The sequence below is a fragment of the Kingella sp. (in: b-proteobacteria) genome (assembly GCF_030527935.1).
GTDB lineage: Bacteria > Pseudomonadota > Gammaproteobacteria > Burkholderiales > Neisseriaceae > Kingella_B.
In genome coordinates this window covers 1-48,967 of sequence record NZ_JAUMZV010000018.1, presented here as the reverse complement: position 1 = coordinate 48,967, position 48,967 = coordinate 1, and the positions used below count along the sequence as shown (strand labels likewise).

The 48,967-nt window shown below is 50.2% G+C and carries 56 protein-coding genes, 3 tRNA genes and 1 riboswitch; of the genes, 30 read left to right on the top strand and 29 right to left on the bottom strand.

Annotated elements, in window-relative coordinates:
• Positions 1 to 118 precede the first annotated feature (118 nt).
• Both Q4A85_RS07350 and Q4A85_RS07345 read right to left on the bottom strand, forming a co-directional pair.
• Positions 119 to 511, bottom strand: coding sequence for a murein L,D-transpeptidase (locus Q4A85_RS07350; protein WP_303109022.1), 393 nt, complete (start codon positions 509 to 511; stop codon positions 119 to 121).
• Between the two features lie 31 nt (positions 512 to 542).
• A complete protein-coding gene (locus tag Q4A85_RS07345; protein WP_303109018.1) occupies positions 543 to 1,025 on the bottom strand; it encodes an outer membrane protein assembly factor BamE in 483 nt (160 codons plus the stop codon).
• A gap of 128 nt (positions 1,026 to 1,153) precedes the next feature.
• Here Q4A85_RS07345 and Q4A85_RS07340 point away from each other — a divergent pair.
• Positions 1,154 to 1,244: transfer RNA gene (locus tag Q4A85_RS07340), tRNA-Ser, on the top strand.
• Positions 1,245 to 1,294: 50 nt separating this feature from the next.
• Here Q4A85_RS07340 and Q4A85_RS07335 read toward each other — a convergent pair.
• Positions 1,295 to 1,366 (bottom strand) — tRNA-Arg (locus Q4A85_RS07335).
• An 8-nt stretch (positions 1,367 to 1,374) separates the two neighbouring features.
• Positions 1,375 to 2,349, bottom strand: coding sequence for a polyprenyl synthetase family protein (locus tag Q4A85_RS07330; RefSeq protein WP_303109015.1), 975 nt, complete (start codon positions 2,347 to 2,349; stop codon positions 1,375 to 1,377).
• On the opposite strand from Q4A85_RS07330, the gene Q4A85_RS07325 reads away from it, so the two are divergent.
• On the top strand, positions 2,348 to 2,482 hold the full coding sequence (locus Q4A85_RS07325) for a hypothetical protein (RefSeq protein ID WP_303109013.1): 135 nt from the start codon (positions 2,348 to 2,350) through the stop codon (positions 2,480 to 2,482). The two genes, Q4A85_RS07330 and Q4A85_RS07325, sit on opposite strands and share 2 nt — an antisense overlap.
• Before the next feature lie 43 nt (positions 2,483 to 2,525).
• Here the strand turns inward: Q4A85_RS07325 and rpmA are convergent, their stop codons facing one another.
• The 5 genes from rpmA to Q4A85_RS07300 form a co-directional block, all read right to left on the bottom strand.
• A complete protein-coding gene (rpmA, locus tag Q4A85_RS07320; RefSeq protein WP_303109011.1) occupies positions 2,526 to 2,798 on the bottom strand; it encodes a 50S ribosomal protein L27 in 273 nt (90 codons plus the stop codon).
• Positions 2,799 to 2,823: 25 nt separating this feature from the next.
• On the bottom strand, positions 2,824 to 3,126 hold the full coding sequence (gene rplU / locus Q4A85_RS07315) for a 50S ribosomal protein L21 (RefSeq protein WP_303109009.1): 303 nt from the start codon (positions 3,124 to 3,126) through the stop codon (positions 2,824 to 2,826).
• Positions 3,127 to 3,128: 2 nt separating this feature from the next.
• Entirely contained in the window at positions 3,129 to 3,377 is a 249-nt protein-coding gene (locus tag Q4A85_RS07310) for a hypothetical protein (protein ID WP_303109008.1), read from the bottom strand.
• 89 nt (positions 3,378 to 3,466) lie between these two features.
• A complete protein-coding gene (locus Q4A85_RS07305) occupies positions 3,467 to 4,777 on the bottom strand; it encodes an ATP-binding protein (protein ID WP_303109007.1) in 1,311 nt (436 codons plus the stop codon).
• Positions 4,778 to 5,095: 318 nt separating this feature from the next.
• Positions 5,096 to 5,764 carry a response regulator transcription factor gene (locus tag Q4A85_RS07300; protein WP_303109005.1) on the bottom strand — a complete coding sequence of 223 codons (669 nt, stop codon included), beginning with the start codon at positions 5,762 to 5,764 and terminating at the stop codon, positions 5,096 to 5,098.
• Between the two features lie 311 nt (positions 5,765 to 6,075).
• Here Q4A85_RS07300 and rseP point away from each other — a divergent pair, with 311 nt between their 5' ends.
• The 5 genes from rseP to Q4A85_RS07275 all read left to right on the top strand — a co-directional run bounded on the left by rseP (position 6,076) and on the right by Q4A85_RS07275 (position 12,217).
• Positions 6,076 to 7,398 carry an RIP metalloprotease RseP gene (rseP, locus tag Q4A85_RS07295; protein WP_303109021.1) on the top strand — a complete coding sequence of 441 codons (1,323 nt, stop codon included), beginning with the start codon at positions 6,076 to 6,078 and terminating at the stop codon, positions 7,396 to 7,398.
• A 13-nt stretch (positions 7,399 to 7,411) separates the two neighbouring features.
• A complete protein-coding gene (gene bamA, locus Q4A85_RS07290) occupies positions 7,412 to 9,949 on the top strand; it encodes an outer membrane protein assembly factor BamA (protein WP_303109003.1) in 2,538 nt (845 codons plus the stop codon).
• 168 nt (positions 9,950 to 10,117) lie between these two features.
• Entirely contained in the window at positions 10,118 to 10,630 is a 513-nt protein-coding gene (locus Q4A85_RS07285) for an OmpH family outer membrane protein (RefSeq protein ID WP_303109002.1), read from the top strand.
• 163 nt (positions 10,631 to 10,793) lie between these two features.
• Entirely contained in the window at positions 10,794 to 11,828 is a 1,035-nt protein-coding gene (gene lpxD, locus Q4A85_RS07280) for a UDP-3-O-(3-hydroxymyristoyl)glucosamine N-acyltransferase (protein ID WP_303109000.1), read from the top strand.
• 62 nt (positions 11,829 to 11,890) lie between these two features.
• Positions 11,891 to 12,217, top strand: a complete 327-nt coding sequence (locus Q4A85_RS07275) for an NTF2 fold immunity protein (RefSeq protein WP_303108999.1) — start codon at positions 11,891 to 11,893, stop codon at positions 12,215 to 12,217.
• A gap of 28 nt (positions 12,218 to 12,245) precedes the next feature.
• Here the strand turns inward: Q4A85_RS07275 and Q4A85_RS07270 are convergent, their stop codons facing one another.
• Complete coding sequence (locus Q4A85_RS07270; RefSeq protein ID WP_303108998.1) at positions 12,246 to 12,521, bottom strand: type II toxin-antitoxin system YafQ family toxin; 276 nt, start codon at positions 12,519 to 12,521, stop codon at positions 12,246 to 12,248.
• Positions 12,518 to 12,808: a type II toxin-antitoxin system RelB/DinJ family antitoxin gene (locus Q4A85_RS07265; protein ID WP_303108997.1), complete on the bottom strand. Its 291-nt coding sequence runs from the start codon at positions 12,806 to 12,808 to the stop codon at positions 12,518 to 12,520. Before Q4A85_RS07265 ends, Q4A85_RS07270 begins: the two co-directional genes overlap by 4 nt.
• A gap of 87 nt (positions 12,809 to 12,895) precedes the next feature.
• On the opposite strand from Q4A85_RS07265, the gene Q4A85_RS07260 reads away from it, so the two are divergent.
• Entirely contained in the window at positions 12,896 to 13,111 is a 216-nt protein-coding gene (locus Q4A85_RS07260; RefSeq protein WP_303108995.1) for a hypothetical protein, read from the top strand.
• A gap of 329 nt (positions 13,112 to 13,440) precedes the next feature.
• On the opposite strand, the gene Q4A85_RS07255 is transcribed toward Q4A85_RS07260, so the two are convergent.
• The 6 genes from Q4A85_RS07255 to gloA all read right to left on the bottom strand — a co-directional run bounded on the left by Q4A85_RS07255 (position 13,441) and on the right by gloA (position 17,291).
• Positions 13,441 to 14,328 (bottom strand): polyprenyl synthetase family protein, encoded by an 888-nt coding sequence (locus Q4A85_RS07255; protein ID WP_303108993.1) that lies wholly within the window; start codon positions 14,326 to 14,328, stop codon positions 13,441 to 13,443.
• Positions 14,321 to 14,548, bottom strand: coding sequence for an exodeoxyribonuclease VII small subunit (gene xseB / locus Q4A85_RS07250; RefSeq protein ID WP_303108991.1), 228 nt, complete (start codon positions 14,546 to 14,548; stop codon positions 14,321 to 14,323). The genes Q4A85_RS07255 and xseB overlap by 8 nt, the downstream gene beginning before the upstream one ends.
• The gene (locus tag Q4A85_RS07245) at positions 14,497 to 14,718 is read right to left on the bottom strand and encodes a hypothetical protein (RefSeq protein WP_303108989.1); all 222 of its coding nucleotides are present in this window, start codon (positions 14,716 to 14,718) and stop codon (positions 14,497 to 14,499) included. The genes xseB and Q4A85_RS07245 overlap by 52 nt, the downstream gene beginning before the upstream one ends.
• 76 nt (positions 14,719 to 14,794) lie before the next feature.
• Positions 14,795 to 16,231 carry a tRNA uridine-5-carboxymethylaminomethyl(34) synthesis GTPase MnmE gene (mnmE, locus tag Q4A85_RS07240; protein ID WP_303108987.1) on the bottom strand — a complete coding sequence of 479 codons (1,437 nt, stop codon included), beginning with the start codon at positions 16,229 to 16,231 and terminating at the stop codon, positions 14,795 to 14,797.
• A gap of 83 nt (positions 16,232 to 16,314) precedes the next feature.
• The gene (locus Q4A85_RS07235) at positions 16,315 to 16,770 is read right to left on the bottom strand and encodes an acyl-CoA thioesterase (protein WP_303108985.1); all 456 of its coding nucleotides are present in this window, start codon (positions 16,768 to 16,770) and stop codon (positions 16,315 to 16,317) included.
• Positions 16,771 to 16,880: 110 nt separating this feature from the next.
• Positions 16,881 to 17,291: a lactoylglutathione lyase gene (gene gloA, locus Q4A85_RS07230; protein WP_303108983.1), complete on the bottom strand. Its 411-nt coding sequence runs from the start codon at positions 17,289 to 17,291 to the stop codon at positions 16,881 to 16,883.
• Between the two features lies 1 nt (position 17,292).
• Between gloA and Q4A85_RS07225 the strand changes: the two genes are divergently transcribed.
• From Q4A85_RS07225 to tsaA, 3 genes are all read left to right on the top strand, one after another.
• Positions 17,293 to 17,466: a hypothetical protein gene (locus Q4A85_RS07225; RefSeq protein ID WP_303108980.1), complete on the top strand. Its 174-nt coding sequence runs from the start codon at positions 17,293 to 17,295 to the stop codon at positions 17,464 to 17,466.
• 41 nt (positions 17,467 to 17,507) lie between these two features.
• Complete coding sequence (locus Q4A85_RS07220; protein ID WP_303108978.1) at positions 17,508 to 17,645, top strand: hypothetical protein; 138 nt, start codon at positions 17,508 to 17,510, stop codon at positions 17,643 to 17,645.
• Between the two features lie 313 nt (positions 17,646 to 17,958).
• Positions 17,959 to 18,630, top strand: coding sequence for a tRNA (N6-threonylcarbamoyladenosine(37)-N6)-methyltransferase TrmO (gene tsaA / locus Q4A85_RS07215; RefSeq protein WP_303108976.1), 672 nt, complete (start codon positions 17,959 to 17,961; stop codon positions 18,628 to 18,630).
• A gap of 110 nt (positions 18,631 to 18,740) precedes the next feature.
• Here tsaA and Q4A85_RS07210 read toward each other — a convergent pair whose 3' ends face one another.
• Positions 18,741 to 19,052, bottom strand: a complete 312-nt coding sequence (locus tag Q4A85_RS07210; RefSeq protein ID WP_303108974.1) for a PepSY domain-containing protein — start codon at positions 19,050 to 19,052, stop codon at positions 18,741 to 18,743.
• Between the two features lie 217 nt (positions 19,053 to 19,269).
• Here Q4A85_RS07210 and Q4A85_RS07205 point away from each other — a divergent pair, with 217 nt between their 5' ends.
• The 4 genes from Q4A85_RS07205 (at position 19,270) to Q4A85_RS07190 (ending at position 22,120) form a co-directional block, all read left to right on the top strand.
• Positions 19,270 to 19,404 (top strand): hypothetical protein, encoded by a 135-nt coding sequence (locus tag Q4A85_RS07205; protein WP_303108972.1) that lies wholly within the window; start codon positions 19,270 to 19,272, stop codon positions 19,402 to 19,404.
• Between the two features lie 110 nt (positions 19,405 to 19,514).
• On the top strand, positions 19,515 to 20,633 hold the full coding sequence (locus tag Q4A85_RS07200) for an RNA ligase RtcB family protein (protein WP_303108970.1): 1,119 nt from the start codon (positions 19,515 to 19,517) through the stop codon (positions 20,631 to 20,633).
• A 79-nt stretch (positions 20,634 to 20,712) separates the two neighbouring features.
• Entirely contained in the window at positions 20,713 to 21,324 is a 612-nt protein-coding gene (gene prfH / locus Q4A85_RS07195; RefSeq protein ID WP_303108969.1) for a peptide chain release factor H, read from the top strand.
• Between the two features lie 112 nt (positions 21,325 to 21,436).
• Positions 21,437 to 22,120 (top strand): 2,3-diphosphoglycerate-dependent phosphoglycerate mutase, encoded by a 684-nt coding sequence (locus tag Q4A85_RS07190; protein WP_303108968.1) that lies wholly within the window; start codon positions 21,437 to 21,439, stop codon positions 22,118 to 22,120.
• Between the two features lie 79 nt (positions 22,121 to 22,199).
• Here the strand turns inward: Q4A85_RS07190 and gap are convergent, their stop codons facing one another.
• Entirely contained in the window at positions 22,200 to 23,204 is a 1,005-nt protein-coding gene (gene gap, locus Q4A85_RS07185; RefSeq protein ID WP_303108966.1) for a type I glyceraldehyde-3-phosphate dehydrogenase, read from the bottom strand.
• A 392-nt stretch (positions 23,205 to 23,596) separates the two neighbouring features.
• Between gap and lpxC the strand changes: the two genes are divergently transcribed.
• Positions 23,597 to 24,520: a UDP-3-O-acyl-N-acetylglucosamine deacetylase gene (gene lpxC / locus Q4A85_RS07180; protein ID WP_303108965.1), complete on the top strand. Its 924-nt coding sequence runs from the start codon at positions 23,597 to 23,599 to the stop codon at positions 24,518 to 24,520.
• 148 nt (positions 24,521 to 24,668) lie between these two features.
• Here lpxC and Q4A85_RS07175 read toward each other — a convergent pair whose 3' ends face one another.
• Together Q4A85_RS07175 and gnd are read right to left on the bottom strand one after the other, a co-directional pair.
• The gene (locus tag Q4A85_RS07175; protein ID WP_303108964.1) at positions 24,669 to 25,019 is read right to left on the bottom strand and encodes a heavy metal-binding domain-containing protein; all 351 of its coding nucleotides are present in this window, start codon (positions 25,017 to 25,019) and stop codon (positions 24,669 to 24,671) included.
• A gap of 86 nt (positions 25,020 to 25,105) precedes the next feature.
• The gene (gene gnd, locus Q4A85_RS07170) at positions 25,106 to 26,554 is read right to left on the bottom strand and encodes a decarboxylating NADP(+)-dependent phosphogluconate dehydrogenase (RefSeq protein WP_303108962.1); all 1,449 of its coding nucleotides are present in this window, start codon (positions 26,552 to 26,554) and stop codon (positions 25,106 to 25,108) included.
• Between the two features lie 427 nt (positions 26,555 to 26,981).
• Here gnd and Q4A85_RS07165 point away from each other — a divergent pair, with 427 nt between their 5' ends.
• From Q4A85_RS07165 to polA, 10 genes are all read left to right on the top strand, one after another.
• Positions 26,982 to 27,728 (top strand): electron transfer flavoprotein subunit beta/FixA family protein, encoded by a 747-nt coding sequence (locus Q4A85_RS07165; protein ID WP_303108960.1) that lies wholly within the window; start codon positions 26,982 to 26,984, stop codon positions 27,726 to 27,728.
• 11 nt (positions 27,729 to 27,739) lie between these two features.
• A complete protein-coding gene (locus tag Q4A85_RS07160) occupies positions 27,740 to 28,678 on the top strand; it encodes an electron transfer flavoprotein subunit alpha/FixB family protein (protein WP_303108958.1) in 939 nt (312 codons plus the stop codon).
• A 63-nt stretch (positions 28,679 to 28,741) separates the two neighbouring features.
• Positions 28,742 to 29,197 carry a 3-hydroxyacyl-ACP dehydratase FabZ gene (fabZ, locus tag Q4A85_RS07155; RefSeq protein ID WP_303108956.1) on the top strand — a complete coding sequence of 152 codons (456 nt, stop codon included), beginning with the start codon at positions 28,742 to 28,744 and terminating at the stop codon, positions 29,195 to 29,197.
• Positions 29,198 to 29,335: 138 nt separating this feature from the next.
• Positions 29,336 to 30,112 carry an acyl-ACP--UDP-N-acetylglucosamine O-acyltransferase gene (lpxA, locus tag Q4A85_RS07150; protein WP_303108954.1) on the top strand — a complete coding sequence of 259 codons (777 nt, stop codon included), beginning with the start codon at positions 29,336 to 29,338 and terminating at the stop codon, positions 30,110 to 30,112.
• Positions 30,113 to 30,185: 73 nt separating this feature from the next.
• Positions 30,186 to 30,262: transfer RNA gene (locus Q4A85_RS07145), tRNA-Met, on the top strand.
• 109 nt (positions 30,263 to 30,371) lie between these two features.
• Positions 30,372 to 31,202, top strand: coding sequence for a GNAT family N-acetyltransferase (locus Q4A85_RS07140; protein ID WP_303108953.1), 831 nt, complete (start codon positions 30,372 to 30,374; stop codon positions 31,200 to 31,202).
• Between the two features lie 70 nt (positions 31,203 to 31,272).
• Complete coding sequence (locus Q4A85_RS07135) at positions 31,273 to 33,132, top strand: ABC transporter ATP-binding protein (RefSeq protein ID WP_303108951.1); 1,860 nt, start codon at positions 31,273 to 31,275, stop codon at positions 33,130 to 33,132.
• Positions 33,133 to 33,399: 267 nt separating this feature from the next.
• Entirely contained in the window at positions 33,400 to 33,930 is a 531-nt protein-coding gene (locus Q4A85_RS07130) for a hypothetical protein (RefSeq protein WP_303108949.1), read from the top strand.
• Between the two features lie 96 nt (positions 33,931 to 34,026).
• Positions 34,027 to 34,221 carry a hypothetical protein gene (locus Q4A85_RS07125; protein WP_303108948.1) on the top strand — a complete coding sequence of 65 codons (195 nt, stop codon included), beginning with the start codon at positions 34,027 to 34,029 and terminating at the stop codon, positions 34,219 to 34,221.
• A gap of 56 nt (positions 34,222 to 34,277) precedes the next feature.
• Positions 34,278 to 37,055, top strand: coding sequence for a DNA polymerase I (gene polA / locus Q4A85_RS07120; protein WP_303108946.1), 2,778 nt, complete (start codon positions 34,278 to 34,280; stop codon positions 37,053 to 37,055).
• Between the two features lie 72 nt (positions 37,056 to 37,127).
• On the opposite strand, the gene Q4A85_RS07115 is transcribed toward polA, so the two are convergent.
• The 3 genes from Q4A85_RS07115 to Q4A85_RS07105 all read right to left on the bottom strand — a co-directional run bounded on the left by Q4A85_RS07115 (position 37,128) and on the right by Q4A85_RS07105 (position 39,250).
• Positions 37,128 to 38,135, bottom strand: a complete 1,008-nt coding sequence (locus Q4A85_RS07115) for a thiamine ABC transporter substrate binding subunit (RefSeq protein ID WP_303108944.1) — start codon at positions 38,133 to 38,135, stop codon at positions 37,128 to 37,130.
• Between the two features lie 75 nt (positions 38,136 to 38,210).
• A riboswitch (TPP riboswitch) is annotated at positions 38,211 to 38,303 on the bottom strand.
• Between the two features lie 238 nt (positions 38,304 to 38,541).
• On the bottom strand, positions 38,542 to 38,958 hold the full coding sequence (locus Q4A85_RS07110) for an MliC family protein (protein WP_303108941.1): 417 nt from the start codon (positions 38,956 to 38,958) through the stop codon (positions 38,542 to 38,544).
• A gap of 91 nt (positions 38,959 to 39,049) precedes the next feature.
• Positions 39,050 to 39,250 (bottom strand): hypothetical protein, encoded by a 201-nt coding sequence (locus Q4A85_RS07105; RefSeq protein ID WP_303108939.1) that lies wholly within the window; start codon positions 39,248 to 39,250, stop codon positions 39,050 to 39,052.
• A 104-nt stretch (positions 39,251 to 39,354) separates the two neighbouring features.
• Between Q4A85_RS07105 and ileS the strand changes: the two genes are divergently transcribed.
• The 4 genes from ileS to Q4A85_RS07085 all read left to right on the top strand — a co-directional run bounded on the left by ileS (position 39,355) and on the right by Q4A85_RS07085 (position 44,082).
• Positions 39,355 to 42,138 carry an isoleucine--tRNA ligase gene (gene ileS, locus Q4A85_RS07100; protein ID WP_303109020.1) on the top strand — a complete coding sequence of 928 codons (2,784 nt, stop codon included), beginning with the start codon at positions 39,355 to 39,357 and terminating at the stop codon, positions 42,136 to 42,138.
• 292 nt (positions 42,139 to 42,430) lie between these two features.
• A complete protein-coding gene (locus tag Q4A85_RS07095) occupies positions 42,431 to 42,901 on the top strand; it encodes a Dps family protein (protein WP_303108938.1) in 471 nt (156 codons plus the stop codon).
• Between the two features lie 232 nt (positions 42,902 to 43,133).
• A complete protein-coding gene (locus Q4A85_RS07090; protein ID WP_303108937.1) occupies positions 43,134 to 43,961 on the top strand; it encodes a 5'-nucleotidase, lipoprotein e(P4) family in 828 nt (275 codons plus the stop codon).
• A complete protein-coding gene (locus Q4A85_RS07085; protein ID WP_303108935.1) occupies positions 43,951 to 44,082 on the top strand; it encodes a hypothetical protein in 132 nt (43 codons plus the stop codon). The genes Q4A85_RS07090 and Q4A85_RS07085 overlap by 11 nt, the downstream gene beginning before the upstream one ends.
• A 509-nt stretch (positions 44,083 to 44,591) precedes the next feature.
• On the opposite strand, the gene Q4A85_RS07080 is transcribed toward Q4A85_RS07085, so the two are convergent.
• From Q4A85_RS07080 to Q4A85_RS07060, 5 genes are all read right to left on the bottom strand, one after another.
• Positions 44,592 to 44,879, bottom strand: a complete 288-nt coding sequence (locus Q4A85_RS07080; protein WP_303108933.1) for a hypothetical protein — start codon at positions 44,877 to 44,879, stop codon at positions 44,592 to 44,594.
• Positions 44,880 to 45,152: 273 nt separating this feature from the next.
• A complete protein-coding gene (locus Q4A85_RS07075; RefSeq protein ID WP_303108931.1) occupies positions 45,153 to 46,262 on the bottom strand; it encodes an NADH-dependent flavin oxidoreductase in 1,110 nt (369 codons plus the stop codon).
• A gap of 96 nt (positions 46,263 to 46,358) precedes the next feature.
• Positions 46,359 to 46,631 (bottom strand): GNAT family N-acetyltransferase, encoded by a 273-nt coding sequence (locus Q4A85_RS07070; protein WP_303108929.1) that lies wholly within the window; start codon positions 46,629 to 46,631, stop codon positions 46,359 to 46,361.
• A 104-nt stretch (positions 46,632 to 46,735) separates the two neighbouring features.
• On the bottom strand, positions 46,736 to 47,191 hold the full coding sequence (locus Q4A85_RS07065; RefSeq protein ID WP_303108927.1) for a M23 family metallopeptidase: 456 nt from the start codon (positions 47,189 to 47,191) through the stop codon (positions 46,736 to 46,738).
• Between the two features lie 447 nt (positions 47,192 to 47,638).
• Positions 47,639 to 48,754 carry a glycosyltransferase family 2 protein gene (locus tag Q4A85_RS07060; protein WP_303108925.1) on the bottom strand — a complete coding sequence of 372 codons (1,116 nt, stop codon included), beginning with the start codon at positions 48,752 to 48,754 and terminating at the stop codon, positions 47,639 to 47,641.
• Positions 48,755 to 48,967 lie beyond the last annotated feature (213 nt).

Here is a 48,967-nt window from a genome sequence, read left to right as displayed (position 1 = left end):
TAATGGTTTTTTTGTTTGCTGCATGGTTTAACTGGGCAGCCTGAAATGGGGTTAATGGAACTTTCAGGCTGTCTTCTTTAAAAATTGGGTACACACAACAAAACCCCAATATCTTGCGCTAAATTACTTCAAGCACAAAATATTCTCGCAGTTTTTCATAAACCGCATCGCTCACATTGATACAACCATTTGTCATAATACGGTCTGATACTTTATCGGATACGATTCTTTCTTGTCTGCGTTCTGATGGTTTTCCTAACCATACTCGGTGCAGCGCAAAGAGAAAATCTTTTTCTTCTTTAAAGCCGATAATTTCTCCGCCATACCCTTTTTTTGTGGTTGCGTAGAGCGTTAGCGGGAAAATGCCTTTGGGGGTGGTTTTTCCAATAAGCACTTTATGACAATCTTGCGTATCTGCAAAACATAATTCTGCTTTTTGCGTATCTACAACAACCTTTCGGCTTTGTTTGTATTGTTCAATATTGTTCTCAGCGTGCGCATAATTGAACAATGCGAAAGATAAAACAAAGCCGATAATGGTGTTATTGACGGATTTTTGCAGGAGTAGGCGCAACTTCACGGATAATCACTTGGGGTTCGGATTTTTCAACAACAGGAGTAGGCGCAGGTGGTGGGCAAACGCCATCAGCAGGGTCAACGGCGCGCCAGTGGAAACTGCGTGCGTATTTTTTGCTATCAAATAGCACTTTGTATTGGCAAGTTGTTACGCCTTCCGTGCCTTGACCTGGTGTGTTGAAGTGAAATAGATAGTTCCATTCGCGCACGCGGAAGCCTTCGGTAAATTGTGGTCGTCCGATTAGGTCGTACAATTCGTCTTTTGACATACCTGAGCGAATTTTGCTGAGATTTTCTAAATTAGGAAATGTGCCACGGTCTTTATTGAAAGATGTGCTGGTTGGGTTGGGCCAACGCAATTCGTTTGCTGTGCCGTCCTTAGCTACTTTTGTGCCTGAGCAGGCACTTAGGGCTGCTACGGCAACCAGTGTTAATGCTAATGTTTTCATGACGTTATACTTTCTGCTAAAAAATTAAAGTGTTAAGATAACTTAATATTTGCGGTTTGTCTATTCTAAATCGCTTTCGCTTGCTTGTTCTGTTGTTTATTTATGCGTATAATCTGTCCCCTTTGTACAGAGGGGTGGATGAGTGGTTTAAGTCGCACGCCTGGAAAGTGTGTATACGTTAATAGCGTATCGTGGGTTCGAATCCCATCCCCTCTGCCAGATTATGTTTAAGGCAGCCTGAAAATTGGTTTCAGGCTGCCTTTTTTGTGTCCCGCCGACAGGAATCGAACCTGTATTTTACGCTTAGGAGGCATACGTTCTATCCGTTGAACTACGGCGAGTAAAGGTTTTATGCGATGCGCGATAGGGATTGTTTGGCTAATTCGCGCATGGCGGTGGTGATTTCGTTTTCGGGTAGCTGTTGCAATGCGGCAATGGCTTTATCTGCTGCGTGTTGGGCTTGCTGGATGCAATAATCCAACGCGCCCGATTGCATTACATGGTTGTGGATGGTTTCAAAATAGCTGCGGTCGGCGTGTTGCAAGGCGTGGCGGACATCTTGGGCGGCGGTTTCGCTGCCTTGTTGCATCAGGTAAATCAGCGGCAAGGTGGGCTTGCCTTCGGCTAAATCGTCGCCAACATTTTTGCCGATTTGTTCTACGCTGCCTGAATAATCCAACACGTCATCAATGATTTGAAACGCGGTGCCGATGTATGCGCCGTAGTTTTTTAGGGCTTGTTCTTGCTCGGGCGTTGCGCCTGCTAGGATTGCGCCCACTTGCGCGGCGGCTTCAAATAATTTGGCGGTTTTGTATTGGATGACTTGCAAATACTCGGCTTCGCTGATTTCGGTATTGCCGATGTTCATCAGCTGCATCACTTCGCCTTCGGCGATGATGTTGGTGGCTTCTGCCATCACTTCTAGGATTTTCAGGCTGCCCGAACCGACCATAAGCTGAAAGGCGCGGGTGTACAAAAAATCGCCCACCAACACGGCGGCGGCGTTGCCAAATAAATTGTTGGCAGTTTTGCGCCCGCGCCGCAATTCGCTTTCGTCCACCACGTCGTCATGCAGCAGCGTGGAAGTGTGGATAAATTCCACCATAGCGGCGAGCGAATACAGTTTGTCGTTGTCGTAGCCCAAGCATTTGCCCGCTAAGATGGTGAGAATGGGACGTAGCCGCTTGCCACCTGCCCCGATGATGTACGTGCCAATTTGCGCAATCAGGGCTACTTCGGATTGCACCGCGCGGTTAATCACCACATTGACGCGGCTTAAATCGGTTTCCAAATTTTGTTGAAAATAGGGAATGGTGTGCAGCATGACTTGCGGCTTTCGTGCGATGCGTGTGTTGGAAAAAGGGGCGATTATAACAGTTATCCCTATTCAAAAAAACTGGCTGCCATCGGTTTTCAGGCTGCCTTGTGCGAAACAATATAGGCAGCCTGAAAACTGAAAAACCCCGTTGAAGCAACAGGGTTTGTTTACCAAAAAACGGTTTAGCTTTCTGCGCCTTCGTAGGGGCGGATGCTTACGGTTTTGCGGTTTAACGCGCCTTTGGTGGCAAATTCTACATAGCCGTCCACTTTGGCAAATAGAGTGTGGTCTTTACCCATGCCTACGTTTTCGCCTGCGTGAAATTTGGTGCCGCGTTGGCGTACGATGATGGAACCTGCGGGAATCAGCTCGTTGCCGTAGGCTTTTACGCCTAGGCGTTTGGCTTCTGAATCGCGTCCGTTGCGGGTGCTACCGCCTGCTTTTTTACTAGCCATTTGGGTTACTCCTGATTAGATTGGTTTAGGCGATGGACAAAATTTCAATTTGGGTGAAATTTTGGCGATGACCTTGACGTTTTTGATAGTGTTTGCGGCGACGCATTTTGAAAATGCGGATTTTTTCGCCACGACCGTGGGCAACCACTTTGGCTACCACTTTGGCTTGGGAGGCTTCTGCGCCCAGTTTTAATTTTTCGCCGTCAGCAATCATCAGAACTTCTAGTTCGATTTGGCTGTCGAGTTCGGCTGGTATCTGTTCTACTTTCAATTTTTCGCCAACGGTAACTTTGTATTGTTTACCGCCAGTTTTTATGACCGCGTACATGCTCAACTCCATAAGAATTGGGTTAATGAAAAGTTCCGCTGGTTGGCGGAACGTGGAAAACGGCGGATTATGGCAATATTGGGTTGTTTTGTCAAAATTTTTTGTTGGGCGATGGGGTGGACGAATAACTTTGTAGCGGTTTTCAAGGCAGCCTGAAACTTAAAATAGGATGGCGATGGTTGGTTGCTAAATGGTTTATTAGGTGTGGGGTTGGAAAGGGTTTCAGACTGCCTTAACCGCGTGCGCAGCAAGCTGTACTCCTACGACTTTCGTTGTTCACCCATTTACAAACTTGGTTTCAGGCTGCCTTTGCTTGGCTTACATAGGCAGCCTGAAAACGCTATAGGCGATGCGGTAGGGTGATTTCTACGCGCAATCCTGTGGGAAAGGTTTGGCTGTTGTGTAGGGTGATGCTGCCGCTGTGGCGTTGGGCGATGGTTTGAGCGATGTAAAGCCCAAGCCCTGTGCCTTGTTCGCCGCTGCCGAGTATGCGGTAAAACGGGTCAAACACGCGCTGGCGTTCGGCGGGGGGGATGCCGCTGCCGTTGTCTTCTATGATGATGGTGGTGCTGTTTGGCTGGCTTTGGGTGGATAGGTCTATTTGGCTGCCTGCGGGGGTGTAGCGGATGGCGTTGTCGGCAAGGGTTTTGATTAGGGTGTATAGATCTATTTCGCTGATGGGCAGGCTGGGGTTTTCGCTGCTGGTTACGCCGATGTCTTGGTTTTTGGCTTGGGCTAGGGGGTGCAGGTCTTGGATGATGCGTTGGAATATGGGTTGGATGGGGGTGGCGGGTGCGGGCTGGACTGGCTCGGGGTTGGTTTGGCTGCGGGCAAGGGTGAGCAGTTGTTCTTGCAGTTGCTGACTGCGGGCGATGGTGGTTTTCAGGCTGCTTATTTGTGTTTGCAGCTCGGGGGGGAGATTGTGTTCGGTTAGGCGTTCGGCTTGCAGGCTTAGGGCGGTGGTGGGAGTGCGCAGTTCGTGGGCGGCATCGGCGATGAAGCGTTGTTGCTGTTGCATGGCTTGGTGGGTGCGGTGGAGCAGTTGGTTGATGGCGTGGATGAAGCCTTGTATTTCGCTGGGGGCTTGCTGGGGATTGAGCGGGGCAAGGTTGGTGGCTTGGCGTTGTTGCAGCTCTTGCGATTGCTGGCGCAGGGGGCGCAGGGCGCGGCGGATTTGCCAGATGAGCAGGGCGATGGCGAGCGGGATGGTGGCGAGAATGGGGGTGGTGCTGTGCCATGCGATGCTTTGGGCTAGGTCGTCGCGGTATTCGTTTTCTTGATAGATGATGATTTTGCCTTGCTCGGTGGTGTGGATGTACACGCGGTAGGTGTCGTCGTCATCGGCTTTGGTTAGGGTGTGGAAGCCGTCGGGCAGGTGGCTGGCGGCAGGTAGGGATTTTTTGTCGGGGGCGGCTTGGGTGCTGGCGCGGATGTGGATGCGTGCGTCGTTTTTGCTTTTTTGCGATTTGGGCAGTGGTTGGCTGGGGTTGATGTAGGCGGCGATTTGGCGCAGCAGGTCGTCTTGGATTTTGTGGGTTTGGTGGTAGGTTTCGTAAAACGATAGGCTGCCTGAAATCAGGGCGATGATGAGCAGCAAGACGGTGATGGTTAGGCTAAGTTGCAGTTGCAGGGAGTGTTTGATGCGGGTCATTTTCAGGCTGCCTTTTGGATGCGGGATGGCGGGATGATGATTGGACTATAAGAACCTGTATTCACTATGTTTCATAGGCATCTTTGAATGCCCTAAAAGCGCGGGGCTACTGCGTTAAAAATGCGCACAAGGTGTACAACCTTGCTGTGCTTTTTTCCTTGTATCCGCGCTTTTATGTCATCAAATCTGCCTATGCAAATAATGAATACAGGTTCTAAGAAAGCGTGGTGCGCGGCAAGACGCGCGTTCGGGCAAAAAAGGAATGTGGTTTCAGGCTGCCTTGGGGGGAATAGGCAGCCTGAAAACCGTTTTATCCGCCTATTCGGCTTTGGGCATCATCCAGCCTACGCCGCGTATGTTTTTGATGTGTTCTTTGCCGATTTTTTTGCGCAGGCTGTGAATCAGGAAATCTATGGCGTTGCTTTCCACTTCTTCGCCCCAGCCGTAGATTTTGTCTTCCAGCTCGCTGCGCGATTGGATGAGGCCTGCGCGGCTGATTAGGGCTTGCAGTACGGCAAATTCTTTTTGGCTCAGCGGGATGGTTTCAAGCTGCCCTTGGATGCTGACTTGGTAGTTGGTGGGGTTGAGTTGGATGCTGCCGTTGCTGAACAAGGGGCTGGCTTGCCCTGCGTGGCGACGCAGAATGGCGCGGATGCGGGCTTTGAGTTCCGCCATGATAAAGGGCTTGATGATGTAATCGTCTGCGCCACCATCTAGCCCTGCAAGGCGGCTTTGGATGTCGTCACGGGCGGTGAGTATGAGAATGGGCGTGGCGTTACGGCTGGCACGGGCGTGTTGCAACACTTGGATACCGTCTTTGCCCGGTAAACCCAAATCCAGCAGGATAATGTCGTAGCTTTGGCTGACGAGCGTGGTTTCGGCGGTGTTGCCGTTGTTTACCCAATCCACCGCGTAGCCATCGTCTTTCAGGCTGCCTGTGATGGCTTGGGCAATCATGGTGTCGTCTTCAACAAGCAAAATGCGCATGGGGTTGTCCTTTTGGGATTGAGCGGATGGGTTTAGATGGATTGTAGCAAAGGATAATTAGCGGATAATTAGGGCAGCCTGAAAATGGGTAAACGACTTGGAACAAGGTTTATCTGCCACGCCTGCGCGTAAACAAAATTAAGCACAGCAATCAGACAAAACGCGCTATTTTATTTTCAGGCTGCCTTAACCCATCCAACTCTTTACGCCTAACTCTTTATCAAATAAACAAAAACTGCTATCCTTGCCGCCGTTTTTCAATCATCTCAACACGGAGCGTTATTTTGTCCACTGTTTTTACTGCATTGCATATGCTTGCCGCCTTTATCGTTGCCATTGTCTTGCTGGTGAGCCTGCACGAGCTGGGGCATTTGGTGGTGGCGCGGCTGTGCGGCATCAAAGTGTTGCGTTTTTCCGTAGGCATGGGCAAGCCGTTTTACACCAAACGCTGGCGCAATATTGAATGGTGTCTTGCGCCGTTTCCCGTTGGCGGCTATGTGAAAATGGTGGACACACGCGAAGGCGAAGTCGCCGCCGAAGATTTGCCCGTTGCCTTTGACAAACAACACCCGCTCAAACGCATCGCCGTGGTGCTGGCAGGGCCGTTTACCAACCTGATTTTAGCCGTGTTGCTGTATTGGTTGAGCTTTGGTATCGGTGGCATCACCCAAGTTCGCCCCTATGTGGGCACGGTAGAGCCCGCCAGCATCGCCGCGCAAGCAGGCTTTCAACAAGGTGACAAAATCATCAGCGTAAACGGCAAGCCCGTAAACAATTTTTCCGATGCCTACACCGAAATCGTGCTGGATTTGGAAACAGGCAAAATCAACGTGCAAGTGGAAAACGCGCAAGGGCAGCCTGAAAACCGCATCGTCAATGCAGCAGGCACGCAACAAGCCAACGATGTCGCCAAACGCAAAATCGGGCTGGGCATTTCGCCCGTTAAAATTGGCAACAGCATCGGCGAAGTGCGCCCCAACACCCCCGCGCAACGCGCAGGCTTGCAAAAAGACGACCAAATCATCGCCATTGACGGCAAAGCCCTGCCCACATGGGAAGCATGGAGCAAAATCATCCGCGAAAACCCCAGCCGCAGCCTGAAACTCCAATACATCCGCCAAGGCAAAACATACAACACCACCATAACCCCCACCGCCGAAGGCAAAATTGGCGTGCTACCGCAAAGCGATGCCGCATGGGACAACAAAGTCCGCTATCACTACACCCCCAGCTTCGCCGAAGCCATGCAGCTAGGCTGGAACAAAACCGTTAATTATTCCAGCATGACGCTCTCGTTCTTTGGCAAACTGCTCACAGGCAACGCTTCGCTAGCCCACATTTCAGGGCCGATTACCATCGCCGAAGTGGCTGGCAAAACCGCGCAAATCGGCTGGCAGCCTTATGTAGAATTTCTTGCGCTGGTGAGCATCAGCCTAGGCGTGATGAACCTGCTGCCCATTCCCGTGTTAGACGGCGGGCATTTTGTTTACTATACTATTGAGCTTTTAATAGGGCGGCCCATCAGCAAACGCGCCCAAGAATGGGGCTTACGCTTTGGCATTTCCGCCATGCTCGCCATGATGATTCTTGCCTTTTTCAACGACATCACCCGACTAATCGCCTATTTTGGATAACTTTGGATAATCTATGAAAATCAAAACTCTTACCACAACGCTCATCGCCCTTGGCATCGCCACCCCCGCATGGGCAGCCGATTTCACCATCAAAAACTTCCGCATTGAAGGCGAGCAACACACTTCCGAAGCCACCGTGCGCTCCCTGCTGCCCGTAAAAGAAGGCGACACCTATACCGATGCCGTTGGCGAAGACATCATCCGCCGCCTGCATGCCAGCGGTTTCTACGAAAACGCCCTGCTGGAACAAAACGGCAATATGCTGATTATCACCGTGAAAGAACGCCCGATTGTGAGCGAATTAACGGTGAAAGGTGCAAAAGTATTGCCCACCGATGCCATCGTGAAACAAATGTCCACCGTGCGCGCTAGCAATGCAGGCAGCGATGAAGATTTGGTAAACAGCAAAAAAGACACCGAAAAATCGTATGACGAAAAACAAGCCGATTTTGAGCGCACCACCAACAGCAACACCGCCCAAGCCATTGCCAGCGCAGGTTTAGCCAAAGGCGATTTTTTCAGCCAAGAAGCCCTGATTCGCGCCTTGCGCGCCTTGGATGCCGCCTATAAAGAGCAAGGCAAAAACAACGTAAAAATCACGCCCGAAGTGCAAGAATTGTCGCAAAACCGCGTTGCCGTAACCATCAACATTGAAGAAGGCGAAACCACGCGCGTTAAAAAACTGGATTTTGAAGGCAACGAACGCTTTTCCGATTATCGCCTAAGCCGCGTGATTGGCTTAACCGATGGCACATGGCTGTCATGGATGACCAAATCCAACGTGTTCTCATGGGAAAAATTCAGCAAAGACAAAGCCCGCCTAGAATCGTTCTACCACCGCAAAGGCTATTTTGATTTCAAAGTGGACTTTGAAGACGTGGAACGCCAAATTAACGAAGACCGCACGCGCGAAAGCGTAACCATCCGTGTGCACGAAGGCGAACGCTATTATTGGGGCAACACCCAAATTGAAGGCGACAACAAAGAAGTGCCGATTGCCCAATTGGAAAAACACCTGAAAAAAATCAAACCAGGGCGTTTGAGCAACATGGATACGCTGCAAGAAGCGTTAGCCAAAATTAAACTGGATTTGCAATCGGCAGGTTATGCCCGCGCCGAAGTTACCACCGAAGCGCGTCGCCGCGAAGAAAACGGCAAGCATTATGTGGATTTAACCGTGCAGCTTAACCCTGGTAACCGCGTGGCGGTGCGCCAAATTGAAATCAGTGGCAACAACAAAACCCGCGATGAAGTCATCCGCCGCGAAATGCGCCAAATGGAAGGCGCAACCTACGACCAAGGCAAGCTCAACCGCTCGGCAGAACGCTTGCGCCAGCTAGGCTATTTTGAAGACGTGCAAGTAACCACCGCGCCTGTGCCCGAAGATGAGCAGCAAATGGATGTTTCGGTTGCGGTGAAAGAACGCGCCACAGGCAGCCTGAATGCTTCGGCAGGTTGGTCGCAAGACGATGGCTTGATTTTGGCAGCGGGCGTGTCGCAAGATAACTTGTTTGGCACGGGCAAATCGGCTTCGGTAAACATATCGCGCAGTAAAGTAACCCAATCGGCAAATCTATCATTTACCGACCCTTACTTCACCCCCGATGGCGTGAGCATGACTTACAGCCTATTTGGCTCGCGCTACGACCCATCCAAATCCACCAGTGCCAGCACGCGCCGTAACTACCGCATGACGCGCTACGGCGGCACCTCCACCATGGGCGTGCCCATTACCGAATATGACCGCGTAAACTTTGGCTTGGGTGTGGAACACATGGGCGTTACGCTGTTGCGCAACCCGCCTTATCGCTACCAACGCTTTGTGGATGAAAACAAGCGCAACAACTGGATTTACAAAGGCTTGTTGAGCTGGTATCGCAACACCACCGATGATGGCTATTGGCCCACTCGCGGCTACAACGCCAATGTAACAGGCGAAATTGGTTTACCCGGTAGCGGCTTGCAATATTATCAATTAGGCCACCAGCAAACTTGGTATTTCCCCATTTCTCGCTCGTTTACCTTGATGCTGAACGGACAAATTGGTTACAGCGGCAGCTATGGCAAAACCAAAGAAATTCCGTTTATGTACACCCAATCGGGCGGTGGTTTAGGCTCGGTGCGCGGCTATGAAACAGGCACGCTCGGCCCGAAAGTGTATGACGTAGACCCATACGACGGCTCGCTGGACACCGAAGCATACGGCGGTAAATTTGCCGTGAACGCCAATGCTGAATTGCTGTTCCCCTTCCCCGGTTTAAAAGACAGCAAAAGCATTCGCATGAGCTTGTTTGCCGATGCAGGCAGCGTGTGGGATGGCAAAAACTATAATTCTTTTGCATACAGCCGCAGCAATCCTTATGGCAGCAACGGTTTTTACACCAGCAGCCATAAATCCAGCTTTAAAGAAGAATTGCGCTATTCAACTGGCTTGGCTTTAACGTGGATTTCGCCCGTGGGTCCGATTAAATTGAGCTACGCCTTGCCGTTAAACAAAAAAACAGGCGACCAAGTGCAACGCTTCCAATTCCAACTGGGCACGGTGTTTTAACAGCAAAAAGCCTGTTGGCGGTTGATGACTGCCAACGGGCTTTTGTATCGGCTATCGGCAGCCTGAAAATTGATTTGCGCGGTTGCTTTATCCGCAGGCAATGAATAAACTCAACCCTACGCGCCATCCAGCGTATCACAAATAAACCGAAAAATAGGAAACTCAAACATGAAATCCCGAACCATCCGAAACTTTTGCGCTGCTGCTGTGTTTTCAGGCTGCCTGATTGCCTTGCCCGCCCATGCCGAGCGGGTGCAAAAATTCGGCTATGTGAACCCCGAGCGCGTTTATACCGAAACCCAAGCCGCGCAACGCATTGAAGCCACTTTGCAGCAAGAATTTGGCGCGCAACAGCAAAAACTGAACGCGCTGCAACAGCAAGGCATCAAGCTGCGAAAACAACTTACTCACGGCAAATTGAGCAACGCAGCGCGTAAACAAACCGAAGCCAAATTGCTGGAAACAGGCAAGCAATACCGCATGGCTTCCGCCCGCCTTGCCGAAGAATACAACCTGCGCCGCAACGAAGAATTTGCCGCACTGCAAAACAACGCCAACACGGTTATCCGCAATATCGCCGAAAAAGAAAAATACGATTTGATTGTGCAAGAAGCGGTGTTTGTTACCCAGCAATACGACATTACCGACCGCGTGATTAAACTGTTAGACGAAATGAAGTAGCACACGCATTAAAGGCAGCCTGAAAACGGTGAAACGAATTTCAGGCTGCCTTTGGCGTGATTATGCGTCGCCTTTTTTATTAGCCCATTTTCAGGCTGCCTATCAAACGCACAAGGCAGTCTGAAACCCAATTCAGCCCAACCCAACCCAAGGAGTTCCCCGCATGACCCCATTCACCCTATCCCAGCTCACCGAACAACTCGGCGGTACGCTTATTGGCGACAACATTGCCATCTCCGCCGTTGCCCCCGCCGCTCGCGCCCAAACGCATGAAATCACCTTTCTTGCCAACCCCAAATATAAAAGCGAAGTGGAGCACAGCCAAGCGGGTGCCATCATCGTGTCGCAAAAAGCCGCCGAGCTATTCCCCAACCGCAACCTGATTATCGCGCCCGACCCCTATCTTTACTTCGCCCAAGTGGCGCGTTTATTCCACCCCGCGCCCGTTGCCCAAGCGGGCATACACCCCACCGCCGTCATCGACCCCACCGCCCGCGTGCCAGCAAGCTGCGAAATTGGCGCAAATGTGTACATCGGCGCGCGCACGGTGTTGGGTGAACAATGCCGCATCCTGCCCAACAGCGTGGTGGAACACGATTGCACGCTGGGCAGCCAAGTTGTGCTGCATCCCAATGTAACCGTTTACCACGGCTGCACGCTGGGCAACCGCGTAGAAATCCATTCAGGCAGCATCATCGGCGCAGACGGCTTTGGGCTGGCGTTTGCGGGCGACCATTGGCTCAAAATCCCGCAAACAGGCGCGGTTACGCTGGGCGATGATGTGGAAATCGGCGCAAACACCACCATAGACCGCGGCGCGATGAGCGACACCACCGTTGGGCGCGGCACCAAAATAGACAACCTGATTCAAATCGCCCACAACTGCCAAATCGGCGCGCACACCGTGATTGCTTCGTGCACAGGCATTTCAGGCAGCGTGAAAATTGGCGATTACTGCATACTCGGCGGCGGCGTGGGCACGGTGGGGCATATTGAAATTGCCGACAAAACCACCATCGGCGGCGGCACATCGGTAACCCACAGCATCAAAGAAAGCGGCACGCACTACGCCAGCATCTACCCGATGCAAACCTTCCGCGAATGGACGCGCAACGCCGTGCACCTGAACCACCTAAACGAAATGCACAAGCGCATCAAAGCATTGGAAGCGCAATTAGCCGAACAACACGGCGAATAGGTTTCAGGCTGCCTATTGCTAGGAACAATAGGCAGCCTGAAAACGCTATCGCAAGGAATATCATGTCGCTCAAATTTTTAATCTATCCCATCCTAATCAGCCTATTGATGACCACCCCAACCCAAGCCGCTCCTGACCACAACATCCTAAACCAAAACGACTACATTCTAGTCAAAACCCGCGCCCATGCCGAAGCACTCGCCGAAGTTCATATCGCCAATGTGTATGGCAAAACCCGCGCAACCCAACAAAATCCCTACCAAGTGCAGGAAACACCAACCGCTTGGGTGGTTTCAGGCAGCCTGAAACCCAACAAACGGGGCGGCACGTTTTTTATTGTTATCAACAAGCAAAACGGCGCGGTTTTGCAGCTGACGCACGGGCGGTAAGTACTAGGGCTGTGATAATCAATAACTCCTAGCTAAACAATTCGGCATGCGAGCCCAATCGCACCAGTTGGATTTTATTGTCATCACCCCGCTCATAAATCAACAACATATCGGGCTGGATATGGCATTCCCGAAATCCAACCCAATCGCCTTTTAAATCGTGGTCTTTATATTTTTCAGGCATCGGCACGCCATTGATTAGGCAATAATCCACTTCCACATACGCTGGCCTTAACAAAACTTCCCAGCGTTTTTTGGCATCGCGTTTAAACGAGTTGAGCGCAAATAGCTGAAACTGGCTCACTCCTGCCACTCCTGAATATCGCGCATCATCTCGTTCAAATCAGTATAGCCCTTGCCCATATCGCCGCTGGCACGCCGCGCTACCGCTTCCAACATGGCTTGGCGCGTTGCTTCGTTGGGCACGCGGTTATCATAATTAAACGACAGCGGGATGCTGCGTGTATTGGCAATTTGGTTAAAAAACAGCTTAACCGCCTGCGCAGGCGTTAAACCGTAGCTTTCAATAATGGGAAAGGCGCGTTCTTTCAGGCTTTCGTCCATGCGAATATTGAAATTGATGCTGCTCATTTTATTTTCCTTATTGTGATTACACAGTACAATAGTAAAGCAAAAGTTTTGCAAATACAGTTTTCATTCTTTATTTTTGAGTAAACCATGTGGCACATCATCCTAATCGGCTATATTTTCGTAACCCTGATGTTTTCCATCGCGCAGTATCCGCAAGGCTTGGCGCGGGTGTTGATTTATTTGGTGTTTTGGACGGTGTTGCCTACGCTGTTTTTGGTGTGGGTGGTGTTGATTCGGCGGCGCAATAAGCGGATGAAGTTGGAAGAGATGACGGAACAGCATGAACGCGATAAGGCAGCCTGAAAACAGTTTATTCAACAAAAAAACCGTTTGTCAGGACAGCAAACGGTTTTGTTTTTTCAGGCTGCCATCTTTGCAAACCCCGCAACCGATGGAGCGTTGGCGGCTCGCTCACATTGCGCTAAACGATACAGCTTTATTGAATACAGCATTTAACAACGAGCCGTCGCCGCTCCATTTTGGGTTTCAGGCTGCCTAAACGCGGGCGCAAAGATAGGCAGCCTGAAAAGCTAATCCGCGCTTCTTACGGCTTGCTGGCAAGCCGTGCGCTGGCAAAATCAATTTTCAGGCTGCCTTTTGTTTACGCCATTCTACTGCGGCGGCAGATGCGGTTAAAACTTGCGACCGATGGTAAATTCAGCCAGCTCGCGCAGGCGTGTGGCGCGTTCGCCAAAGGTGGCCAGCGCATTGATTGCGTCGGTGGCTAATTGCTCGGCGTAAGCGCGGGCGGCATTCAAGCCCAGCAGTTTCACATAGGTGGGCTTGTCGGCATCGGCATCTTTGCCTGCGGTTTTGCCCAGCGTGGAGGTGTCGGCGGCGCAGTCCAGCACGTCATCAATCACTTGAAACGCCAAGCCCAGCTTGCGGGCGTATTCATCCAGCGCGGCGAGCGCGGCTTCGCTGGCATCGGGGCAGCTCAATGCGCCCAGTTGCACGGCGGCGCGAATCAGCGCGCCTGTTTTCAGGCTATGCATTTGTTCCAACGCATTTTGTGGCAAATCGCGCCCCACGTTTGCCAAATCAATCGCTTGCCCGCCTGCCATGCCTGCGCTGCCTGATGCGCGTGCCAACACGTTGAGCATTTGCAGCTGCCGCGCGGCGGGCAATGCGGTTGGGCGCGAGAGCACGTCAAACGCCAGCGTTTGCAGGGCATCGCCCACTAACAGCGCGGTGGCTGCGCCGTATGCCACATGGCAGGTGGGCTTGCCGCGCCGCAGGGTGTCGTTGTCCATTTCGGGCATATCGTCGTGCACCAGCGAGTAAACATGGATGCACTCCACCGCCGCCAGCGCGGCTTCGCAGGCAGCCCGAACGCGCTCGCCTAGCTCGGATGCGGCGAGCACCAGCATGGGGCGCAGGCGTTTGCCGCCATCCAACGCGGCGTAGCGCATGGCTGCGTGCAGGTCTTGCGGCGCGTGGTTGCCTGCGGGCAGCAGGCGTTGCAAAACGGCTTCGGTGTGCGCCTGCGCGGCGTGTTGCCATGCTACAAAATCATTCACCTGATAGCTCCCAGTCGGTTAAGTCGCCGTTGTCTAATACTTGGATTTTTTGCTCCACGGCGGCGAGTTTTTGCTGGCAATAGCGCACCAATTCCACACCTTCGGCGTAGTGGGCTAGGGCTTCTTCTAGCGGCTGGGCGGTGTTTTGCATGGATTGGGTGATGGTTTCTAAACGGGCGATTGCGTCTTCAAAACTTTTGGGTGGGGATTTTTTTGCCATGATGGGTCTCGGGGATTAGGGAAAGGTGGGGTAACGGCGTGGATGGGGTTTTCAGGCTGCCTTTGGATTGTGCAAAAGTATGAGACTTTGGTGTGTAGGGTGTGTACCGTAGGCACGCACGCGGATTTAACTTGGAATGTGCCAACCGCGTGCGTGGCAAAGCCACACACCCTACTTGCGTTGTTATTTTAGCTAACTATGTTTTCAGGCTGCCTTTGATTTGAAGCAGCCTGAAACGCATCGAGCCTATTTACCAATGCAAAATCGGCTGAATATCACGCCCAGCAAATCATCGGCGGTAAATTCGCCTGTGATTTCGCTGCACGCGTTTTGTGCAAGGCGCAGGTGTTCGGCAAGCAGTTCTAGCTGGTGATTGCCGCATAGGGCGGCGTTGCCTAGCTCGCGCTGGGCGGTTTCTAGCGCGTGGATGTGGCGGCTGCGGGCAAGGAACAAGCCTTCGCTTTCACCTTGCCAGCCCACCGCATCCAGCAAGGCTTGTTTGAGCAAATCCAGCCCTGCGCCTGTTTTGGCGGATAGGTTAATCAGTGTGGCGGGGGTGTCCGTTTTATCTGCGCTGGTTTTAGCTTCGCTGAAACGCGCTGCGCTCGTTTTCAGGCTGCCTATGTGGTTATCCACACGGCTGGGAGCTTCGTGGCGCAAGTCGGCTTTGTTGTGGATAACAATGCGGGTTAGGCTGCTGGGCAGTTTGTCTAAGATTGCTTGGGTGGCGGCGTTGATGCCTTCGGCGGGGTCTATCAAAATCAGGGCGACATCGGCGTTTTGCACGGCTTTTTCGCTGCGTTCAATGCCGATTTTTTCTACTAAATCGTCTGTCTCGCGCAAGCCTGCGGTGTCGGTGATGTGAATGGGCACGCCATCTAGCGTGATGTGTTCGCGCACGGTGTCGCGCGTGGTGCCTGCAATATGGGTAACGATGGCGATGTCGTCGCCCGCCAGCGCGTTGAGCAGGCTAGACTTGCCCACATTGGGCGCGCCCACCAGCACCACATTCATGCCTTCGCGCAAAATCGCGCCTTGGCTGGCTGTGGATAAAATTGTGGATAGTTCGTTTTGCAGCGTGGCAAGTTTGCCTTGTGCATCGGCGGCTTCCAAAAAATCTATTTCTTCTTCGGGAAAGTCCAGCGTGGCTTCAACCAGCATCCGCAGCGTGATTAAATCGTCCATCAGATTGTGAATTTGCTTGGAAAACGCGCCTTTGAGCGAGCGCACCGCCATGCGGGCGGCGGCTTGGCTGGATGCGTCGATTAAATCGGCAACGCTTTCGGCTTGGGCAAGGTCTAGCTTGTTGTTTAAAAAGGCGCGTTTGGTGAACTCGCCTGCTTCGGCGATGCGCGCGCCCAGTTGCAAACAGCGGTTGAGCAGCATTTGCAGCACAATCTGCCCGCCATGCCCTTGCAGTTCTATCACGTCTTCGCCGGTGAAGCTGGCGGGGGCGGCGAAATAGAGCAGGATGCCGTTGTCGATGGCGTTGCCGTGTTCGTCTAAAAAATCGGTGTAAAGCGCGGTGCGCGGCTTGGGCGTTTTGCCGCCTGTGATGGCTTGGGCGATGGGCAAAAGCTGGCTGCCCGAAATGCGAATCACGCCCACGCCGCCGCGTCCTGCTGCGGTGGCGATGGCGGCGATGGTGGGCTGTTTGTCTGTGGATGGTTGTGTGGATAACATTTTTAAGCTGAAAGGGAATGGCTAAGGCAGCCTGAAAATGGGTTAAGCCTTGCTAAACGGTGCGTGATGTCTTTTCAGGCTGCCTATGGATTGGCTTGCAGGCGCATTTTCTTGCGTTGCTGCGCGGCGGCGTGGCGTTGGATTTGCTGCTCGGTTTGCAATTCCAGCGGCGGCACGGCAACGGGCTTGCCGTCTTTCATGGCAACCATGGTGAAATAGCAAGAATTGGTGTGGCGCACAGTGCGTGTTTGGATGTTTTCGGCTTCCACGCGGATGCCGATTTCCATAGACGTGCGCCCCACAAGGTTCACGCTGGCGTAGTAGTTTACCAGCTCGCCCACATGAATCGGCTCTTTGAAAATCACGTTATCCACCGACAGCGTTACACACATATTGCCCGAATAGCGGCTGGCGCAGGCGTAGGCAACTTGGTCTAGCATTTTGAGCAGTTCGCCACCGTGTAGATTGCCGCTGAAATTAGCCATCGCGGGGGTAATCAGGGTGGTCATGTGCAGTTCGTGGTTGGGGATGGTTTGCATAATATGCACTAAGAAAAAAGGGCGTATTTTAACAAATTGGTGGAATTAGGCAGCCTGAAACTCGTTTAATGTGTTTTCAGGCTGCCTTTGGGGATAAAAATCAGCGCACGCTACGCTTGGGCATAGCTATCCGCGCCTGTGCCTTTTTCAATAAATTCAATTTTGTAGCCATCGGGGTCTTCCACAAAAGCAATCACCGTGCTGCCGTGTTTCATCGGCGCGGCTTCGCGGATGACTTTGCCGCCTTTGGCGCGCACAGCAGCGCAGGCAGCGGCGGCGTTGTCCACTTCAATAGCGATGTGCCCGTAGCCCGCGCCTAGGTCGTAGGCGGGCGTGTCCCAGTTGTGGGTGAGTTCCAAAACTGTGGTATCGCGCTCTCCGCCACAGCCCACAAACGCCAGCGTGAAGCGTCCATCGGGATAGTCTTTGCGGCGCAACAGTTTCATGTTCAATACTTCGGTGTAAAACGCCAAAGATTTGTCTAAATCGCCCACGCGCAGCATGGTGTGGAGTAATCGCATAATGTGCTCCTTGTTATGGTTGGTTGTATTAAGGCAGCCTGAAATTCAGTTCGCCCCGTTTCAAGCTGCCTATTTTACGATTTACGCGGCGGTTTATCTAATCTTTGCTTGTGTTGTTAAGGCAGAAGGCAGCCTGAAAATGGGTTTCAGGCTGAAATTTTTGCAAAACCTGTAACCAATGGAGCGTCGGCGACTCGCCAACATCTTGGAAAATCAGTGCAAATCAGTCATGCGCTGTTTGAAGTGTTGGCGATGAGCCGTTACCGCTCCATTTTAGGTTTCAGGCTGCCATTGGGGTTTTGCAAAGGTTTCAGGCTGCCTTTAATGGAGCGGCGACGGCTCGTCGCCAAATAGTGCACAACGCAAATAGAACAGCGCGTTGGTCGTCAAATTATTGATGATTTTCCTTTTTCAGGCTGCCTTTAATCACGATAAAATAATCCCATCCTGTGCCACATTCCAAAGGCAGCCTTAGAACCTGTATTCACTATTTGCATAGGTAGATTTTATGGCATAAAAACGCGGATACAAGGCAAAAAGCACAGCAAGGTTGAACACCTTGCGAGCATTTTTAACGCAGTATCCGCGTTTTTATGCCATAAAATCTACCTATGCAAATAGTGAATACAGGTTCTTAAACCCATCCACCCCCCCAATCCAAAGCAAAATGCCCTACACCCTAACCCCCATCGGCACCGTCCAATCCCCCTACACGCAAAAATTCGGCATTCCACGCCAGCCCCAGCTCGTCCCCGCCGCCCAAATCATCCTAATGCTCAATCCAGCCTTCACCGCCGACAGCGTGCGCGGGCTAGACGGCTTTGACTACATCTGGCTGCAATTTCTGTTTCACGATGCCATCAGCGAAGGCTGGGCGCAAATGGTTCGCCCACCGCGCCTTGGCGGCAAACAAAAAATGGGCGTATTCGCCACCCGCAGCCCGCATCGCCCCAACCACATCGGGCTTTCCCTGCTGCGCCTTAACCGCATAGACACCGCAGGCAACCGCGTGCGCATCCATTGCCAAGGCGGCGACCTGCTAGATGGCACGCCCATTTTAGACATCAAGCCCTACATTCCCTTCGCCGAAGCCCATCCCCAAGCCCGCGCAGGCTTTGTAAACGGCGCACCCGCTTTGTTAAACGTTATCTGGCAGCCTGAAAGCCACCCCGAGCAGCTTGCCCCCGAACACCGCGCCCTGATTGAACAAAGCCTAGCCCAAGACCCCCGCCCTGCCTATCAAGACATCCCCGAGCGCATCTACGGCGCAACCATCGCAGGCAAAGAGATGAAATTTCAAATCGCCAACGGCATCGTCCGCATCCTATCTTGCGATTAAGAACTCGCTCAAACGTTTCACATGAAACACGCGCAAAAAAAGGACGCGCCCAGCACGTCCAAAACTCACAAGAAAAGTTCATTTCAGGCTGCCTTAAACAGCCCGCGCAATCAATCATCCAAATGGCTAGACAACACCGCGCCCGTTTTCGCATCCACTTTCACTTCATACTTCTGCCCATTCGCCATGCGCACATCCACATCAAAATGGTCGGGCTTGTTGCGGCTGCGGTCAAATTCCACATCCGTTGCTTGCCCGCCGCCCACTTTTGCCACCGCAATTTGCGCCGCTTTTTCATGCGTGATGTAGCTGGCGCGATTTTTCTCGTAGTGCAAATAATCGCCATCCGCCAAAGCGGGCGCAGAGATGGCCGCAAATGCAGCAGCAAAAATAACGGCGGCGGTTTTATTGGTTAATTTCATGGTGTAACTCCTGTTTCAATGTTTAAAAAAGCGTGTCGTTTGACAACGCTGGGCAGTATAAAAAACGAAAATTAGGAAACAATTAGCAATGTGTTAAGAATGTGTAAACGCGTTTCAGGCTGCCTTATTGGGTTAGGCAGTCTGAAAACCGTTCGGCGTGGTTAAAACAGATTTACGCACGAAAAACCACACAATCCCGCCTTTTTCCACGCCATCGTTGCCAAACCCCGCTCCCCGCGCGTATCATCCGCGCTTTATTTTCAACCCATTGCCAAGAAAGGATAAAACCATGCAAAACATCGCTCAATCTCCCATCCAACTTGGCAGCCTGAACACCAACCGCGTTATCTAATCGCCCGTTCGGGCTGCTTTCTCTACCATTTTTGTTAAGACAATCATTTCAACGATGCCGTTTCAGGCAGCCTGAAACACGCCTTAACAAAACCAAAAGAAAGTACCCACATGGGCAATCAAATTATTATCATCAAAAATTCAAATACTTGGATAGAAGGCAACGCCGTCCAACAACTAGAAACCACCGCCAAGCTGCCGCATATTCAGCGCGTGGCAGGGATGCCCGATTTGCACGCAGGGCGCGGTTATCCCATTGGTGCAGCGTTTTTCAGCATCGGGCATTTTTACCCCGCGCTGATTGGCAACGACATCGGCTGCGGCATGGCGTTTTGGCAAACCGATTTAGCCGCGCACAAAGCCAAAACCAACAAATTAGTCAAACAGTTAGGCAGCATAGACGCGCCGCTGGACGCAAGCTGGCAAGCGCGGACAGATGAACTGCTGCCCCATCATCCGTTTCAGGCTGCCTTGGGCACGATTGGCGGCGGCAACCATTTTGCCGAGCTGCAAGCGGTGGACACGGTTTACGCGCCCGAGCATCTGCCCGCCGCGTTTAACCCGCAATGCTTGCAACTGTTGGTGCACAGCGGTTCGCGCGGCTTGGGGCAGCAGATTTTGCGCCGCCATGTGGATAAATTTAGCCACGCTGGGCTGCCTGAAAACACACCCGAAGCCGCCGCCTATCTTGCCGAACACGCCGATGCGCTCAATTTTGCCCGCGCCAATCGCCGCTTGATTGCCGAGCGAATGCTGGCGCCTTGGGGCGCAGACGGCGCGTGTTTGCTGGATGTACATCACAATTTTTTGCAACAAATTCAAATAGATAATCAAACAGGCTGGCTGCATCGCAAAGGTGCAACGCCGTCCGATTGCAGCTTGGTGGTGATTCCAGGGTCGCGCGGCGATTACAGCTATCTAGTTCGCCCGATTGTGGATAATGCAGCTAACGCTTTGTTTTCATTGGCACACGGCGCAGGACGCAAATGGCAGCGCGGCGAATGCAAAGCGCGGCTGTCGCACAAATTTTCCGCCGATAGCCTGCGCCAAACCGCATTTGGCAGCGCGGTGGTGTGCGCCGATAAAGCCTTGATTTTTGAAGAAGCCCCGCAGGCTTATAAGAAAATAGACAGCGTGATTGCCACCCTGCGCGACTTTGGGCTGATTGAATTGGTGGCACGGATGAAGCCCGTTTTAACCTATAAAACCGCAGGCGGCTGCGCCGATTGATGAACTTAGAACCTGCATTCACTATTTTCAGGCTGCCTATTGCATTCAGGCAGCCTGAAACCCCATCGCAAGGAACTTTATGATTTATCTACAATTATCCACAGGGCAATCGCCCGCCGAATGCCAAATCTTTGCCCAATTTGTGTTAAACAAAATCCTGCGCGAAGCCGAAGCCGCAGGCGTGGCAGCGGAATTGTTAAGCCAAACCGCCAGCAAACACGGCATTTTGTCCGCCACCTTTGCGCTCAACGGTGCAGGCGCGGAAGCCCTGTCGCAACGCTGGCTCGGCACGCTGCAATGGATTGGCAACAGCCCCGTGCGCCCCAAACATCCGCGCAAAAATTGGTACATCGCCGTTTTCAGGCTGCCGCAAATTCCCACTCTGCCCGATGACGACAGCATCCGCTTTGAAACCTGCCGCGCAGGCGGCAAAGGCGGGCAACACGTCAATAAAACCGACAGCGCGGTGCGCGCCACGCATCTGGCAACGAGTATTTCGGTGCGCGTGGAAAGCGAGCGCAGCCAACACGCCAACAAAAAACGCGCCCGCGAGCTGCTGGCTTTAAAGCTGGCGGAACAGCATTCTGCCGCCTTGGGGCAACACGCCGCCAATGCGCACGCGCAGTTGTATCAAGTGGAGCGTGGCAACCCCGTGCGCGTGTTTAAAGGTGCGGATTTTCGGGAACAATAGGCAGCCTGAAAGCTGGGTAATCGCTTTTCAGGCTGCCTATCATCAATTTCGCCAGCTTGGCGCATAAATCCTTTAAAATCACGCCTTTCAACCCACTCCCGAAAGGAACATCATGGAACTCGTCTTTATCCGCCACGGTTTGAGCGAATGGAACGCCAAAAACCTGTTCACAGGCTGGCGCGATGTGAAACTCAGCGAAAAAGGCATCGCCGAAGCGCAAGAAGCGGGGCGCAAACTCAAAGCCGCTGGCTACCAGTTTGACATCGCGTTCACATCGGTTTTAACCCGCGCCATCAAAACCTGCAATTTGGTGCTGGAAGAAAGCGACCAGCTTTGGGTGCCACAAATCAAAACATGGCGGCTGAACGAGCGACATTACGGCGCATTGCAAGGCATGGACAAAAAACAAACCGCCGAAAAATATGGCGATGAGCAAGTGCACATTTGGCGACGCAGCTACGACACGCTGCCCCCTTTGCTAGATAAAAACGACGAATTTTCCGCCCACAACGACCGCCGCTACGCCCATTTGCCCGCCGATGTGGTGCCCGATGGCGAAAATTTGAAAGTAACGCTGCAACGTGTGTTGCCCTTTTGGGAAGACCAAATCGCCCCCGCCATCATCAGCGGCAAGCGCGTGTTAGTGGCGGCGCACGGCAACAGCTTGCGCGCGTTGGCGAAACACATTGAAGGCATTTCCGATGACGACATCATGGGCTTGGAAATCCCAACAGGGCAGCCGTTGGTGTACAAATTGGATGATGATTTAAACGTGTTTGAGAAATTTTATTTGTAATTGCGATACTTTATTCAACAATAAAAGGCAGCCTGAAAATGCTATTTCACGTTTTCAGGCTGCCTTTTATGTGGATAACTTAAATTTTCTCGGCAAAGAATTTCAACGTACGCACCAGTTGGCAAGTGTAAGACATTTCGTTGTCATACCAAGCCACGGTTTTCACCAATTGCTTGTCGCCCACCGTTTGCACACGCGTTTGCGTGGCATCAAACAGCGAACCAAATTCCACGCCAATCACATCAGACGACACAATCTCATCTTCCGTGTAGCCAAACGATTCATTGGCGGCGGCTTTCATCGCCGCGTTCACTTCTTCCTTGCTCACATTTTTTTCCAAAATGCACACCAATTCGGTCAGCGAGCCAGATGGCACAGGCACACGCTGCGCCGCGCCGTCCAATTTGCCGTTCAACTCGGGAATCACCAAGCCGATGGCTTTGGCTGCGCCTGTGCTGTTGGGCACAATATTCGCCGCAGCGGCGCGGGCGCGGCGTTTGTCGCCTTTGCGATGCGGCGCATCCAGCGTGTTTTGGTCGCCCGTGTAGGCGTGGATGGTGGTCATCAAGCCTTGCACCACGCCAAATTGTTTTTGCAACACCGCTGCCATCGGCGCAAGGCAGTTAGTGGTGCAAGAAGCCGCAGAAATCACGGTTTCGCTGCCATCCAACACATGATGGTTCACATTAAACACCACGGTTTTCATGTCGTTGCCCGCAGGCGCAGAAATCACCACTTTGCGCGCGCCTGCGCGGATGTGCGCTTCGGCTTTGTCTTTGCTGGTGAAAAAACCCGTGCATTCCAACACCACATCAACGCCCAATGCTTTCCAAGGCAATTCTTCGGGATTAGGCTTGGCAAACACCTTGATTTCTTTGCCGTTTACGATAAACGCTTCTTCTTTTTGCTCAATCGTGCCGTTGAAGCGACCTTGCGTGGTATCGTATTTAAACAGATGAACCAACATATCAGCAGGCGTTAAATCGTTTACGGCAACCACTTCAATGCCGTCTGTTTTCAAGATTTGACGCAACGCCAAGCGACCAATGCGCCCAAAACCGTTAATTGCAACTTTAACTGCCATTTTTACCTTCCTTCATACACGTTGAAAAACACCTATTTTTACCATTTTTTACGCCTAAACGCAAAAGGCTTTTGGCTTTGGGTAAAACCGCGCCAAGTTGTAATTAAATTAAAAACAATAGATCAAAAAATAAAAAGATGATGGTTTATGAAGTCTGCTACAAAATGTGGATAAGTTATCCAAACCAATGATTTTATGTTGAAATATATAAAACAAAAAACTGTGCGCGATTGCGATTCATTCATCGGGATAATTGTGGATAAAATTAATCCCAAATAGCTTTATTGTGGATAAACTGGCTTTATCATGCCTTTTTATTGCTTTACCCCCCGCTTTCAGGCTGCCTAAAATAGTTTATGATGCGGCCTGAAAATCATTTTTAGGACAACCCAATGAAACAACGCACCCTAGCCAAATCGGTAACCGCCACAGGCGTAGGCTTGCATTCGGGCGAGCGCGTGTCGCTTACCTTGCATCCTGCCGCTGAAAACACGGGCATCCAGTTTCGCCGCAGCGATTTATCGGGCGAGCAAGGCGAAATTGTGCCGCTTACGCCGTATTTGATTAACGACACGCGCTTGTCGTCCACCATCGTTACCGAAAACGGCATTCGTGTCGGCACGATTGAACACATTATGTCGGCGTTTGCCGCGTATGGTGTGGATAACATTTTGGTGGAGCTGAATGCGCCCGAAATTCCGATTATGGATGGCAGTAGTTTGCCGTTTCTTTTTTTGTTGCAAGATGCGGGCGTGGTGGAGCAGCAGGCGGAAAAACGCTTTTTGCGAATATTGAAAGAAGTCGCGCTGGAAGAGCCGAATAAAGCGGTAAAATTTACCCCGTATGATGGCTTTAAAGTGCGGCTCACGATTGAATTTGACCACCCTGTGTTTAACCGCAGCGCACCCACCTTTGAGATTGATTTTGCAGGAGAATCTTATGTGGAAGAGATTGCGCGGGCGCGAACATTTGGCTTTATGCAAGAAGTGGAGCTGATGCGGGCGCACAATTTAGGCTTAGGCGGCAATTTGTCTAACGCGATTGTGATTGACGACACCGACGTGTTGAACCCCGAAGGGCTGCGCTATCCCGATGAATTTGTGCGCCACAAAATTTTGGATGCGATTGGCGATTTATATATTGTGGGGCATCCGATTATTGGCGCGTTTGAAGGCTATAAATCGGGGCACGCGATTAACAATGCGCTGTTGCGCAAAGTGTTGGCGGATGAAACGGCGTTTGAATGGGTAGAATTTCCTGATGATGAAGCGATGCCAAGCGCGTTTTCGGGAATTGAAACGCTGGGCGTAAGATAGTTTGTTTGAAAAGGCAGCCTGAAAACATATTTTAGCTTCACTCGTTTTCAGGCTGCCTTTTACACATAAAGTTATCCCTAATTATCAATATGTAAAACAATCAGATGTAGTTTTATCAACAAAGTTATGCACAAAGCCAAGGCAGTCTTTAAACCGCCACTTTAACCGCCGTGCCGCTCACGGTTACCATCATCATGCCATTGGTCTCGCCCAACACTTCGTAGTCAAAATCAATGCCGATGATGCCGTTTGCGCCCAGCTCTTTGGCGGCTTGCTTCATCTCTTCCAACGCAGCTTCGCGTGCGCCTGCTAACGCGCGTTCATAACCGCCTGCGCGCCCACCAACCACATCGCGGATGGAAGCAAACATATCGCGGAAAATGTTTGCGCCGATAATCGCTTCACCGTTCACAATGCCCAAATAAGCATCTAGCTGAATATCGTTAGGCGTTACGGTGGCGAGAAAAAAGGCTTCTTCTTTGCGGGAAAACCAACCCATATTGCACTCCTGTGATAGATGGTTTTCAGGCTGCCTTAGATGAATAGGCAGCCTGAAAACCAAAAATGTTAATGTGGATAACTTGACTACACTTCGTAAGTGCTAGAAGCGGTGTCGCCGCCTGTTCCTGTCCAATTGGTGTGGAAAAACTCGCCGCGCGGTTTATCGGTGCGTTCGTAAGTGTGTGCACCGAAGTAATCGCGTTGCGCTTGCAGCAAATTAGCAGGCAAGCGAGCGGTGGTGTAGCCATCCAAAAAGGTAATTGCCGCTGCCATGCAAGGCATGGGTACGCCAATTTCAATCGCTTTGGCAACGGTTTTGCGCCATGCGGGCAGCGCGTTAATCAAGATTTTTTGGAAATATGGGTCTGCGCCCAAAAACGCCAAATCAGGGTTGGCTTCAAACGCATCACGGATGTTGCCCAAGAAAATGCTGCGGATGATGCAACCTTCGCGCCACAACAGCGCGGTTTTGCCGTAGTTTAGTTTCCAGTTAAACGTGTTGCTGGCTTCGCGCATCAGCATAAAGCCTTGTGCATACGAAATAATTTTAGATGCCAGCAACGATAAACGCAGCGATTCCAGCCATTCTTCGCGGCTGCCTGCAATAGGCGTAATGCTGCGTGGGAACAAGCTGGCAGCAGCAACACGCTGTTCTTTCAACGCCGAAACACAACGCGCAAACACCGATTCGGAAATCAGCGTCAGTGGAATGCCCATGTCCAAAGCGTTGATGCCTGTCCATTTGCCTGTGCCTTTTTGCCCTGCGGTATCCAAGATTTTTTCCACCAGCGGCGTGCCGTCTGCATCTTTGTAAGCAAGAATATCGGTGGTAATATCCACCAAATAAGAGTTTAATTCGGTGTTTTTCCAAGATTTAAACGTCTCGTGCATTTCGTCATACGTCATGCCCAAGCCGTCTTTCATAAACTGATAGGCTTCGCAAATCAACTGCATATCGCCGTATTCAATGCCATTGTGCACCATTTTCACAAAATGCCCCGCGCCATTATCGCCCACCCAATCGCAGCAAGGCTCGCCATTAGGCGTTTTTGCCGCAATGCCTTGCAAAATGGGCCGCACATATTGCCACGCTTCAGGATTTCCCCCTGGCATAATAGACGGACCATGCCGTGCCCCTTCTTCGCCACCCGAAACGCCTGCGCCAATAAAACGAATACCCTTGGCAGCCAGCTCAACCGTGCGGCGGTTGGTATCGGGGTAGTTGGCATTGCCACCATCAATAATGATGTCGCCTTGTTCAAGGTAGGGCAAAATTTGTTCAATAAATTCATCCACCGCGCTGCCTGCGCGAACCATCAGCATGATTTTGCGTGGTTTTTCCAATTTATCCACAAGCTCTTGCAACGAATGTGCGCCAACAATATTGGTATTTTTTGCTGCGCCATTTAAAAATTCGTCCACTTTGGAAACGGTTCGGTTAAACGCCACCACCTTAAAGCCTTTGTCGTTCATGTTCAAAATCAAATTTTGACCCATTACCGCCAAACCAATTACACCAATATCGCCTTTCATAGCTATTCCTTGCGAGTTGAGAAAGCTGTAACTTTACTCCATTGAAATAGGTTAGACAATGCGAGAAAACCGCGTTGCTTGTAGTAGTATTTAAATCTAAATTTTAAAATAAATAAATGATTAAGATTAAGAATAAACGAATGCTCTGTTGATAACTTTAAAAAATATTTTTTTTCAAATGGTTATGATAATTTTATTGTTTAGGAAAAGGCAGCTTGAAAAGCAAGTATAGCGTGTGGATAAAGGTGGATAAATTTTCACAAGCAACGGGTTAATGTGGATAAGTTTGAAAAACAAACACGATGTCATTTTCAGGCTGCGTTAATCTGTGGATTATGTTAAAACGTGTTCAAAAATGTGATTTTCCGATAAAATACCGTCCTTTATTGGTTTCAGGCAGCCTGAAAATAACGATTAAGGAACTCTCATGAAAGCATTGGTTGCGGTAAAGCGCGTGGTTGATTTCAATGTGAAAGTGCGCGTGAAAGCAGATGGTTCGGGCGTGGATATTGGCAATGTAAAAATGTCAATGAATCCGTTTGACGAAATTGCGGTTGAAGAAGCTGTCCGCTTAAAAGAAGCAGGCGAAATCAGCGAAGTGGTTGCGGTATCGTTGGGCGAAAAAAAATGCGAAGACACGCTGCGAACCGCGTTGGCAATGGGTGCAGACCGTGCGATTCATGTAGAAACCGATGCGTTGCTTGAACCCTTGGCTGTGGCAAAATTATTGAAAAAAATTGTGGATAAAGAACAACCTAGCCTTGTTTTGCTGGGTAAACAAGCAATTGATGATGATGCCAACCAAACCGCGCAAATGCTGGCGGCATTGATGAATGCAGCGCAAGGCACGTTTGCCAGCAAAGTAGAATTGGCTGCTGACGAAGCGGTGGTTACGCGCGATGTTGATGGTGGCGTGGAAACAATTGCATTGAAATTGCCTGCGGTGATCAGCGCGGATTTGCGTTTAAACGAACCACGTTTTGTGAAGCTGCCAGCGCTGATGCAAGCCAAAAAGAAAACAATTGAAAAACAAACGATTGAAGAATTGGCTGTAAACATTGAGCCACGGTTGCACGTGAAACAATACGCAGAACCCAAAGCGCGACAAGCTGGCGTAAAAGTGGCGAATGTTGCTGAATTGGTTGAAAAACTGGCTGCTGCCAAAGCAATTTAAAGGAAAAAAACATGAGCGTTTTGGTATTAGTAGAACACGATGGCAAGCAAATTACCCCAGCTACACTGCACGCTATTTATGCTGTGCAAAAATTAGGCGAAGTTCATGCGCTGGTGGCGGGTTTAGGCAGCCTGAAAGTGGCAGAACAAGCCAGTAAAATTGATGGGGTTAGCAAAGTATTGCACGCAGAAGCGGTGCATTTTGCTGAGCTATTAGCAGAAGAAATTGCGCCGCTTGTTGTTTCATTGGCTGCGCCGTATCGGTATTTTGTTGCGGCTGCCAGCGCATTTGGCAAAAACATTATGCCGCGCGTAGCAGCGATGCTGGATTGCTCGCAAATTTCTGATTTAACCGAAATTGTGGATAATCAAACTTTTATTCGTCCTACTTATGCAGGCAACGTGTTTACCACCGTATCCAGCAATGAAGAAAAATTGGTGCTAACCATTCGCGCCAGCGCGTTTGATGCAGCAACATACAGTGAGCAAGCGGCAGAAATTGAAAGTGTACCCGCCACGCCTGCGCAGCATTTGAGCCGATTTGTTTCGCGCGAATTAACCCAATCCAACCGTCCAGAACTAACGCAAGCCAAAGTAGTTGTGGCTGGCGGGCGAGCATTGGGCAGCGCGGAACAATTTAATGACGTTTTAACGCCGTTGGCTGATGTATTGGGTGCAGCAATTGGCGCATCACGCGCAGCGGTGGATGCCGAATTTGTATCAAACGATTGCCAAGTTGGGCAAACAGGCAAAATTGTTGCACCTGAACTGTATTTTGCGATTGGTGTTTCTGGCGCAATTCAACACGTTGCAGGGATGCAGGATAGCAAAGTTGTGGTGGCTATTAACAAAGACCCTGATGCGCAAATCTTTAATGTGGCCGATTTTGGTATTGTGGGCGATTTGTTTGAAGTTGTGCCACAATTAACCGAAGCATTGAAAAATCGTTAATCTCGTGCCTATGTTTCACATGAAACATAGGTTTGTTTCATCATTTATACAAAAGAAAACAAAGTGAACATTTCTCTACCAATAGAAGCAAAAGATATTCAAAAGCTGATTCCCCATCGTTTTCCATTTATGCTGATTGACCGTATTACCGCGTTTGAACACGGTAAATCGCTCACAGCAATCAAAAATGTAACCATGAATGAACCGCAGTTTATGGGACATTTTCCTGAATACCCTGTTATGCCTGGGGTATTGATTATTGAAGCAATGGCGCAGGCATGCGGTGCGTTAGCCATTTTGACCGAAGGCGGGCGCAATCCTGATGAAATTTATTTCTTTGCGGGCATAGATAATGCACGGTTTAAACGCCAAGTTATCCCTGCCGACCAACTTGTTTTTGAGATTGAATTGCTGCAAAGCAAGCGTGGGATTGGTAAATTTAAAGCTGTTGCTAAAGTGAATGGCGAGTTAGCTGTTGAAGCGGAAATTATGTGCGCTAAACGCAAAGTGGAAAAATAATACCAAGTCATAAACTGAACTGGTGGGGTTGGTTTATTGCTTTAAACAGCTTGTTTTTGAATGAGTATTTAAGTTTTCAGGCTGCCTAATCCATCTAGGCAGCCTGAAAAAGACAAATTAAACAATAGCGAGAGTATTATGTCTTTAATCCACAAAACGGCCATCATAGACCCAAAAGCTGAATTAGATAGCAGCGTGAAAGTGGGTGCTTATTCCGTTATTGGCGCAAATGTGCAAATTGGTGCAGGCACGGAAATTGGCGCACATACTGTGATTGAAGGGCATACGACAATTGGTCAAAACAATAAAATTTTCCAATTTGCCAGCTTAGGTGCGCAACCGCAGGATAAAAAATACCGCGATGAACCCACCAAGCTCATTATTGGTAATGGCAATACCATCCGAGAATTTACAACATTTAATACAGGCACGGTTACGGGTATTGGTGAAACGCGCATTGGCGATGATAACTGGATTATGGCGTATTGCCATTTGGCGCATGATTGTGTAATCGGAAATCATACTATTTTTGCGAATAACGCATCACTCGCGGGGCACGTAACCATTGGTGATTATGTAGTATTGGGTGGTTATACATTAGTGTTTCAGTTTTGCCGCATTGGGGCTTATGCGATGACGGCATTTGCCGCTGGGGTGCATAAAGATGTGCCACCTTATTTTATGGCGGCGGGTTATCGTGCAGAACCAGCAGGTTTAAACAGCGAAGGAATGCGGCGCAATGGATTTTCCGCAGAACAAATTGCGTTGGTAAAACAAGCCTATAAAGTTTTATATATGCAAGATTTGGGTTTAGATGAAGCCAAAAACAAAATTGCAGAAATGGCAAAAAACGATTCAGAATTGCAAATTTTGCATGAATTTATAGCAACATCACAGCGTGGCATTATTCGTTAAACGTTTTCAGGCTGCCTAAAATGTAAAGAATTTGACAGTCAAAGAAGTATCCCGTATAGTTCACTTTTTCTGACGCGGGGTGGAGCAGTATGGTAGCTCGTCGGGCTCATAACCCGAAGGTCGTAGGTTCAAATCCTGCCCCCGCAACCAAATTTCAACCGCTTGGTTTTCCAAGCGGTTTTGTTTTATCTTTTGCGGTTTTGTTGATACATATCAGGTATAATAAGAACACTTTTACTGCTTTATTGTGGAGTGGATTATGTTACCTAGTGATGAAATTATCATTCATGGCACAACCAGTAATGGCAAAGTGTTTCTTCCAAGCGATTGGGCAGAACGATTGTGCGGTATTCTTTCATCATTTAGCAAAGATAATCGGCTTTCATATAATGAATGGGTGCGCCCTGCGCTGCTGAATAAAGTTCGTTGCGTGGAAGTTTCGCCCAGTCTTGAAAAAATCAATCCCAGTATGTTCCGTTTTTTGATGGATTTTGCAACAGATAACGATTTGCAGATTATGCGCGGTTCAGATTTTCACCCACATAGGCAGCCTGAAAATCAAATTGCAGAATCTGTTAAAGATAATCATGAAGCGATTACAGAAGAAAAAATAGAAACAGAGCAGCTTATTGAGCAAGCAGAAGAGCCAACCAGCCATGTGCGCGAAATTTTGCCCAAAGAGACCGCTAGCGTATTTGCTGCATTGAGTGTATTGCGCCCCACGCTTAACGACATCAATCAATTTGTAGAACAAGTCAATAATGTGCAACGCGCGCAAGGCTATCGTTTGCTTGGATTGTTTGAAGCAGGTAAAACCAACGCGGTTGCGGTGTGCGGTTTTCGTGAAAAAACCGATTTAGTGAGCGGGCGAAATATTCATATTGATGATTTGATTACCATGCCACAAAGCCGCCGTTGCGGTTATGCTTCGCGGCTGCTGGATAAAGTGCGCGAAATTGCTGCGGAGCAAGGCATTGCACAGATTCATGTGGATTGCCATGTAGGCAGCGAGCGGACAATTGCTCATCGTGTGTATTTTCAACAAGGTTTTGAAATTCAATCGTATCATTTCGTTTGTCAAAGCGAGTAACGTTAAACAAATTTATTCCATTTTCAGGCTGCCTAAATCATATTAAGGCAGCCTGAAACCATTATCTTCTATGAAAAACAGCAAATTAAACAAAATTTTCACATGGTTTGAAACCCGGATAGAACCTTATCCCGAAGCAAATCCCATTACGCCATCCAAAGGATTATTGCGCTTTATTTGGAGCAATTTGGAAGGTGTGCGGGTGTGGATACTCGTGTTAGCAATCTTGACCGCAGGCATCGGTATTATGGAAGCTCTGCTGTTTCAGTTTATGGGTAAGCTGGTGGATTGGCTTGGCAAATTTACCCCTGAAACGCTGTTTGCTGAAAAAGGCTGGGCGTTGTTTGGCATGGTTGCGATGATGATATTTGCTGTTTTTTGGCATTTTGTTGCATCCAATGTGCGCTTGCAAACTTTGCAAGGCGTGTTCCCGATGCGGCTGCGTTGGAATTTTCACCGCTTGATGTTAAACCAGTCGCTCGGGTTTTATCAGGATGAATTTGCAGGGCGCGTGTCGGCGAAAGTCATGCAAACCGCGCTTGCTGTGCGCGATGTGGTGATGACCATCGCCGATATGGTGATTTATATTTTTGTGTATTTTTTGACTTCTGGGCTGATTTTAGCGGCAATGGATGGTTGGTTGTTGCTGCCGTTTATGCTATGGATAGTGTCATTTGCGCTGATGATGAAGCTGCTGATGCCAAAACTGGGCAGAACTGCGCAAGCGCAAGCAGATGCACGCAGCCTGATGACGGGGCGTATCACTGATGCTTATTCCAACATCGCCACCGTCAAACTTTTTTCACACGGCGCGCGCGAAGCCCGCTATGCCAAGCAGTCTATGGATGAATTTATGGTAACCGTGTATGCCCAAATGCGGCTTGCCACGCTGTTGCAAACGTGGAGTTTTATCATCAATTCGTCGCTTACATTATCCACCGCCGCGCTGGGCGTGTGGCTGTGGCATAGTGGGCACGTTGGCGCAGGCGCGGTTGCTACGGCTACCGCTATGGCTTTGCGGTTAAACGGTTTGTCGCAATTTATTATGTGGGAATCGGCGCGACTGTTTGAAAACGTTGGCACCGTATCAGATGGCATGACCACTTTGTCTAAACCGCAAACTATTTTGGATAAACCTGCCGCGCTGCCATTAAAAGTAGAACAAGGCAACATCAGTTTTAAACATGTTGATTTTTCTTACGAAGTCGGCAAGCCCTTGCTAAACGGCTTTAATTTGAATATTAAAGCAGGAGAAAAAGTGGGTTTAATTGGGCGCAGCGGCGCGGGAAAATCTACCATTGTGAACTTGCTGTTGCGCTTTTATGAACCACAAAGCGGCACAATTGAAATTGATGGGCAAAACATCAACGACATCACGCAAGAAAGCCTACGCGCTCAAATTGGCTTGGTAACACAAGATACCAGCTTGCTGCATCGCTCTGTGCGCGACAATATTGTGTATGGTCGACCCGAAGCCACCGATGAAGAAATGTTCCAGGCTGCCGAACGCGCCGAAGCCGCCGACTTTATCCCTAATTTATCAGATGCAAAAGGCAGAACAGGCTACGATGCGCACGTTGGCGAGCGTGGCGTGAAATTATCGGGCGGGCAACGCCAGCGTATTGCCATCGCTCGCGTGATGCTGAAAGACGCGCCCATTTTGTTGTTAGACGAAGCCACCAGCGCATTGGATAGCGAAGTGGAAGCAGCCATCCAAGAAAGTTTGGATAAAATGATGGCTGGCAAAACCGTTATTGCAATTGCCCACAGGTTATCCACAATCGCCGCTATGGACAGATTGATTGTGCTAGATAAAGGACGAATTGTGGAAGAAGGTACGCATACAGAATTGTTAGCAAACAATGGATTATATGCAAAATTGTGGGCACATCAAAGCGGCGGATTTTTGCCCGAGCAAGTGGAACAATAAGCATAGAATAGTAGGCAGCCTGAAAACTTATGCACAGTTTCAGGCTGCCTTTTTATGACTACAAAAGCCATCAAGATAAGCATTAAAGGATAGAAATTGGGATTAGGCTTAAAGCAACTGATTGAAGTAAATAAAAATAAAAAAAGGTTAATAATGCAAAGTTTTCTAAAAATGGCGGATGAACGGCGGTTTCAGGCAGCATGAAAAGTGTAATTTTGATATGATGTTATTGTTAATAGTTATCCACATAGGCAGCCTGAAAACATGATGAAATTGAAATGGTTGGTATGCCTTGCAGCAGCAAGTTTTATCCACATCGCCCAAGCTGAAACCGCAAAAACAAACATAGAAGCAGCATCTGAACCCGCTTCTGCGCCTGCGGTTGCGTCTATTTCTGCTAGTGTGCCACAAGTGATTGATGATGAGATTAGCCGCGTGTGGCAAGATTCTAGCCAGTTGTTTAACGATACGGTTTTGTTGCCCCCCGTTCCTGATGCGGCTACAAATAACAAGGTGCAAGCTAATTTGCGCAACCAAGTTGCCACATTCCACACCAATATGCGCATTCCCAGCCAGCTTGCGAAAATTGTTTCGCTGCCCGAACCAAAAAAATTAACGCAGCGCGAAGTATTGCAACAAGAAATCAGCCGTGAAAAAAACGCACTGTTAACAGCGCAAAATAATTTGGTTAAGGCAGGCAAAGCGAAAAATGATGCGGCGATTAAACGCTTTGGTATGCAAGTGGCTGACCGAATTAAAAATATGCAGGCATTGCAAGAAGAATTGCGCCGTTACTAGGCAGCCTGAAAACAGAAATAGTGAAACAAATCAATCAGATTATTGTTATAATAACAGCCATTATCATTGGTTACTGTTTAGTTGAAAGGATGAAAAATGAATTCAGCAGAAGGTCAAGAAGCGTTGGAATCTATGGTTGGGCAAATGCTGGTGGCTAAATTGAAAAAATTGGGCGCGGAAGAGCATAAAGTGAATCAAATTGTGGGTTCGCTTTCATTTGAAGATATTCGCAAATGTTTGCCGCTTACCGATGATGATTTGAAAAAAGCATTTGCCAAATTGTTTGCATAAACTGATTTTCAGGCTGCCTAGAATGGTTTTAGGCAGCTTTTTTATGAGTATTGAAAATGACCACAAAAACTTTGCTCTTGGTGGACGGTTCGTCCTATCTTTATCGCGCGTTTTACGCCATGACCCACCTTTCTGCACCTGATGGCACGCCAACCAATGCCGTTTATGGCGTGTTGAATATGCTGCGCCGTTTGCGCGCTGAAACGCCGCATGATTACTGCGCTTGTGTGTTTGATGCCAAAGGCAAAAATTTCCGCCATACGCTGTTTCCTGACTACAAAGCCACGCGCCCGCCCATGCCTGATGATTTGCGTCCGCAGGCCGATATACTGCCTGAATTGGTGGAATTGATGGGCTGGAAAGTATTAAAAATCAGCGGTGTAGAAGCGGATGATGTGATTGGTACGCTGGCAAAGCAGGCAGAAAATGCGGATATGCGCGTGATTATATCCACAGGCGATAAAGATATGGCGCAGCTTGTGAGCGAACGCATCACGCTGGTAAATACCATGAAAAATGAAACGCTGGACGAAGCGGGTGTATTCAACAAATTTGGCGTGCATCCCAACCAAATCCGTGATTTTCTTGCGCTGATGGGCGATAAAGTAGACAACGTGCCAGGGGTGGAAAAATGCGGCGAAAAAACGGCGGCAAAATGGTTGGCAGAGTTTGGCTCGCTGGAAAATATCATGCAGCGAGCCGATGAATTTAAAGGCAAGATTGGCGAAAATTTGCGCGCTGCTTTGCCGCAACTGCCGTTGTCGTATGAATTGGTAACGATTAAAACCGATGTGGATTTGTTCAGCGAATTGCCTAATGGCGTGGATGATTTGCGGTGCAGCGCACCTAAGTGGGCGCAGTTGGCGGTGCATTTTCGTGAGCTGGGCTTTAAAACATGGCTAAAAGAAGCGGAAAATCAATTATCTAGCCAAGAAAGTGATGATTTATTTGCTGCCGATGATATAGGCACGCAAGCCGCATTCAATGCGCAAAGGCAGCCTGAAATCACGCTTGCGCCCAAACCCGAAAAACTGAATTACCAAGCCATTACCACGCAAGCGCAGTTGGATGAATTGTTAAACAAATTAGACGCTGCGCAGCAAATCGGCTTGGATACGGAAACTACATCGCTAGACCCGATGAGCGCACAGCTTGTGGGCATCAGCATGGCTTTTGCCGCTGGCGAAGCGGTGTATATTCCTATTAGCCACACGTTTGCCGAACAGCAATTAAACCGCGAAACGCTGTTAGGCAGCCTGAAACCGTATTTAGAAAGCCAATCGCTGCACAAAATTGGGCAAAATTTAAAATACGACCAACACGTTTTCGCTAATCAGGGCATTCAGTTGCAAGGGATTGCAGGCGATGCGATGTTGGCTTCGTATGTGTTGGAAAGCCATTTGGGGCATGGTTTGGATGAATTGGCGCAGCGTTGGCTGGGCTTGGAAACGATTACATACGAAAGCCTGTGTGGCAAAGGCGCGAAGCAAATTTCGTTTGCCGATGTGGCGGTGGATCAGGCAACGGAATACGCCTGCCAAGATGCGGATTTTGCCTTGCGCATTGAAGCGCATTTGAAAACGCAAATGAGTGATGAACAGCGCAAAATGTATGAAATCATGGAGTTGCCTGTGGCGCAGGTATTGTTTCACATGGAACGCAACGGTGTGTTGATTGACCGCGCAGAATTGGCGCAGCAAAGCGCGGAATTGGGCGCGGAATTGTTGAAACTGGAACAGCAAGCCTATCATTTAGCAGGGCAACCGTTTAATTTAAACTCGCCCAAGCAGCTGCAAGAAATCTTGTTTACCAAATTAGGCATTCCCACCAAAGGGCTAAAAAAAACCAGCACAGGCGGTATTTCCACCAATGAAGCGGTGTTGGAGCAGCTGGCGATGGATTATCCTTTGCCAAAAATCATCTTGCAAAACCGCAGTTTAGCGAAACTCAAATCCACCTACACCGATAAACTGCCTGAAATGATTAACCCCACCACCCACCGCGTTCACACCAATTACGCGCAAGCGGTGGCGATTACGGGGCGACTGGCGAGCAATAATCCCAATCTGCAAAACATTCCCATCCGCACCAGCGAAGGGCGACGTGTGCGCCGAGCGTTTATTGCACCTGAAAACAGCGTGATTGTGTCTGCCGATTATTCGCAAATTGAGCTGCGCATCATGGCGCATTTAAGCGGTGATACCACGTTGATTGAAGCATTTAAAAACGGCGAAGATGTGCACCGCCGCACCGCTGCCGAAGTGTTTGGGATGCAGCCTGAAAACATTACGCCTGAGCAGCGGCGTTATGCCAAAACCATTAACTTTGGTTTGATTTACGGCATGAGCAGCTATGGTTTGGCAAAATCGCTGGGGATTGATAACGCATCCGCCGATATGTTTATCAAACGCTATTTTGCGCGATATACGGGCGTGGCGGATTATATGCAGCGCACCAAAGAGCAAGCGGCGGATTTGGGTTATGTGGAAACACTGTTTGGGCGACGGCTGTATCTGCCTGATATTCATGCTAAAAACGCGCAAGCGCGCGCAGGCGCAGAACGCGCCGCCATCAATGCGCCGATGCAAGGCACGGCTTCTGATTTAATCAAACGCGCCATGATTGCGGTGGATGGTTTTCTGCTTTCAGGCAGCCTGAAAACACGTTTGACCATGCAAGTGCATGATGAATTGGTGTTTGAAGTGCCAGAAAATGAGCAAGAAATGATAGTGCAGAATATTCCTGCGCTGATGGCGAGCGTGGGCGAAGATGTGTTGAATGTGCCGCTGGTTGCCGAAGTGGGTATAGGCAAAAATTGGGATGATGCGCATTAACTGTGCTACAAAAAAGGTATCCAAAACGGATACCTTTTTCATTTTCAGGCAACCTTAAATCATTTCAGCCAATCATTTCAACACCACGCGCGTCCATTTTGCCACCCAATCTTTTTGCTTGCTGTTCACTTGCGCCGCAGGCAACAGCTTGGCATCTTTGGGCGTAGAAGCATGAACCGCAATAGGATGCGCTTTCGTTCCTTTTACCGCAGGATAAACCCACATGGAAGTCATCACCGCATCTTGCACCGCAGGGCTTTGCAAATATTGCACCAGCTTCGCCGCCATTTCAGGCTGCTTGGCTTGGTTTAACACCGCCGCGCCTTCAATTTGCAAATAGCTGCCGCCGTGCAAAAACAGGTTGCCCATATTGGGCGATTTGAGCTTGCCTTCGCTGTAAAACACTTCTGCCGCAGGGCTGGTGGCATAGCCCACGATAATCGGGCGAGAGCCGCCGTTGAGCGTAAATTCGGTGTAATACGCTTGCGACCAACCTTTGGTGATTTTCATGCCATTTTGCCGCATTTGCCCCCACCATTTGAACGCATTGGCTTCGCCCAAGCCGCTGATATTTGCCAATAAAAACGCCAACCCAGGGGTGGATGTAGCAGGGCTGGGCACGGCGACCAAATTTTTGTATTTGGGCTGTGCTAATTCATCCAATGTTTTAGGCAAGGGCAGATTATTTTTTGCAAACCATTGTTTATCATAGTTTAATGTTACAAAGCTAAAATCCACCGCCAAAACGTGCGAAATAGAAACCGCTGTTGCCTTGCTTTGCGGTTGTTGCGCCGCCAAAATGCCTGCCGCTTGCGCTTTGGCGGATGAATTGTTATCCAACCCAAACACCGCATCGGCTAATGGCGATTTTTTGCTTAAAATCAAGCGGTTTAACATTTCATTGCCGCTGCCCAGTTTCACAATGGAAACCTTGGCATCGTTTTGCTGCTCAAATTGCGCGATAACAGGCTTGGGCAAATCAAAAGACTCGCTTACAGCCAGCCGCACTTCCGTTTGCGCCCAAGCCGCATGGCTTAAAAACAGCGACAAAGTCAGCACACTAAAATGAACCCGTTTCATGATGTTTCTCCTGTGATAAAAAATCGCCATTTGCGCAACACGGCAAATGGCGATGGGTTAATCAATCAACATAAACAGTTGTTTTAATTAGTTTCCTACGCCAGCATTACCTGTGCCAGGTTCACGGGTGTTTTCTCAGCCGCTTGCGCAGCACCCCGACTAATTTTGTTTACAGGCTAGGCAGCCTGAAAACGGTGTAACAAAATTGTTCCGCGTGTTTTTAAACGCGGATAACGAGTGTATTGTAGCATAATCTTTACGATACTTTAACAATAGTTAGGCAGCCTGAAACCATTTAGGCAGCCTGAAAACCGAAAACGCATTGCACCAAAAAACCGATTTCGCACCATGTTGCAGGTGCTGAAATCGGTTGAGAGATGATGGGCAAATGCGCCCAAAAGTTCAATTATTTAGCCACGCAGTTCGTATTCACCACGCCACCGTCCGAGCCGCTAAATTCAAAATAGGCTTCACGCCCCGCTTTTTCGTGCCATTCGGCAGGGTTGCCATAGAACGCGCTATTAGACGCATAGCGCACGCCCGATGCTGACACGGCTTGGTTCAACACGGCAGATTTGCCCATGGTGTCCACGGAAAGATTGATTGCGCCGCTGCTGTATTTCACAGTGGCGGTCATGCCGTTGTCGCATTCAAAGCGTTTGCTGCCGCCCACTTTGGGGCTCATCGCTTGCTGTTGCTTCATGGACATATTGCCCATTGCGCTATCGCGGGGGTCGTTGTTTGCCGAAGGGCTTTCGCTGCCCGCGCAAGCTGCCAAAGCCAGCGCAGAAATAGCAATCAAGGAAACGTGCTTGATATTCATAGTAAATCTCCAAGGGTTGAATATTGCCAAATGGCAACGGCGCGCATCTTACAGCGAAATGTAGCGCGAAGTAATTAAAATTAACTTGGGTTTACATGAAATCGCTGCTGCCCATATTGTCCAACAATCGCCCCAGCTTGCTTTTCACAATGGTTAAAGGCTTGTAAAATGGATATTTTCTTGTTTCAGGCAGCCTGAAACGCTGTTTATAGTCGTCCCACACAGCCTTATACGGCGTTGGCTCGTCCACCACGGGCGAAATGGTTTGTTGCCAAATCAGAGATTTGGACAAAGCCAGTTTTGCTGTACTACTTGTACTATCTGCGGCTCGCCGCCTTGTCTAAGGCTGTGTGGAACGACTATATTATTTCTTTTTTATACAACAGAGCCAACACCATGACCGATTACTCCAAAACCGTTAATCTTTACGAATCGCCCTTTCCCATGCGTGGCAATCTTGCCAAACGCGAGCCTGCTTGGGTGAAGCAATGGCAGGACGAAAAACGCTATCAAAAATTGCGCCAAATTGCCCAAGGTCGCGCCAAATTTATTTTGCATGATGGCCCACCCTATGCCAACGGCGACATTCACATTGGGCATGCGGTAAACAAAATTTTGAAAGACATTATTATCCGCAGCAAAACGCTGGCAGGTTTTGACGCGCCTTATGTGCCGGGGTGGGATTGCCACGGGCTGCCGATTGAAGTGATGGTGGAAAAACTGCACGGCAAAGATATGCCCGCCAGCCGTTTCCGCGAGCTATGCCGCGAATATGCGTCTGAACAAATCGCGCGCCAGAAAAAAGACTTTATCCGCCTAGGCGTGTTGGGCGACTGGGAAAACCCCTATCGCACCATGGACTACAAAACCGAAGCTGACACCGTGCGCATGATTGGCGAGATTTATTCCGCTGGCTATTTGTTCCGTGGCGAAAAACCCGTGCAATTTTGCTTGGATTGCGGCTCATCGCTGGCGGAAGCCGAAGTGGAATACAAAGACAAAATTTCGCCCGCCATTGACGTGGCATATCCTTTCCAAGACACCGCCGCGCTTGCCCAAGCATTTGGGCAGCCTGAAATCGCAGGCGAAGCCTTTGCCGTGATTTGGACAACGACACCGTGGACGCTGCCCGCCAGCCAAGCCATTTCCGCAGGCGCAGACATCGTGTATCAACTGATTGACACGCCCAAAGGCAAACTGGTGCTGGCAAAAGATTTGGCAGAGCAAGCATTGGAACGCTATGCGTTTTCAGGCTGCCCTGTGCTCGCCGAAACCACAGGCAGCAAGCTGCATCATCTGCTGTGCAAACACCCTTTCCTAGACCGCGACATTCCCATTTTAAACGGCGAGCACGTTACCACCGATGCGGGTACAGGCTTGGTGCACACCGCGCCCGCGCACGGTATGGAAGACTATTTAATCTGCAAACAATACGGCATTGAGCTGATTAACTGGGTGAACAACCAAGGGCGATACATCAGCAGCGTGGAACGCTTGGCGGGCAAAACCGTGTGGGAAGCCAATCCGCTGGTGCTGGAATGGCTGCAAGAAAACGAGCGATTGCTTGCCAACAGCAAGCTGGAACACAGCTACGCCCATTGCTGGCGACACAAAACGCCGCTGATTTACCGTGCCACGCCGCAATGGTTTATCTGCATGGACAAAGCGGGCAAAAAAGGCAACACGTTGCGCAACGATGCGCTGCAAGCCGTGGACGACACCGAATTTTTCCCCGCATGGGGACGCGCCCGCCTGCAAGCCATGATTGAACAACGCCCCGATTGGGTGGTATCGCGCCAACGTTATTGGGGCACGCCGATGGTGTTTTTTGCCCACAAAGAAACGGGCGAATTGCACCCCAATTCCGCCGAATTGCTAGAAAAAGTGGCGCAAAAAATTGAAGAAAAAGGCATCAACGCATGGTTTGAATTGGACAAAGCCGATATTTTGTCGCCCGAAGATTGCGCCCACTACGACAAACTGCCCGACACCATGGACGTGTGGTTTGATTCAGGCAGCACGCATTATTCCGTGATGAAGCAGCGCGAAGAATTGGCTTGGCCTGCCGATTTGTATCTAGAAGGCAGCGACCAACATCGTGGCTGGTTTCAATCGTCCATGCTCACAGGCTGCGCCGCATTTGGGCGCGCGCCGTATAAACAGCTTTTAACACACGGCTTCGTGGTGGACCAAAACGGGCGCAAAATGTCCAAATCCATTGGCAACGTGGTTGCGCCGCAAGAAGTTTATAACGAATTTGGCGCGGATATTCTGCGTTTATGGGCAGCGGCAACCGATTATTCGGGCGATTTGGCAATTTCCAAAGAAATCTTAAAGCGCGTTACCGAAAGCTATCGCCGCATTCGCAACACGCTGGCGTTCTTGTTTGCCAATTTAAGCGATTTCAACCCGATTGAAGACGCTGTGTCACAAGCCGATATGGTGGAAATTGACCGCTACGCGCTGGTGTTGGCGCGGCAGTTGCAAGAGAAATTGGCGGGCGAGCATTATCCTCGCTACGCCTTCCACTTTGCCGTGCAAGAGCTGGTGCAATTCTGTTCGGAAGACTTGGGCGCGTTCTATTTGGATATTCTGAAAGACCGCCTATACACTACCAAAACCAACAGCCACGCCCGCCGCTCGGCGCAAACTGCGCTGTATCACATCACGCGCAGCTTGGTGTTGCTGATGTCGCCCATTTTGTGTTTCACCGCCGAAGAAGCGTGGGACATCATCGGCGGCGGCGAGGAAGACAGCGTGCTGTATCACACTTGGCATGATTTTCCACCGATGAACCCCGCCAGCGAAGCCGCGCTGATGGAAAAATGGCGACACATCCGCGAAGCCCGCGCCGTGGTGAATGCGGCGATTGAGCCATTACGCGCCGATAAAGCGGTGGGCTCATCGCTGCAAGCGGAAGTGGTGTTGACCGCGCCCGAGCCTGTTTTAGGCAGCCTGAAAACGCTGGGCGAAGAGTTGCGCTTTGCCATGCTGGTTTCCAAAATCAGCCTGCAACAAGGCGATGCACTCGCCGCCCAAGTAGCCGCATCCACCGCGCCCAAATGCGAACGCTGCTGGCATTATGTGGCCAGCGTAGGCACGGTGGCAGGGCATGAAACCGTGTGCGCCCGCTGCGCCGAGAATGTGGACGGCAAAGGGGAAAGCCGCGCGCACGTTTGATGGGGTAGTGTAAAAGGCAGCCTGAAAATGAGTGCATTAACGCGGGCGCGAATGGTAGGCAGCCTGAAAATGCTTAATCGCGCTCCCTACGGCTTGCTTGCAAGCCGTGCGCTGGCGAAATAAAAGGCAGCCTGAAAGGCTGAATCTTGTTTTCAGGCTGCCTTTGTGCGGCAATTAAGGCAGCCTGAAATACAAATAAATATCAAAATTAAATTAAGTTTGAAAAATTCATTGTTTAATGCTATTATCTAAACCGCTGAATCCCCAGCGTCTATCTATGAAAGGAAATACCATGAGCATCAACATCGGCATGACCGACACTCAACGCCAAACCATCGCACAAGGCCTGTCCAAAGTGCTGGCGGACACCTACACGCTTTATCTGAAAACCCACAACTACCACTGGAACGTGCGCGGTCCGATGTTCCACAGCCTGCACACCATGTTTGAAACCCAATACAACGAACTCGCGCTGGCGGTGGACGAAGTTGCCGAACGCATCCGCGCTTTGGGTGAGCTTGCCCCTGGCTCGTACAGCGAATTTACCAAACTCGCCTCCATCCCCGAAGGCAACAGCCGCAACGACGCACAAACCATGATTCGCGAATTGGTGGAAGGGCAGGAAGCCGTGGTACGCACCTGCCGCGCCCTGTTCCCCGCCGTGGACGAAGCCAACGACGAACCCACCGCCGACCTGCTCACCACCCGTATGCAAACCCACGAGAAAAACGCATGGATGCTGCGCTCGCTGTTGGAAAACTGATTGAGCGGCGTAAAAGTTCCGTCACTCATTTTCAGGCTGCCTAAGCATAAAGGCAGCCTGAAACGAAGTTCAGCGCAACCAAAATGCCAAAACCGTCTGAAAAGCCATTCAGGCGGTTTTTTGTTATGCGTCAAGCGCGGTGCCCTTTGGCGGTTTTATTTCCCCATTCGTTGCGTTATAATTTCGTTGCGTTATAATTTCTTTACATTTCATAACACAAGGGAGAATCCAAATGAAAACAGTCAAACTTTCCGCCGTAGCATTCAGCTTGATGATTGCGCTAACAGGCTGCGCCACGCAACACGCCGCGCCATCCGGCGATGAGCAAGCCAATGCCCAGTTGCAGCAACAAGCCGTAATGGGCATCAACTGGATGCAGCAATCGGGCGAATATCAGGCCTTGGCGTATCAGGCATTTAACACCGCCAAAGTTGCCTTTGACCACGCCAGCGCGCCCAAGGGCAAGAAAAAAGCCGTGGTGGTGGATTTGGATGAAACCATGGTGGACAACAGCGCCTACGCTGGCTGGCAAGTGCAGCACAACAAAGCCTTTGACGGCAAAGACTGGACGCGCTGGGTAAACGCCCGCCAAACCGCAGCCATCCCTGGTGCGGTGGAATTTAATAATTATGTGAACGCGCACGGCGGCACGATGTTTTATGTGTCCAACCGCAAAGACGATGGCGAAAAAGTCTCCACCGTGGAAGACTTGAAAAAATTGGGCTTTAACGGCGTAAACGACCAAACTTTGCTGCTGAAAAAAGATAAATCCAGCAAATCCGCCCGCTTTGCCGAGATTGAAAAACAAGGCTATGAAATCGTGCTGTATATTGGTGATAATTTGAACGATTTTGGCGATGCCACTTACCACAAACCCAATGCGGAACGGCGCGAGTTTGTGAAAGCCAACAGCCAAGAATTTGGTAAAAAATTCATTGTGTTGCCCAATCCAAACTATGGCGATTGGGAAGGCGGATTGGCGAAAGACTACTTTAAAGGCACGCCACAAGACCGCGTGAATATCCGCCTGAATGCGATTAAAGCGTGGGATGGTAAATAAGCTGGAACGGCGTTCAATCAAAAAGATAAGGCAGCCTGAAAACGAGCGAAGCGAGTTTTCAGGCTGCTTTTTTATGGATTGGGCAAAACGGATGCGCGCCGTTTCAGGCTGCTTCGTCTGAAAAGGCAGTCTGAAAGCCGTGTATGATTTTTCAGGCTGCCTTTGACACAAATTTGAACGAGTTAATGCGCATAAGGCTTAATTGGCACGACTGCATCAAACATTTCCCTCCGCTTTCAACCACTCCACCAACGCCTCCGCCGCCTGTGTTTTATGCTTGTTCGGCGGGTAGTACAGAGCCATTGGCGGATAAACCGCCCGCTGGTCGGCACTACTGTCCGGAATAAAAATTCCCCACCCAAACAAAAAGGTTGCAGCCCAACGTTTTCACGGGTAAAACCCAAAGCGCCAACTCAAAAACAAAGCGTATTACGGCGCAATCCAGCAATCGTTTAACGAACAGGGCGAATTGATGGGCGAACACGTGGTCGGCTCTATTGGGAAATTTATGCAGGCATTTGCCGCGTGGATTGCGAAAGTGGGTTGATGGCGCGGAATGCGTTAGATGCAGCAACAATAAGGCAGCCTGAAAAGCCGTTTTGCGCTTTTCAGGCTGCCTTTTCTACGCGACTACTCTATCCGCCGCTCCCTTGCTTTCGGTTTGACTGCCAACGCTGGCTCGGATTCAAGCTCGGACGCAGCCGATGATGGCATGGACGGCGCGGCAGACAACACGCCCGCTCGCTGCACCAAATCCATAATCGCCGTGTTGCGCAGCATCACGCGATAACGCGCATCGGCGTAATTTTTTATGCTGAACCAATCGGTTACGCGGCTGGTTTGAATATAGTCCACCAGCGCATCGCGCACGGCGGGGTCTAGCTGGCTGGCGGTTGTGATTTCGTATGGTGTCGTCATCGTGTTTCTCCTTGTGGGTTGAATGGTTTTCAGGCTGCCTTTTCCCAAGACCCAAAGGCAGCCTGAAAACAGAAAATCCCCTTTTCAGGCTGTCTTAGAACCTGTATTCACTATTCTCATAGGCATCTTTTATGCCCTAAAAACGCGGCTGCTGCGTTAAAAATGCTCGCAAGGTGTCCAACCTTGCTGCGCTTTTTGCCTTGTATCCGCGCTTTTATGTCATAAAATCTGCCTATGGAAATAGTGAATACAGGTTCTTAATCCCCCAAAAAATCAAATATCCAACGGCTGCCACCCCGCCGCATCTTTCAACGGCGGCAGATACGCCAGCCCGCGCAGTTGCTGCTGCCACAAATAATCGGGCAGGCGGTAATGGTCGGCGCGGTTCGGGTCTAGCGCGGTTTCAATCTGCGCCGCGTTGCCCTGTTGCAGCAGCGTGGCAAAATTCGGGTTCATCATCACCGCCTTGCCCACGGCAACAAACTCCGCCCAGCCCGTTGCATACGCCGCCAGCACCTGTTCGCCCGAAAGCAGGCAGCCCACGCCAATCAGCGGCAGCTTGCCGCCGATGCGCTGGTGTATCAGTTCCATGCGCGTTTTGCTGGTGTCCGCGCCGCGCCGTGCGTGTTTGTAAAAATCCCACAGCGAAACATGAAGATACTGCAACGGCTGCTGCACCAGCGCGTCTATCAGCGCAAACGTGTCCGCCATGGTCAAGCCGTTGTCGCCTGCTTCTTCGGGCGAAAAACGGTAGCCGACAATAAAATCATCGCGCTGCGCCGCCTGCTTTTCCGCCTGCACGGCAGCAATCACCGCCAGCGGGAACGCAGTCAGCTCGCCCCATTGGTCGGTGCGGCGATTGCTTTGGCGCGACACAAATTGTTGAATCAAATAGCCATTTGCGCCGTGAATTTCTACGCCGTCAAAACCCGCCGCAATGGCGAGTTTCGCCGCATAGGCATAACGCGCCATCAGCGCGTCCATTTCCTGCGCCGTCAGTTCGCGGACATCGTCTTGCGCGGACGGGGCGATTTTGTCCGCCGTCATCGCTTTCAAGCCGCCGTGATGAATCTGCAAAACGGCTTTCGCGCCCTGCGCTTGGATAATCTGCGCCGTTTCGCGCAGGCTGGGCAAATGCGCTTCATCAAAGGCGTAGGGCTGCCCATGAAAGGTTTTGCCTTCGGGCGACACCAGCGTGGCGGCGGTGATAAAGAGCCCGAAATCCGCCGCCCGACCGCGCAAAAAGGCGCGTTCTTCATCGCTGATGGAGCCGTCTGCGTGCGAGCCGTAATGCGTCATCGGCGCAACGACCAGACGGTTTTTAATCACGATGCCGTTGTTGAGCGTGTAGGGTTGGAACAGCGGGGAAAAATTGAGCGACATGGCGGTCTCCTTGTTGAAACAAAAGGAGAATTTTAGACGGCTTTGGCGATGAAATAAATGCGGCAGCCTGAAAAACGGATTTCAGGCTGCCTTTTATCATTCCGCTTTCACCCCATCATATTCCCCGCTGCGCTCAAACCACTTCACCACAAACGGACACACCGCTCGAATCCGCCACCCCCGCTCCGCCGCGTGCGCCGCCAGCGCGTCCAGCAACGCCTTGCCCACGCCGCCCCCGCGCAGCGACTTGTCCACAAAGGTATGGTCAGCCGCAATCGTTTGCGCGTCCACCGCCGTCCAATGAATCCACGCCAGCGCGCGCCCGTTTTCGCGGTACACAATTTGGTTTGGCTCAATTTCAAAATCCATATTCGTCTCCTTGCTTGTTCAATTCGCTTTTCAGGCTGCCCATTATGCCAGCGCACGGCTTGCATGCAAGCCGTAGGGAGCGCGATTAACCATTTTCAGGCTGCCTACCAATCCTGATTCACCAACGGATACGGATTAACCCCCCCCGCAGGCAAATACACGCCATAATGCAAATGTGGCGGTGTGGTTTTCGCGTTCCCCGTTTTGCCCACATAGCCAATCGTTTGCCCCGCCCGCACGCGCTGATACAGGCGCAAACGCGCATGGCGGCTCAAATGCGCGTAATAATGCCACGCGCCCGCGCCTTGTATGCCCACAATCTTGCCACCCAACCGATTGCTGCCGATTTTTGTAACGATGCTATCGGTGGTGCTGCGAATTGGTGTGCCAATGGGTGTAAAAATATCGCTGCCTTCGTGGCGACGACCATCGCTGCGTGCTGCACCCCAAGTGTCGGCAAATCGCTGCCTGCGCACGGGATTCAGCAGGCTGTGCGCGGCGGGTGGTTGCTGTGCGCGTAATTGGGCAATTTCGCCCACAGGTTTTGCGGTGTGGAGCAAGCGGCAAGTAGGAGAAGCAGGGCGATGGAGAGAATAGGGAGGGGAAAGGTGTCATAGGATTTTCGGGGGAGCAAAAGGGATGAACTTATTTGGATTGCGTTGAACTTCGTTTCAGGCTGCCTAATTGTGGAGCGGGGTAGTAATGAAGCAGAACACGCTTAATGGTGGTGCTCAATAGCAGTTGTTTCAGCCTTATGCCGCATTGGTTCGCCTATCATTGGCGAAATGGTTTGTTGCCAAATCACAGGTTTGGCAAAGCCAGTTTTGTAGTGCTAATTGCGCTATCTGCGGTTCAACGCCTTGTCTAAGGCTTGTGTGAAATGACTATAAGAATCTGTATTCACTATTTTCATGGGCATCTTTTATGTCATAAAATCTACCTATGCAAATAATGAATACAGGTTTTAAATTAGGCAGCCTGAAAACCATTTTCAGACTGCCTATTGCTTATTTGCGCTTGCCACGCAGCACACGCAGCATATCGCGAATTTGATGCGCCAGCGGACGCAGTACCTTGGAATTACGCCGCATTTTTCGCATTTTCTCGCGCCACTCAGCAGTAAAATTGCGCATAGGCAGGCATTTGCGATAGAAATAATCCACACGGGCAAACAGTTCCGCATCGCGGTTTGCATGGTGTGTAACGACCATGTTCTCCAACCGATATTTCAAATCATGGATTTCGCGCAGCAATTCATTTTTATTGTTTTCCGCATCGTGCAAAATCAAATGCAGCAAACCATAATTCGCAGGGTCTTCTGCCAAAGCGCGGCGTACCAGCGCGTTGCGGTAAGCAGCTTGATAGGCTTGATGCTTATCCGCGCCCGCAATAACCGAATTGCCATAGGCATCGTTGCTGGAAATACGATGATGGTAATACGCCAGCTCTTTGTTCAGCGTTTTAATTTCGCCCAAACGGAACAAGCGCAAGTTGTAATCCCAGTCGCCCAACACAGGCAGCGCAGCGTTGTAGCTACCAATGGTTTTGGCTGCGCTCATACGAATCAGCAAGCAAATAGGCGGAGTGATATTGCCTTTAATCAAACGAACTGCATCAACATGGTCGCGCCAAAAGACCCACTCCAACACATCAAGCTGGCGCACCGTATCTTGTTTAATCTCTTCATGCACCACCACGCAGTTAGTTAAAACCGCCACCGCATCGCGGTTTTGCTGCAAAAAGGCAACCGTTTCTTGCAAAAAGTCAGGGTGCCAACTGTCGTCATCATCATGGATAACCAAAAACTCTTCGTTTGCTTGTTCAAACGCGCAATTAGAAGCTGCTTCCATGCCCAGAGATTGCGAATTATGGATAACGGTTAATCGTTCGCCAAACAAATCACGGTAGGTATTCAGTAGTTTTTCTACGGTATCCACATCACCGCCATCATTAACCACATATAAATGCCAATTTTGATAACGCTGCTCCAACACGCTGTTTAATGCGCGCGCCAACAGCACAGCTCGGTTTTTGGTGCGCGTGATAATGGCAACTGAACCATCGGTTTTAATATTGGGTAAAGAAGCAAAGGCTTGCGGCTGGGGAAAAAGAGTTGTATTCATGGTGTTTCCTGTGTTTAAAACTGGTTGCGGATAAATTCAGGATACGCAGCAAATTCTTGTTTTGCCAAGTGATACAAATGAGGGTTAACGGTTTGCAACCCGCTGTTATACCAATATTTCATTACCCCGCAAGGCCAGCCACCGCCGTATAAAAATGAGGTAGTGTCCTAAAAAGTATGCTACCCGAAAAAATCAAGCGGCATCAAAGCAAAG

Coding starts and splice junctions, on each gene's coding strand:
- Q4A85_RS07085 (WP_303108935.1), top strand. CDS start 43,951: ATGGTAAATAAGCTGGAACGGCGTTCAATCAAAAAGATAAGGCAGCCT.
- lpxD (WP_303109000.1), top strand. CDS start 10,794: ATGACCCCATTCACCCTATCCCAGCTCACCGAACAACTCGGCGGTACG.
- Q4A85_RS07200 (WP_303108970.1), top strand. CDS start 19,515: ATGGGCAATCAAATTATTATCATCAAAAATTCAAATACTTGGATAGAA.
- lpxA (WP_303108954.1), top strand. CDS start 29,336: ATGTCTTTAATCCACAAAACGGCCATCATAGACCCAAAAGCTGAATTA.
- Q4A85_RS07300 (WP_303109005.1), bottom strand. CDS start 5,764: ATGCGCATTTTGCTTGTTGAAGACGACACCATGATTGCCCAAGCCATC.
- Q4A85_RS07090 (WP_303108937.1), top strand. CDS start 43,134: ATGAAAACAGTCAAACTTTCCGCCGTAGCATTCAGCTTGATGATTGCG.
- Q4A85_RS07135 (WP_303108951.1), top strand. CDS start 31,273: ATGAAAAACAGCAAATTAAACAAAATTTTCACATGGTTTGAAACCCGG.
- Q4A85_RS07165 (WP_303108960.1), top strand. CDS start 26,982: ATGAAAGCATTGGTTGCGGTAAAGCGCGTGGTTGATTTCAATGTGAAA.
- Q4A85_RS07140 (WP_303108953.1), top strand. CDS start 30,372: ATGTTACCTAGTGATGAAATTATCATTCATGGCACAACCAGTAATGGC.
- Q4A85_RS07325 (WP_303109013.1), top strand. CDS start 2,348: ATGACTTGCGGCTTTCGTGCGATGCGTGTGTTGGAAAAAGGGGCGATT.
- gloA (WP_303108983.1), bottom strand. CDS start 17,291: ATGCGATTACTCCACACCATGCTGCGCGTGGGCGATTTAGACAAATCT.
- polA (WP_303108946.1), top strand. CDS start 34,278: ATGACCACAAAAACTTTGCTCTTGGTGGACGGTTCGTCCTATCTTTAT.
- Q4A85_RS07175 (WP_303108964.1), bottom strand. CDS start 25,019: ATGGGTTGGTTTTCCCGCAAAGAAGAAGCCTTTTTTCTCGCCACCGTA.
- Q4A85_RS07190 (WP_303108968.1), top strand. CDS start 21,437: ATGGAACTCGTCTTTATCCGCCACGGTTTGAGCGAATGGAACGCCAAA.
- lpxC (WP_303108965.1), top strand. CDS start 23,597: ATGAAACAACGCACCCTAGCCAAATCGGTAACCGCCACAGGCGTAGGC.
- Q4A85_RS07285 (WP_303109002.1), top strand. CDS start 10,118: ATGAAATCCCGAACCATCCGAAACTTTTGCGCTGCTGCTGTGTTTTCA.
- gnd (WP_303108962.1), bottom strand. CDS start 26,554: ATGAAAGGCGATATTGGTGTAATTGGTTTGGCGGTAATGGGTCAAAAT.
- rplU (WP_303109009.1), bottom strand. CDS start 3,126: ATGTACGCGGTCATAAAAACTGGCGGTAAACAATACAAAGTTACCGTT.
- gap (WP_303108966.1), bottom strand. CDS start 23,204: ATGGCAGTTAAAGTTGCAATTAACGGTTTTGGGCGCATTGGTCGCTTG.
- Q4A85_RS07260 (WP_303108995.1), top strand. CDS start 12,896: ATGTGGCACATCATCCTAATCGGCTATATTTTCGTAACCCTGATGTTT.
- xseB (WP_303108991.1), bottom strand. CDS start 14,548: ATGGCAAAAAAATCCCCACCCAAAAGTTTTGAAGACGCAATCGCCCGT.
- Q4A85_RS07075 (WP_303108931.1), bottom strand. CDS start 46,262: ATGTCGCTCAATTTTTCCCCGCTGTTCCAACCCTACACGCTCAACAAC.
- prfH (WP_303108969.1), top strand. CDS start 20,713: ATGATTTATCTACAATTATCCACAGGGCAATCGCCCGCCGAATGCCAA.
- ileS (WP_303109020.1), top strand. CDS start 39,355: ATGACCGATTACTCCAAAACCGTTAATCTTTACGAATCGCCCTTTCCC.
- Q4A85_RS07115 (WP_303108944.1), bottom strand. CDS start 38,135: ATGAAACGGGTTCATTTTAGTGTGCTGACTTTGTCGCTGTTTTTAAGC.
- Q4A85_RS07210 (WP_303108974.1), bottom strand. CDS start 19,052: ATGAAATTAACCAATAAAACCGCCGCCGTTATTTTTGCTGCTGCATTT.
- bamA (WP_303109003.1), top strand. CDS start 7,412: ATGAAAATCAAAACTCTTACCACAACGCTCATCGCCCTTGGCATCGCC.
- Q4A85_RS07130 (WP_303108949.1), top strand. CDS start 33,400: ATGAAATTGAAATGGTTGGTATGCCTTGCAGCAGCAAGTTTTATCCAC.
- Q4A85_RS07080 (WP_303108933.1), bottom strand. CDS start 44,879: ATGACGACACCATACGAAATCACAACCGCCAGCCAGCTAGACCCCGCC.
- Q4A85_RS07060 (WP_303108925.1), bottom strand. CDS start 48,754: ATGAATACAACTCTTTTTCCCCAGCCGCAAGCCTTTGCTTCTTTACCC.
- Q4A85_RS07265 (WP_303108997.1), bottom strand. CDS start 12,808: ATGAGCAGCATCAATTTCAATATTCGCATGGACGAAAGCCTGAAAGAA.
- rpmA (WP_303109011.1), bottom strand. CDS start 2,798: ATGGCTAGTAAAAAAGCAGGCGGTAGCACCCGCAACGGACGCGATTCA.
- Q4A85_RS07125 (WP_303108948.1), top strand. CDS start 34,027: ATGAATTCAGCAGAAGGTCAAGAAGCGTTGGAATCTATGGTTGGGCAA.
- Q4A85_RS07110 (WP_303108941.1), bottom strand. CDS start 38,958: ATGAATATCAAGCACGTTTCCTTGATTGCTATTTCTGCGCTGGCTTTG.
- mnmE (WP_303108987.1), bottom strand. CDS start 16,231: ATGTTATCCACACAACCATCCACAGACAAACAGCCCACCATCGCCGCC.
- tsaA (WP_303108976.1), top strand. CDS start 17,959: ATGCCCTACACCCTAACCCCCATCGGCACCGTCCAATCCCCCTACACG.
- Q4A85_RS07160 (WP_303108958.1), top strand. CDS start 27,740: ATGAGCGTTTTGGTATTAGTAGAACACGATGGCAAGCAAATTACCCCA.
- Q4A85_RS07330 (WP_303109015.1), bottom strand. CDS start 2,349: ATGCTGCACACCATTCCCTATTTTCAACAAAATTTGGAAACCGATTTA.
- Q4A85_RS07345 (WP_303109018.1), bottom strand. CDS start 1,025: ATGAAAACATTAGCATTAACACTGGTTGCCGTAGCAGCCCTAAGTGCC.
- Q4A85_RS07305 (WP_303109007.1), bottom strand. CDS start 4,777: ATGACCCGCATCAAACACTCCCTGCAACTGCAACTTAGCCTAACCATC.
- Q4A85_RS07235 (WP_303108985.1), bottom strand. CDS start 16,770: ATGCAAACCATCCCCAACCACGAACTGCACATGACCACCCTGATTACC.
- Q4A85_RS07070 (WP_303108929.1), bottom strand. CDS start 46,631: ATGGATTTTGAAATTGAGCCAAACCAAATTGTGTACCGCGAAAACGGG.
- Q4A85_RS07095 (WP_303108938.1), top strand. CDS start 42,431: ATGAGCATCAACATCGGCATGACCGACACTCAACGCCAAACCATCGCA.
- Q4A85_RS07225 (WP_303108980.1), top strand. CDS start 17,293: ATGTGCTCCTTGTTATGGTTGGTTGTATTAAGGCAGCCTGAAATTCAG.
- rseP (WP_303109021.1), top strand. CDS start 6,076: ATGCTTGCCGCCTTTATCGTTGCCATTGTCTTGCTGGTGAGCCTGCAC.
- Q4A85_RS07275 (WP_303108999.1), top strand. CDS start 11,891: ATGTCGCTCAAATTTTTAATCTATCCCATCCTAATCAGCCTATTGATG.